At 41.3% G+C, this 57,671-nt stretch carries 56 protein-coding genes (1 of these 56 running past the window's edge); 39 read left to right on the forward strand and 17 right to left on the reverse strand.

Annotated elements, in window-relative coordinates; translation table 11 throughout:
* The 3 genes from tnpC to F9B85_RS10775 all read left to right on the forward strand — a co-directional run.
* A partial coding sequence (tnpC, locus tag F9B85_RS10765; protein WP_207707100.1) for an IS66 family transposase occupies positions 1-973 on the forward strand: 973 nt, incomplete at its 5' end.
* Positions 974-994: 21 nt separating this feature from the next.
* Positions 995-1,507, forward strand: a complete 513-nt coding sequence (locus F9B85_RS10770; RefSeq protein WP_170270449.1) for an HD domain-containing protein — start codon at positions 995-997, stop codon at positions 1,505-1,507.
* A gap of 161 nt (positions 1,508-1,668) precedes the next feature.
* Positions 1,669-2,334 (forward strand): hypothetical protein, encoded by a 666-nt coding sequence (locus F9B85_RS10775; protein WP_151620788.1) that lies wholly within the window; start codon positions 1,669-1,671, stop codon positions 2,332-2,334.
* A 158-nt stretch (positions 2,335-2,492) separates the two neighbouring features.
* Here the strand turns inward: F9B85_RS10775 and F9B85_RS10780 are convergent, their stop codons facing one another.
* Positions 2,493-2,849, reverse strand: a complete 357-nt coding sequence (locus F9B85_RS10780) for a NifB/NifX family molybdenum-iron cluster-binding protein (protein WP_151620790.1) — start codon at positions 2,847-2,849, stop codon at positions 2,493-2,495.
* Between the two features lie 177 nt (positions 2,850-3,026).
* The gene (locus F9B85_RS10785; protein ID WP_151620792.1) at positions 3,027-3,644 is read right to left on the reverse strand and encodes a carbonic anhydrase; all 618 of its coding nucleotides are present in this window, start codon (positions 3,642-3,644) and stop codon (positions 3,027-3,029) included.
* Positions 3,645-3,813: 169 nt separating this feature from the next.
* Here F9B85_RS10785 and F9B85_RS10790 point away from each other — a divergent pair, with 169 nt between their 5' ends.
* The 12 genes from F9B85_RS10790 to F9B85_RS10845 all read left to right on the forward strand — a co-directional run bounded on the left by F9B85_RS10790 (position 3,814) and on the right by F9B85_RS10845 (position 15,291).
* Positions 3,814-4,629 carry a Dam family site-specific DNA-(adenine-N6)-methyltransferase gene (locus tag F9B85_RS10790; protein ID WP_151620794.1) on the forward strand — a complete coding sequence of 272 codons (816 nt, stop codon included), beginning with the start codon at positions 3,814-3,816 and terminating at the stop codon, positions 4,627-4,629.
* A gap of 315 nt (positions 4,630-4,944) precedes the next feature.
* The gene (locus F9B85_RS10795) at positions 4,945-6,093 is read left to right on the forward strand and encodes a hydrogenase small subunit (RefSeq protein WP_151620796.1); all 1,149 of its coding nucleotides are present in this window, start codon (positions 4,945-4,947) and stop codon (positions 6,091-6,093) included.
* 5 nt (positions 6,094-6,098) lie between these two features.
* Positions 6,099-7,835, forward strand: a complete 1,737-nt coding sequence (locus F9B85_RS10800; RefSeq protein WP_151620798.1) for a nickel-dependent hydrogenase large subunit — start codon at positions 6,099-6,101, stop codon at positions 7,833-7,835.
* Positions 7,836-7,867: 32 nt separating this feature from the next.
* Complete coding sequence (cybH, locus tag F9B85_RS10805; RefSeq protein WP_151620800.1) at positions 7,868-8,536, forward strand: Ni/Fe-hydrogenase, b-type cytochrome subunit; 669 nt, start codon at positions 7,868-7,870, stop codon at positions 8,534-8,536.
* Positions 8,537-8,598: 62 nt separating this feature from the next.
* Positions 8,599-9,081: a HyaD/HybD family hydrogenase maturation endopeptidase gene (locus F9B85_RS10810; protein WP_151620801.1), complete on the forward strand. Its 483-nt coding sequence runs from the start codon at positions 8,599-8,601 to the stop codon at positions 9,079-9,081.
* A gap of 33 nt (positions 9,082-9,114) precedes the next feature.
* On the forward strand, positions 9,115-9,462 hold the full coding sequence (gene hypA / locus F9B85_RS10815; protein ID WP_151620803.1) for a hydrogenase maturation nickel metallochaperone HypA: 348 nt from the start codon (positions 9,115-9,117) through the stop codon (positions 9,460-9,462).
* A 9-nt stretch (positions 9,463-9,471) separates the two neighbouring features.
* Entirely contained in the window at positions 9,472-10,134 is a 663-nt protein-coding gene (hypB, locus tag F9B85_RS10820; protein ID WP_151620805.1) for a hydrogenase nickel incorporation protein HypB, read from the forward strand.
* 29 nt (positions 10,135-10,163) lie between these two features.
* Positions 10,164-12,614 (forward strand): carbamoyltransferase HypF, encoded by a 2,451-nt coding sequence (hypF, locus tag F9B85_RS10825; protein WP_279237773.1) that lies wholly within the window; start codon positions 10,164-10,166, stop codon positions 12,612-12,614.
* Between the two features lie 2 nt (positions 12,615-12,616).
* A complete protein-coding gene (locus F9B85_RS10830) occupies positions 12,617-12,847 on the forward strand; it encodes a HypC/HybG/HupF family hydrogenase formation chaperone (RefSeq protein ID WP_151620809.1) in 231 nt (76 codons plus the stop codon).
* A complete protein-coding gene (gene hypD / locus F9B85_RS10835; RefSeq protein ID WP_151620811.1) occupies positions 12,829-13,965 on the forward strand; it encodes a hydrogenase formation protein HypD in 1,137 nt (378 codons plus the stop codon). Before F9B85_RS10830 ends, hypD begins: the two co-directional genes overlap by 19 nt.
* Before the next feature lie 13 nt (positions 13,966-13,978).
* On the forward strand, positions 13,979-15,007 hold the full coding sequence (gene hypE, locus F9B85_RS10840; RefSeq protein WP_243138166.1) for a hydrogenase expression/formation protein HypE: 1,029 nt from the start codon (positions 13,979-13,981) through the stop codon (positions 15,005-15,007).
* Positions 15,008-15,021: 14 nt separating this feature from the next.
* A complete protein-coding gene (locus tag F9B85_RS10845; protein WP_151620815.1) occupies positions 15,022-15,291 on the forward strand; it encodes a hypothetical protein in 270 nt (89 codons plus the stop codon).
* On the opposite strand, the gene F9B85_RS10850 is transcribed toward F9B85_RS10845, so the two are convergent.
* Complete coding sequence (locus tag F9B85_RS10850) at positions 15,288-15,506, reverse strand: hypothetical protein (RefSeq protein ID WP_151620817.1); 219 nt, start codon at positions 15,504-15,506, stop codon at positions 15,288-15,290. The two genes, F9B85_RS10845 and F9B85_RS10850, sit on opposite strands and share 4 nt — an antisense overlap.
* Positions 15,507-15,684: 178 nt before the next feature.
* Positions 15,685-16,017 (reverse strand): nitrous oxide-stimulated promoter family protein, encoded by a 333-nt coding sequence (locus F9B85_RS10855; RefSeq protein WP_151620819.1) that lies wholly within the window; start codon positions 16,015-16,017, stop codon positions 15,685-15,687.
* Positions 16,018-16,125: 108 nt separating this feature from the next.
* On the opposite strand from F9B85_RS10855, the gene F9B85_RS10860 reads away from it, so the two are divergent.
* Positions 16,126-16,899 (forward strand): histidinol phosphate phosphatase, encoded by a 774-nt coding sequence (locus F9B85_RS10860; protein ID WP_151620821.1) that lies wholly within the window; start codon positions 16,126-16,128, stop codon positions 16,897-16,899.
* A 152-nt stretch (positions 16,900-17,051) separates the two neighbouring features.
* On the opposite strand, the gene F9B85_RS10865 is transcribed toward F9B85_RS10860, so the two are convergent.
* The 3 genes from F9B85_RS10865 to F9B85_RS10875 form a co-directional block, all read right to left on the reverse strand.
* Complete coding sequence (locus F9B85_RS10865) at positions 17,052-20,135, reverse strand: efflux RND transporter permease subunit (RefSeq protein ID WP_151620823.1); 3,084 nt, start codon at positions 20,133-20,135, stop codon at positions 17,052-17,054.
* A 72-nt stretch (positions 20,136-20,207) separates the two neighbouring features.
* Positions 20,208-21,437 (reverse strand): efflux RND transporter periplasmic adaptor subunit, encoded by a 1,230-nt coding sequence (locus tag F9B85_RS10870; RefSeq protein WP_151620825.1) that lies wholly within the window; start codon positions 21,435-21,437, stop codon positions 20,208-20,210.
* A 75-nt stretch (positions 21,438-21,512) separates the two neighbouring features.
* Positions 21,513-22,163: a TetR/AcrR family transcriptional regulator gene (locus tag F9B85_RS10875; protein ID WP_151620827.1), complete on the reverse strand. Its 651-nt coding sequence runs from the start codon at positions 22,161-22,163 to the stop codon at positions 21,513-21,515.
* A 329-nt stretch (positions 22,164-22,492) separates the two neighbouring features.
* Here F9B85_RS10875 and F9B85_RS10880 point away from each other — a divergent pair, with 329 nt between their 5' ends.
* Both F9B85_RS10880 and F9B85_RS10885 read left to right on the forward strand, forming a co-directional pair.
* Complete coding sequence (locus F9B85_RS10880) at positions 22,493-23,746, forward strand: HD domain-containing phosphohydrolase (protein ID WP_151620829.1); 1,254 nt, start codon at positions 22,493-22,495, stop codon at positions 23,744-23,746.
* A gap of 157 nt (positions 23,747-23,903) precedes the next feature.
* Positions 23,904-26,090 (forward strand): PAS domain-containing hybrid sensor histidine kinase/response regulator, encoded by a 2,187-nt coding sequence (locus F9B85_RS10885; protein ID WP_151620831.1) that lies wholly within the window; start codon positions 23,904-23,906, stop codon positions 26,088-26,090.
* A 79-nt stretch (positions 26,091-26,169) separates the two neighbouring features.
* Here the strand turns inward: F9B85_RS10885 and F9B85_RS10890 are convergent, their stop codons facing one another.
* The gene (locus F9B85_RS10890) at positions 26,170-27,603 is read right to left on the reverse strand and encodes an aldehyde dehydrogenase family protein (protein WP_243138168.1); all 1,434 of its coding nucleotides are present in this window, start codon (positions 27,601-27,603) and stop codon (positions 26,170-26,172) included.
* 124 nt (positions 27,604-27,727) lie between these two features.
* Here F9B85_RS10890 and F9B85_RS10895 point away from each other — a divergent pair, with 124 nt between their 5' ends.
* From F9B85_RS10895 to F9B85_RS10905, 3 genes are all read left to right on the forward strand, one after another.
* The gene (locus F9B85_RS10895; RefSeq protein ID WP_151620835.1) at positions 27,728-28,429 is read left to right on the forward strand and encodes a methionine synthase; all 702 of its coding nucleotides are present in this window, start codon (positions 27,728-27,730) and stop codon (positions 28,427-28,429) included.
* Positions 28,426-30,852 (forward strand): homocysteine S-methyltransferase family protein, encoded by a 2,427-nt coding sequence (locus F9B85_RS10900; protein WP_151620837.1) that lies wholly within the window; start codon positions 28,426-28,428, stop codon positions 30,850-30,852. Before F9B85_RS10895 ends, F9B85_RS10900 begins: the two co-directional genes overlap by 4 nt.
* A 94-nt stretch (positions 30,853-30,946) precedes the next feature.
* Positions 30,947-31,144 carry a hypothetical protein gene (locus F9B85_RS10905; RefSeq protein ID WP_151620839.1) on the forward strand — a complete coding sequence of 66 codons (198 nt, stop codon included), beginning with the start codon at positions 30,947-30,949 and terminating at the stop codon, positions 31,142-31,144.
* On the opposite strand, the gene sfsA is transcribed toward F9B85_RS10905, so the two are convergent.
* The gene (gene sfsA, locus F9B85_RS10910) at positions 31,128-32,285 is read right to left on the reverse strand and encodes a DNA/RNA nuclease SfsA (protein ID WP_151620841.1); all 1,158 of its coding nucleotides are present in this window, start codon (positions 32,283-32,285) and stop codon (positions 31,128-31,130) included. The two genes, F9B85_RS10905 and sfsA, sit on opposite strands and share 17 nt — an antisense overlap.
* 111 nt (positions 32,286-32,396) lie before the next feature.
* On the opposite strand from sfsA, the gene F9B85_RS10915 reads away from it, so the two are divergent.
* A complete protein-coding gene (locus F9B85_RS10915; RefSeq protein ID WP_243138170.1) occupies positions 32,397-32,714 on the forward strand; it encodes a hypothetical protein in 318 nt (105 codons plus the stop codon).
* Between the two features lie 136 nt (positions 32,715-32,850).
* Here F9B85_RS10915 and F9B85_RS10920 read toward each other — a convergent pair whose 3' ends face one another.
* Positions 32,851-33,594 (reverse strand): methylenetetrahydrofolate reductase, encoded by a 744-nt coding sequence (locus tag F9B85_RS10920; RefSeq protein WP_151620843.1) that lies wholly within the window; start codon positions 33,592-33,594, stop codon positions 32,851-32,853.
* A 256-nt stretch (positions 33,595-33,850) separates the two neighbouring features.
* Here F9B85_RS10920 and F9B85_RS10925 point away from each other — a divergent pair, with 256 nt between their 5' ends.
* The 3 genes from F9B85_RS10925 (at position 33,851) to F9B85_RS10935 (ending at position 37,667) form a co-directional block, all read left to right on the forward strand.
* A complete protein-coding gene (locus tag F9B85_RS10925; RefSeq protein WP_151620845.1) occupies positions 33,851-34,246 on the forward strand; it encodes a DsrE family protein in 396 nt (131 codons plus the stop codon).
* A gap of 269 nt (positions 34,247-34,515) precedes the next feature.
* The gene (locus tag F9B85_RS10930; RefSeq protein ID WP_243138171.1) at positions 34,516-35,529 is read left to right on the forward strand and encodes a TAXI family TRAP transporter solute-binding subunit; all 1,014 of its coding nucleotides are present in this window, start codon (positions 34,516-34,518) and stop codon (positions 35,527-35,529) included.
* Between the two features lie 104 nt (positions 35,530-35,633).
* Positions 35,634-37,667, forward strand: coding sequence for a TRAP transporter permease (locus F9B85_RS10935; RefSeq protein ID WP_151620847.1), 2,034 nt, complete (start codon positions 35,634-35,636; stop codon positions 37,665-37,667).
* Positions 37,668-37,839: 172 nt separating this feature from the next.
* Here F9B85_RS10935 and F9B85_RS10940 read toward each other — a convergent pair whose 3' ends face one another.
* Both F9B85_RS10940 and F9B85_RS10945 read right to left on the reverse strand, forming a co-directional pair.
* A complete protein-coding gene (locus F9B85_RS10940) occupies positions 37,840-38,970 on the reverse strand; it encodes a toxic anion resistance protein (protein ID WP_151620849.1) in 1,131 nt (376 codons plus the stop codon).
* A 31-nt stretch (positions 38,971-39,001) separates the two neighbouring features.
* Complete coding sequence (locus tag F9B85_RS10945) at positions 39,002-39,637, reverse strand: 5-bromo-4-chloroindolyl phosphate hydrolysis family protein (RefSeq protein WP_151620851.1); 636 nt, start codon at positions 39,635-39,637, stop codon at positions 39,002-39,004.
* A gap of 202 nt (positions 39,638-39,839) precedes the next feature.
* Between F9B85_RS10945 and mntA the strand changes: the two genes are divergently transcribed.
* Both mntA and hepT read left to right on the forward strand, forming a co-directional pair.
* Entirely contained in the window at positions 39,840-40,232 is a 393-nt protein-coding gene (mntA, locus tag F9B85_RS10950; RefSeq protein ID WP_151620853.1) for a type VII toxin-antitoxin system MntA family adenylyltransferase antitoxin, read from the forward strand.
* Positions 40,222-40,638 (forward strand): type VII toxin-antitoxin system HepT family RNase toxin, encoded by a 417-nt coding sequence (gene hepT, locus F9B85_RS10955; RefSeq protein WP_151620855.1) that lies wholly within the window; start codon positions 40,222-40,224, stop codon positions 40,636-40,638. The genes mntA and hepT overlap by 11 nt, the downstream gene beginning before the upstream one ends.
* A gap of 61 nt (positions 40,639-40,699) precedes the next feature.
* On the opposite strand, the gene F9B85_RS10960 is transcribed toward hepT, so the two are convergent.
* Positions 40,700-42,280, reverse strand: coding sequence for an FMN-binding glutamate synthase family protein (locus F9B85_RS10960; RefSeq protein ID WP_151620857.1), 1,581 nt, complete (start codon positions 42,278-42,280; stop codon positions 40,700-40,702).
* 143 nt (positions 42,281-42,423) lie between these two features.
* Between F9B85_RS10960 and F9B85_RS10965 the strand changes: the two genes are divergently transcribed.
* The 8 genes from F9B85_RS10965 to F9B85_RS11000 all read left to right on the forward strand — a co-directional run bounded on the left by F9B85_RS10965 (position 42,424) and on the right by F9B85_RS11000 (position 48,922).
* Positions 42,424-42,753 carry a hypothetical protein gene (locus tag F9B85_RS10965; RefSeq protein ID WP_151620859.1) on the forward strand — a complete coding sequence of 110 codons (330 nt, stop codon included), beginning with the start codon at positions 42,424-42,426 and terminating at the stop codon, positions 42,751-42,753.
* A 142-nt stretch (positions 42,754-42,895) separates the two neighbouring features.
* Positions 42,896-43,840 (forward strand): serine aminopeptidase domain-containing protein, encoded by a 945-nt coding sequence (locus tag F9B85_RS10970; RefSeq protein WP_151620861.1) that lies wholly within the window; start codon positions 42,896-42,898, stop codon positions 43,838-43,840.
* Positions 43,841-43,987: 147 nt separating this feature from the next.
* Positions 43,988-44,536, forward strand: a complete 549-nt coding sequence (locus F9B85_RS10975) for an isochorismatase family protein (RefSeq protein WP_151620863.1) — start codon at positions 43,988-43,990, stop codon at positions 44,534-44,536.
* A gap of 202 nt (positions 44,537-44,738) precedes the next feature.
* Entirely contained in the window at positions 44,739-44,954 is a 216-nt protein-coding gene (locus F9B85_RS10980; protein WP_151620865.1) for a FeoA family protein, read from the forward strand.
* Between the two features lie 48 nt (positions 44,955-45,002).
* A complete protein-coding gene (locus F9B85_RS10985) occupies positions 45,003-46,766 on the forward strand; it encodes a ferrous iron transporter B (RefSeq protein WP_151620867.1) in 1,764 nt (587 codons plus the stop codon).
* A gap of 128 nt (positions 46,767-46,894) precedes the next feature.
* On the forward strand, positions 46,895-47,539 hold the full coding sequence (locus F9B85_RS10990; RefSeq protein ID WP_151620869.1) for an SAM-dependent methyltransferase: 645 nt from the start codon (positions 46,895-46,897) through the stop codon (positions 47,537-47,539).
* On the forward strand, positions 47,469-48,458 hold the full coding sequence (locus F9B85_RS10995; RefSeq protein WP_151620871.1) for a lysylphosphatidylglycerol synthase transmembrane domain-containing protein: 990 nt from the start codon (positions 47,469-47,471) through the stop codon (positions 48,456-48,458). Before F9B85_RS10990 ends, F9B85_RS10995 begins: the two co-directional genes overlap by 71 nt.
* A 224-nt stretch (positions 48,459-48,682) precedes the next feature.
* Positions 48,683-48,922, forward strand: coding sequence for a hypothetical protein (locus F9B85_RS11000; RefSeq protein ID WP_151620872.1), 240 nt, complete (start codon positions 48,683-48,685; stop codon positions 48,920-48,922).
* 234 nt (positions 48,923-49,156) lie between these two features.
* Here F9B85_RS11000 and F9B85_RS11005 read toward each other — a convergent pair whose 3' ends face one another.
* Genes F9B85_RS11005 through F9B85_RS11015 form a run of 3 tightly spaced genes read right to left on the reverse strand, consistent with a single transcriptional unit; the run spans position 49,157 to position 52,489 of the window.
* Entirely contained in the window at positions 49,157-49,681 is a 525-nt protein-coding gene (locus tag F9B85_RS11005) for an HMA2 domain-containing protein (protein ID WP_151620874.1), read from the reverse strand.
* Positions 49,656-51,989 (reverse strand): heavy metal translocating P-type ATPase, encoded by a 2,334-nt coding sequence (locus tag F9B85_RS11010; RefSeq protein WP_151620876.1) that lies wholly within the window; start codon positions 51,987-51,989, stop codon positions 49,656-49,658. Before F9B85_RS11010 ends, F9B85_RS11005 begins: the two co-directional genes overlap by 26 nt.
* A 2-nt stretch (positions 51,990-51,991) precedes the next feature.
* Complete coding sequence (locus F9B85_RS11015; protein ID WP_151620878.1) at positions 51,992-52,489, reverse strand: hypothetical protein; 498 nt, start codon at positions 52,487-52,489, stop codon at positions 51,992-51,994.
* A 202-nt stretch (positions 52,490-52,691) separates the two neighbouring features.
* On the opposite strand from F9B85_RS11015, the gene F9B85_RS11020 reads away from it, so the two are divergent.
* Complete coding sequence (locus tag F9B85_RS11020; RefSeq protein ID WP_151620880.1) at positions 52,692-53,426, forward strand: hypothetical protein; 735 nt, start codon at positions 52,692-52,694, stop codon at positions 53,424-53,426.
* 146 nt (positions 53,427-53,572) lie between these two features.
* On the opposite strand, the gene F9B85_RS11025 is transcribed toward F9B85_RS11020, so the two are convergent.
* Positions 53,573-53,890 carry a YbjQ family protein gene (locus F9B85_RS11025; RefSeq protein ID WP_151620882.1) on the reverse strand — a complete coding sequence of 106 codons (318 nt, stop codon included), beginning with the start codon at positions 53,888-53,890 and terminating at the stop codon, positions 53,573-53,575.
* Positions 53,891-54,236: 346 nt separating this feature from the next.
* On the opposite strand from F9B85_RS11025, the gene F9B85_RS11030 reads away from it, so the two are divergent.
* The 3 genes in view from F9B85_RS11030 to F9B85_RS11040 are tightly spaced (at most 5 nt apart) and all read left to right on the forward strand, a layout consistent with a single transcriptional unit that may run on beyond the window.
* Positions 54,237-54,941, forward strand: coding sequence for an ABC transporter ATP-binding protein (locus F9B85_RS11030; protein WP_151620884.1), 705 nt, complete (start codon positions 54,237-54,239; stop codon positions 54,939-54,941).
* On the forward strand, positions 54,938-57,292 hold the full coding sequence (locus tag F9B85_RS11035; RefSeq protein WP_151620886.1) for an ABC transporter permease: 2,355 nt from the start codon (positions 54,938-54,940) through the stop codon (positions 57,290-57,292). The genes F9B85_RS11030 and F9B85_RS11035 overlap by 4 nt, the downstream gene beginning before the upstream one ends.
* Positions 57,293-57,297: 5 nt before the next feature.
* Positions 57,298-57,671, forward strand: the beginning of a protein-coding gene (locus F9B85_RS11040) for an efflux RND transporter periplasmic adaptor subunit (RefSeq protein ID WP_151620888.1). The gene runs 859 nt beyond the window's last position; 374 of the gene's 1,233 nt are visible here — the first part of the coding sequence; it begins with the start codon at positions 57,298-57,300; its stop codon lies beyond the right edge, outside the window.

Genomic DNA, 57,671 nt, shown 5'->3' on the forward strand with positions numbered 1-57,671 from the left:
TTTCTTGGCATTTTCATCGCCCTCCCTAAGAGTATTTTATCTCACTCTTAGGTGTTCAACAAATCGGGTACGGGTCACTCATCAATGGCTAAGTTTGCTTTACACACGAATGCACCACTACTTGTTATTACAAGAGGTACTTTGCGCTGACGAGACGAGTCTTCAAGTGCTCCATGAACCAGGTCGGGAGGCGCAGACTACTTCCTATATGTGGTTGTACCGCACTGGTCGCGAAGGTCCTCCGATCGTGCTTTATGACTACCAACAAACAAGAGCCGGTGAGCATCCCCGTCAGTTCCTTTCGGGATTCAAAGGCTTTTTAACTGTCGATGGCTATTCGGGCTATCATAAAGTTGAAGGCGTTACCCTGGCTTGCTGTTGGGCTCATTCCAGGCGGAAATTCACAGAGGCTCTTAAGGTGTTGCCTGATAAGAAGAAGCGTTCTGGCAAGACCGTTGCAGACGAGGGCTTGGAATATTGCAACCAACTCTTCGCCATTGAACAGGAATTAAAAGATTTGACTAATGAAGAACGCTATGAAGAGCGACTAAAACGCAGTCAGCCAGTGCTGGATGCTTTTTTGGCATGGCTTCATAAACAAAGCCCCAATGTACTGCCAAAAAGCGCACTTGGTCAAGCCATTAACTATTGTTTGAATCAATGGGATAAACTCATTGGATTTATGTTAGACGGCCGCTTGGAATTAGATAATAATCGCAGTGAGCGAACCATAAAATCCTTCGTTTTAGGAAGAAAAAATTTCTTATTCTCCAATACTCCTCGCGGTGCCCGAGCTAGTGCGATTGTATATAGCATTGTCGAAACAGCCAAGGAAAATGGCCTGAATCCTTTTACGTATCTAAACTATCTCTTCGAGATACTTCCCCATGTAGATACTAAAGATGAGCAGGCGCTGGATCAGCTACTCCCTTGGTCTGAAACCTTACCCGAACTTTGCCGAGTAACTAAATAAAAGTTTAACCGGAACTCCATCTTGTCTTCAAGGTGGGGTTCCTTTTACGCTTACATTCATAGCGCCTTGGTGCTTGGAAAAGCCGCCGAACGTACCCGAGAACATCACGTTCTTTGTGCGGCCCTGCTTCACGATATTGGTAAAGGAGTAACCGATCCTTCCTTATGGCCGCGCCACATTGGCCATGAAAAGGCGGGAGCTGAAATGATTCCTGCACTAGGGGAGAAGTACGGACTTCCCGACGATTGGATTGCGGCTTCGCAGTACGCAGCTCGCTATCATATGGCCGCCCATACTGCAAAAAAAGCCGGAAAAATAGCCGAGATGATACTCGGCGCAGCAAGAAACCCTATTGGCGTCGATGGGTTTGCCACCGTGGTATGGGCAGATCACAATGGACGCGGGAGGGAAAATGTGCCGAACGCCTTCGCCGATTCTGCAACGGATGTCTATAAGGCGATTGTTGAGGCATCCAAGCATTCCCATGATCCCTCAAAGATCGCGCAGGCGGTTAGTAAAACGCTAAAGGGTTAGTGAGGTTATAGAAAGCACTTGTAGACTTGAGATAGCTGATCTCGTTGTCAGCCTTTTGTTTCTTTTTTAAATATTTTTGCATTATTGCTCTATTGCCTTCATGCTTCATTGTTTATAATTGAAACTGGATATATTGAAGCAATGAAAGGGTGTAGATAGTTTTGGTAAAAAGAGCTGGTCTGCTCACTTTAGTGCTTTACCTATTTCTTTTACCCGTCTCTGCTGTTTATGCACTTGAACAGCAAAGTAAGTCTGTGAGTACTAGTGGGGGTTCAAGAACAGTACAGTACATACAATTCCACCCCAATGAATCTCTAGAACTTCGCCCCGTCTTCGCCAATAACAAAGTAGGCCAGACGGAATCACTTGCTTCCATGGCAAAACGTACAGGCGCAGTCGCGGCAATCAATGGTACATTTTTTAACGCTTATGATCAAAAAGATCTACAGCCTATGGGCGCTGTAATGATCGATGGTACTTTCCTTCACCTTCGGGGAGGCCCTACTTCTGTAGGTATCAAAACAGATAACACTTTGTCTTTTGCTTCGACAAATGATGTAAAAATACGCGGTGGCATCAACGGTTCAAGAGTCTGGCCGAACAACTGGTATGCTTGGTTTATGAACCATGAACCTAATTCTCAAGAAGAAATTGTTGTCTTTACTACAGCTTTTCGCAACCATAACCTCTCTTTTCCTGGCTTTACTTTTATCGTTGTAACAGGAGATACAGTTACGGCGATACGCAAAGACAGTGCCACTATCCCAGCCAATGGCTTTGTGATTGCTTATGGACCTCCTACCACTTACGCCGTGTCATTGAGCTAGCACCTAATAGCCAGCAAGCCATAGAAGCAAGAAAACTGCTAGCACAACAGTAAAAACTTTCTTTCCGCACCCCGAAAAGTATCTGTAGCAGAGAAATAATAAAAAAGGTCACAGGTTAAGAATAATCTCTAACCTGTGACCTTTTCTCACTCTAATTCCTAGTGCTTATGCCCACAAGAAACTAAGTCGTCTTCTTGCACTTGCTCCAGATTCTTCTCCACTAAGCCTTGTACAGCAGACTCAAGACTTGTCGGATTAGTTTTATATATCTCTATGCCCGACTCTTTCAGTGTTCTAAAGACTCCACCACCAATACGCACTACGATGACTGCTTCCACCTCTTTAGATAAGAACCACATAGGAAACTCGTCGTGTCTGTTTTGCATAGGTGGCGTTGCAAGAATTTCTTTCTCCATAATTTTGCCATTTTCTAACTTAACAAAAGCAAAAGCTTTGCTATGACCAAAATGATCACTTACTTGATCGCCATCAACAGGTACAGCTATAATCGACATTTTGATAAGCCTCCTTTATCTTTTACTATTCCTATTCCAAGCTCAATCAATTCTCTTGAATTAAGCAAGATCTGATACCTCTTAAGTGTAATAATAACAAAAAAGCCAGATGAAAGATCTCTTTGCATCTGGCTTTATCATATCCTTGTTAAATATATTGAATGAAACTGAATAGCTTTAATCAAAAAAGACAACTTCACCAGACTTTAATAGATACTTAGCACCAACAATAGCTACTTTTCCTTCTTCTACTAATGGACGCAGAGCACTGTTATCCATTAGTTTGGCTACTACTGTCTCTACGTTCTTATCAGCAGATACTTCGTAAAGGGAATCGTCTTTGACGCCTTCATTCTGAGCTTTTTGTACTGATGGGTGGATCAAGGAAAGCAAAGTAGCCATATTGCTTTCACCTGAATTATCTAGAGGGGTACAGCAGGTATCAACAGCCGCTCTTACAGCACCACACATTTCATGACCTAGCACAACAACAAGTGGGCTTTTGAGATGGCCTACGGCAAATTCTACAGAAGCAGAAGCAACAGCGTCGACGACGTTGCCAGCTACACGAACGACAAAAAGGTCACCTAGAGCTTGATCGAAAACTATTTCAGGTGGCACTCTAGAATCGGAACAACCAACAATAACAGCAAAGGGAGACTGTCCTTGTTCTTTAAGTTCCGTACGTCGATCAATACATAATTTTTTGTCAGCAAGCTTGTTTTCAATATACCGCTTATTTCCATCGATAAGCCGCTGTTTTGACTCGGCAGGCAATAATTCTGCATTGATCATGCTTTCTCACTCCATACTTCCATACTTCAACGACTTTCTCGTCATCGACTATTTATTATATCAATAATAAGTGAAATGTCACAGCCTAATTTTTAAAAAAGATAACTCCTTTCACACTTGTCAAATTCTGCTGTAAGCAGTAGAATTCATCAATAAGGGGGGGGGGTTTGTGCGACCTTTTTTAAAATGGCCTGGTGGCAAACATAAATTAGTGCAACGAATTGAAAAGATAGTACCCCCTGGCTCTAGACTAGTAGAACCCTTCGTAGGCTCTGGGGCTTTTTTTCTGGCTACAGAGAAGTTTAACCAATTTCTTCTTGCTGATACTAACGCCGATCTAATTCATCTCTATCAATGCTTGCAACAAGAACGGACTTTTATAGAAGCTTGTCGAGCCCTTTTTACTCCGGAAAACAACAGCGCAGAACGTTACTATGCTTTGCGTGACCAATTTAATCAGAGTCAAGATCTTTGGGAAAGATCAACTCTTTTTCTTTACCTTAATCGACATGGCTATAACGGGCTCTGTCGCTATAACAAAAAAAGAGCCTACAACGTACCCTTTGGAAGTTATAAAGCACCTTACTTTCCCGAAAAAGAAATGATTAATTTCCATGAAAAGGCGCAGAGAGCTACTTTCCTAATAGCTGACTTTAGAGCTACCATGGCCATGACAGTACCAGGTGATGTCGTCTATTGCGACCCGCCTTATACACCCCTTTCAGCTACTAGTGATTTTACGGCTTATGATGGTCAAGCTTTTAGAAGTGCTGATCAGAAGGACTTAGCTAATGAGGCAGAAGAGAGAAGCAAGCAAGGCATTGATGTGCTTATCTCTAATCATGCTACAGCAGAAACAATAGATCTCTATAGTGAGAGCAAACTAGAAATCTTTGACGTACGTCGGACTATTAGCTGTCAAGGTGATCAACGCAAGACAGTCAAGGAACTTCTAGCTTACTATCCTGCTTGTTCGGCAATATAGAAAACAATAAGATACATAAGTCCCTTGCCCATTTTCTAAACTATACAACCGCCTGAGCTTTAATAAAGCCGCAGGCGGTTTTTTCAATACTTGACAGGAAACTGTAAAAAACATTATTCACTTGCAGGAATTTCTAACAGTTATTTCGAAGAAATGGAAGATGTAAAAAAGCTTTGTTCAAATTTTCATAATGCAAGAAAATTTATATTTTTATCGAAAAAGAAAGATATATGGCAACGACCCTATTACGCAACTTTTTAAGTTGTTTTACAATCGGGTTATAAGGCAAATAGATTCTAGGGAGGGGAAAAGAATATGACCGCCAAGGAAAAAGAAACCTTTTATGGCGCCTTAGAAAAAAGGGGCGTAAGTCGGCGGGACTTCCTTAAGTTCTGTACTATGATGGCGGCGTCTCTAGGCTTAAGCACTAGTGGAGCATCAGCGATTGCGGAAGCACTAGAGACAAAAGTCAGATTACCTGTAATCTGGCGACATTTCCAAGAGTGCACCTGTTGTACAGAATCTTTTATCAGAACTTCGCACCCCATCGTATCAGAAATTATCTTGTCTATGATTTCTCTTGACTACGACGAAACCTTAATGGTCGCCGCTGGAGAGAGAGCCGAAGCGATGGCTCGCAAGACTATGGAAGAACATAAAGGTAACTACATATTAGCTGTAGAAGGCGCTATTCCATTAGGTGACGGTGGTGTTTACTGTTGTGTTGGTGGCCATAGTGCACTGGAGTTATTAAAAGAAGAAGCCAAATACGCCAAAGCAATTATCGCTTGGGGCTCCTGTGCCGTTAACGGTTGTGTACAAGCAGCTAAGCCTAACCCAACAGGTGCTGTAGCAGTACAAGACATTATCAAAAACAAGCCGATCATTAATGTACCAGGCTGTCCGCCTATTGCAGAAGTAATGGCTGGCGTCATTACTCACGTACTTACCTTCGAGCGCTTACCTGAACTTGATCAAGAAGGTAGACCAAAAGCATTCTACGGTCATCGGATTCACGACAAATGTAATCGCCGCGCTTACTTTGATGCAGGTATGTTTGTGGAATCCTTTGATGACGAAGGAGCCAAACAAGGCTGGTGTCTTTATAAATTGGGCTGTAAAGGGCCTAATGCTTACAACAACTGTTCCAACATTGGCTTTAACGGTGGCGTAAGCTATCCTATTAAATCAGGTCACCCCTGTATTGCCTGTTCCGAAAAAGGCTTCTGGGATTACACAGGTGGACAGTCTTTCTATACTCACCTTTCTGATGTACCAGGCCTCAAAGTAGGTATGAATGTTGATCAGTTTGGTGCTATGGCTGTAGGAGGTGCTATTGCTGGTGCCGCCGCTCATGCCGCAGTTTCTGCTGTAACGAAGAAGATGAATGATCAGAAAAGCGAAGCGTCAGAACCAGTAAAAACAGAAAAACCTCAAGATAACGATAAGAGTATAGGAGGGTAACAGACGTGGCAGAACGGATCGTAGTCGACCCCGTCACCCGTATTGAAGGCCACTTGCGGGTAGAAGCAAAGGTAGAAAACGGTAGAATTATCGATGCAGTTAGCTCTGGAACGGCCATTCGAGGCTTAGAAATTATTCTTCAAAACCGTGATCCTCGCGATGCCTGGGCCCTTGTCCAGCGTATCTGTGGTGTCTGTACAACTATTCACGCTCTTACCTCTGTACGAGCTGTAGAAGACGCTTTAGACATCAGAATTCCTCCTAACGCTGAATTAATTCGTAACATTATGTTTTGTGCTCAATATGTACAAGACCATGTGGTACACTTTTATCATCTTCATGCCGCTGACTGGGTTGATATCCCTAATGCACTGCAAGCTGATCCTGCTCAAACAGCCGCATTAGCTCAAAGCATTTCTCGCTGGCCCAAATCAACAGCAGGTTACTTCCGAGATGTGCAAAACAAACTGAAAGGTTTTGTGGAAAGCGGTCAGTTAGGTATTTTTGCTAACGCTTACTGGGGTCATCCAGCATATAAATTACCACCTGAAGCTAACTTAATGGCTGTAGCGCACTATCTAGAAGCTTTGAACTGGCAAAAAGAGATTGTTAAGATTCATACCATTTTTGGCGGCAAAAACCCTCATCCTAACTATCTCGTCGGTGGCATGGCTTGCGCTATTGATATTAATGGCGACAACGCAATTAACATTGAACGCTTCAATATGGTCGAAAAGTTGATTAATGAAGCTATTGAATTTGTAGAGCAAGTTTACATTCCCGATCTGTTAGCTATTGCTTCATTCTACAAAGATACTGCATCCTATGGTGGTGGCGTAGGCAACTTCCTATGTTATGGAGACTTGCCCACAACGAACATAAATGACTTTAGCAACTATCTCTTGCCACGTGGGGTCATTTTAGACAAGAACTTAAACGAAGTGCTCGATGTCGATCCTCGCGATCCTGAGCAAATACTTGAATATACAGAACACTCCTGGTACGAAAACTCCAAAAGTGGTTTGCATCCTTGGGATGGCGAGACCAAAATGAAATATTCAGGTCCCAAACCGCCTTACTATACGCTAGATGAAAGTGGACAGTTTAACAACAAATACACCTGGCTCAAAGCACCACGTTGGAAAGATAAGCCTATGGAAGTAGGTCCACTAGCGCGCATGCTCGTAGCTTATGCCAAAAAAGATGCTCTTGCCCATGATCAAGTCAAAGAAGAAGTTGATAGCGTCTTAACTAATTTAGGTGTAGGGCCAGAAGCGCTCTTCTCTACTTTAGGACGCACTGCCGCTCGGGGCATTGAATCCAAACTAGCGGCACACTGGCTAAAACGTTTCTACAGAGATCTGATCGACAATGTAAAAAATGGTGACCAGCGCACCTTCAGCTCTGAAAAGTGGGAACCAAAAACGTGGAACAAAGACAGCAAAGGTGTAGGTTGGTCAGAAGCTCCTCGTGGCGCATTGGGACACTGGGTGCACATCAAAGACGGTAAAATTGCTAACTACCAATGTGTTGTACCGACAACTTGGAACGGTTCACCTAAAGACCATCAAGGTCTACCAGGCGCTATGGAACAAGCGCTGATTGGCACACCTTATGTAAAAGAAGATGAGCCATTAGAATTATTGCGTACAATCCATTCTTTCGACCCTTGCTTGGCATGTGCCGTTCACTTGGTAGATACAGAAGATCAGAAGGTAACGACTATAGAAGTACAGCGATAACCCTTAAGAAGCTACCGTAAGGGGGGGCAAGAATGAATAAGCTCAAGCCTGTTTACGTCTGGGAGCTACCTGTGCGCATTTATCACTGGGTCAATGCGCTTTGCATGGTACTTCTTTTTGCCACTGGTATCTACATCGGAACGCCTTTTTTGCGGCCGACTGTCGTTACAGGTGATGCCACCACTGTTTTTTGGATGGGTAATGCGATTACAGCTCATATGGCTATAGGCTACCTGTTTATAGCTAACTACTTATTTCGCGTCTACTGGGCTTTTGTAGGCAATGAATATGCTCGCACACACCACTGGCCCTGGCAAAAAGCCTACTGGGGCGAATTCCGCGATACACTTTTACATTATCTTTTTATCAAAAAAGATGAACCTCATCATTTAGGCCACAACCCTCTAGCAAACCTCGCTTATTTCTTTTTCATCATGGTAGGCTCAGTAGCTATGGCTATTACAGGCTTTGCCATGTACGGTGAACTACATCCTGATGGTATGATGTTTGCTTTTTTTGGCTGGGTTATTCCTCTCATTGGTTCAAGCTTTGAAGTGCACATGATTCATCGTCTAGGTGCTTGGTTGATGATGTCCTTTGTTTTCGTACACCTCTATATGGTGATTCGTCACGACGTCTTTGCTAAGAACGGCACTATGTCTTCTATCTTTAGTGGCTACAAGTTTGACGTAGAGAAGTAAAAGTAAGAAAAATTAGCTTAGAAAGTTTTGAAGACCATAAAGGTAAGAAAGTAGATAAAAAGATGAAAAAAATCGTCCTTATGGGCTTGGGTAATTTGCTTTATTCTGATGAAGGACTAGGTGTGCAAATTGTGCAAGCCCTGCAAAGGGAATACTTTTTTCCTGACAATGTAGAAGTCGTTGATGGAGGGACACAGGGATTACTTTTGCTTGAATATCTAGAAGAAGCAGATTACTTTCTCTGTGTCGATGCCATCAATGCAGGCAAGCCTGCTGGTACATTGATCCGTCTCGTAGGGAATGAGATTCCTCAATACGTAGGTATCAAGATGTCACAGCATCAGCTCAGCTTTCAAGAAGTACTAGCCTTAGCTAGTTTGCGCGGTACTTTGCCGCAAGAGATGGTTTTTCTGGGTATACAACCTAAGAGCTTAGAATTCGGATTAGATCTTTCTGCTACAGTGCAATTATCTTTGCCCGCACTAAGAGAGGCCATAGTAAAACAGCTAGCACAATGGGATGCCCAACCTTTCAAGATTGAATAAAGTTGTAAAGAAGCAAGTAAGGAAGGTAAGCCTATGCATGAAATGGCTTTAATGGAAAGCCTGGTGTCAGTACTTCGTGAAGAAGCAGAGAAAAATGATATCAAGGAGATCAAAAAAGTCAAAATGACCGTAGGCACTTTAACCCACGCCTTACCATCGGCATTACAATTTGCTTTTACCGTACTAAGGGAGTCAACACCCTTTGCACCTTTGGCAACTTTAGAGATTGAAACTGTATCGGCACAAGCAAAATGTCTTGCTTGTGCTCAGACTTTTGATGTGTCTGATGAGTATCTGTTTACTTGTCCTCATTGCCAAGCTTTCACAATTAAAATTATTGCTGGTCGAGAGCTCAAGATTGATTATTTTGAAGGAGAGTAGTTGAGCCTTATGCAAGTCCATATTAACCAAAAACTATTAGGAGCTAATGAACTTGTCGCCAAGGAAAACCGAAAGCGTATGGCGGAAAAAGGTGTCTACCTGCTTAATTTGATGAGCTCTCCTGGCGCTGGCAAAACGACAGTACTAGAGAAAACATTACCCTTACTAAAAGAGCGCATTAAGGTAGCTGTCATTGAAGGTGATATAGCTACTGTGCGCGATGCAGAGAGAATTGCCGCTCTTTCCGTACCAGTCGTCCAAATCAACACTCATGGCGCTTGTCATCTTGATGCAACAATGATTCAAGCGGTGCTTGATAAGTTTGACCTCGACAATTTAGATCTGCTCATCGTAGAGAATGTAGGTAATCTTGTTTGTCCTGCAGAATTCGATCTAGGCGAAGCGGCTAAAGTAGTACTACTTTCTACAACAGAAGGTAATGATAAGATTCCAAAATACCCGCTCATGTTCCACGAAGCAGATGGACTACTAATTAACAAAATTGACTTACTTCCCTTTACCGACTTTAGTCTGGAAGAAGTAGCAAAAGATCTTCAGAAAATTAATGCCCATCTTCCTACCTTTCCTTTGTCAGCTCGAACTGGTGAAGGGATGGAGGCCTGGATTCACTGGCTTCTGCAAAAAATGCAAGAAGGAAGGGAAAGGCCATAGGTGCTATCATTAAAGCCCAAAAAATAGAACTGCGTGGGCTAGTGCAAGCTGTAGGCTTTCGTCCTTACATATACAAACTAGCCCATCAGTGGGGTTTGCGAGGTTGGGTTAATAACCATACAGAAGGTGTAACGATTGTAGTCGAAGGTTCAGAAGAGGCCATAAAGCACTTTCTAGAAGTACTACCGCAAGATAAACCGCCCCTCAGTCGCATTGATAGCATCGTCCTTACGGAGCAACCTTTACGAGGATATCAAGACTTTATCATTCGTGAAAGTCAAGAAGGACAGAGGCTCTTAACCTCTGTCCCTCCTGATGTTGCTCTTTGCCCTGATTGTCGTTCTGATCTGCATGAACGGAAGAGCCGCTATTATCAATATCCTTTTACTAACTGCACCAACTGTGGTCCTCGCTTTACTATTGTTCAATCACTTCCCTATGATCGAGCTAGCACATCAATGGCTTCTTTTGAACTCTGCCCTACTTGTCATAGTGAATATAAAGATCCTTGGAATCGACGATTTCACGCCCAACCGATTGCTTGTCCTACTTGTGGTCCTGAGGTTTGGCTCAGTGACCATCAAGGAAAGCCTATCGAGGGTGATTGGCGACAAAAGTTCCAAGAAAAAATGAGAGCAGGACAAATTGTAGCAGTAAAAAGCCTTGGTGGATTTCATCTTGTCTGCCATGGTCGCCATACCAAAGCCCTTGAAAAATTACGTCAGAGAAAAAGAAGACCTCACAAGCCTTTGGCCTTGATGGCTAGGGATAAAGCTGTCATAGAAGAGATCTGCTTGGTCAGCTTAGCAGAAGAAAAGATGCTAACAGGACCGCAAGCTCCTATAGTCATCTTAGAACAGCGTCCGTCAGCAGTAACCAAACTTGCTACCTTACCTTTGCTAACAGGGGTCATGAAAACTATAGGCTTTATGATGCCCTATACACCTCTGCATGAATTGCTTTTTGCTGATGATTTAGACCTACTCGTTATGACATCAGGTAATCAAGCAGGCTTCCCCTTAGCTAGAACGAATGAAGAAGCTCTTACACAGCTGGCATCTATTGTTGATGCATTTTTGTTTCATAACAGACCTATTTTGAGCAGGGCCGATGATTCGGTCCTTCGTTATATCGATGGCACTTGGCATTTTTATCGACGCTCTCGAGGCTTTGTGCCAGACAGTATAGCTCTGCCAATAGCAGTGCAAAAAGACAATAGAGGCCACCCAGTAAGTACAGCAAGCCAAGCCAACAGCAGAACAATTCTTGCTGTTGGCGGCGAGATGAAAAACACCTTTGCCCTCTTAGGAGGAGACTCAGCTGTACTGAGCCAGCATATCGGTGGTGTTCATACTCTAGAAGGACAAGAGAACTTCTTAGAAAGTCTTCAACATCTTCAAAAACTTCTTGATCTAGAGCCTGAACTGATTGTTTGCGATCGTCACCCAACCTATCATACAGCACAGCTGGCACGGCGCTGGTCAAAGCCTTTGTTAGAAGTTCAACATCATCATGCTCACTTTATAGCCACACTAGCTGACCACTCCGTAACTGAAAAAAGTATGGGAGTCATTCTTGATGGTACAGGCTATGGAGATGATGGAACAATCTGGGGATTAGAAATTATTACAGGCGATTATCGAAGCTTTCAGCGACACTATACGTTGCGACCTCTACCGTTACCAGGTGGAGATAATGCCGTAAAAAAACCCTATCTAACAGCGGCAGTTTTTCTTGGTGAAGCTTTTGGTGAGCAAGGTTGGGAAGAAGCTAAGCGCTTTTTCCCTGAAGATGCAAAAGCTATCACAAGAGCAAAGCAGATGGTAGAACAAAAGATTAATAGCCCTTTATCCTCTAGCGCAGGTCGCTTTTTCGATGCTGTCTCCGCCTTGCTAGGCATATGCAAGGAAAGCACTTACGATGGTCAAGCTGCCATAGAACTAGGCGAAGAAGTAACATTGCGCCTTGGTCTAGCCGGAAGAGAAGTGAAGAGAGCAGAGATTGAAGAAGCCCTATCGCTAGGGCACTATCCTTTCTCAATTCGTAAAAAATTGCCCAGAACTATTCAAAAAACTAGTCAGGACAGTCTAACAAAGGCTGAGCAAAATAAGGAAAACTGCTCTCTGCTTCGTTACTTAGACTATACAGAGATTCTGGCAGGCTTATTAGCAGATATAGAAAATTGTACAGATAAAGGGATCATAGCCCTTCGCTTTCACAATAGCCTAGCTTTATTCATCAATGAAGCGGTAAAGGAACTTGCCATACGAGAGAAACTGTCTACAGCCGCTCTTGGTGGCGGTGTTTTTCAAAATCCTTATCTGTTTACAATGGTGCGGCATCTCTTACAAGCACAAGGCTTACGAGTCCTCTGGCCACAGCGCATTCCAGCTAATGATGGTGGATTAGCTTTTGGACAAGGGGCAATTGCAAAGTGGCAAGGGGAAGAAGGATCAATAATCAGCAAAGGTAGGTGTTGAAGATGTGTCTGGCAGCACCTTCACAGATCACGCACATTGAAGAAGGCGGCTTCATGGCAGAAGTCGAATCTTTTGGCAATAAACGAAGAGTCGCATTAATTATGGTACCAACAGCCAAGGTAGGCGATTATGTTCTCGTTCATGCGGGCTATGCAATTCAGATTCTTGACGAAGAAGAAGCCAAAGAAAGTTTGCGCTTATGGGAGGAAATATTGTGCTCTCAGAACAGCTAAAGCGCTTTCGAGAACCCCAGTTAGCTAAAGAAACAATCGTTAAAGTAAAAAAAAGCCTGCAAGCTTTGCAGACTTATCAAGGCCATAAAGCGATTTTTATGGAGTTTTGTGGTACTCATACAGCCGCTTTTTCCCGTACAGGACTGCGCCAAGAGCTTAAAGAGTACGTAACTCTGCTGAGTGGTCCCGGTTGTCCTGTTTGTGTTACTTCAGCTCAAGATGTAGATAGAATTATTGCCTTTAGCCAAATTCCTCAAGCAATTATCGCTACCTTCGGTGATATGGTAAAAGTACGAGGAAGCGAAATGACTTTGCAAGAAGCAAAAGCGTGTGGAAGTGATGTGCGCATCGTCTACTCTTCCCTAGAAGCTTTAGAAATTGCTCGAGAAAACAGAGAACGTCCTGTTATTTTTATTGCTGTAGGCTTTGAGACGACAACTCCTACAGCGGCGCTTACCTTAACTAAAGCTATCGAAGAAGGCATTGACAATCTTTTTCTTTATTCATTACATAAGGCCACAGCACCAGCGCTGAAAGCTCTACTACATAGTGAGCTAACTACAACAGATAAGCGAAGCACCAACATTGATGGCATTATTTTGCCTGGTCACGTAGCTATCATTACAGGTCGAAAATGTTGGGACTTTGTTGTTCAAGAGAGCAAAATTCAAGCAACGATTTCTGGTTTTGAAGCTCTTGATTTGCTCTTAGCTTTGGAAGATCTTACTCAAGGCATTATGAATCAACATGATCAAGTAGGCAACGCCTACGGACGAGCTGTATCAGAAGCGGGGAATATTGTAGCACAGCAAGCTATGGAGCAAATCTTTGAATTACAAGGTGGAGACTGGCGTGGCTTAGGAAGCATTCCTCAGAGTTCCTACAAACTAAAAAAAGAATATGCCGCTCATGATGCGGAAAAAGCTTTTACCCTACCTGCTTTGCCAGAAAGCAAAGGCTCTTCCTGTCAGTGTGGAGATATTCTAAAAGGTATCAAAACGCCTCTGCAATGCCCTCTCTTTGCAAAATCTTGTGATCCTGTTCATCCGCAAGGACCTTGTATGGTTTCTCATGAAGGGACTTGTGCTACTTACTATAAATACGAAAGAAAGTTGTAAAGAAGGTGATTCTGTGGAGGGAACAAGAGAAAAACGCATCTTATTAGCCCATGGCGACGGTGGAGCTCTTACATATCAACTTATACAAGAACTGTTCTTGAAGTATTTCACAGAAGGACCATTGCAACAACAAAATGACGGTGCTCTGCTTCGAGATTTACCAGGGCCGCCTGTTGTATCAACAGATTCCTTTGTTATAACACCTTACTTTTTTCCTGGCGGTGATATTGGTAAGCTTGCTGTTGCTGGCACGGTCAACGATCTAGCCGTTACAGGTGCAGAGCCCCTTTATCTTACAGTGTCCTTTATATTGGAAGAAGGACTGCTTATGGCTGATCTTGAGAGCATTGTTGCTTCTTTGGCGCAGACAGCGCAAGAAGCTGGCGTTGCTGTCGTAGCTGGAGATACGAAAGTGGTGGAAAAAGGGCGCGGTGATGGAATCTATATCAATACCACAGGTATTGGCTTTTTGCCAGAACAGCGAGAACTAGGCTACCAGCGTATAGAAGCGGGAGATAAGATATTAATTAACGGAACAGTGGGGGATCATGGGCTAGCTATCTTATCAAAAAGATCAGGCCTTGCTTTTGATACAGAACTGCGTAGTGACTGCGCACCACTTAATAACTTGATTGCTACAATTCTAGAAAAGTGCCCTGGTGCTGTCAAGTTCATGCGTGATGCTACTCGCGGTGGCGTTGCTACAACAGCTAAGGAGATTGCTTTAGCAACAGGGAAAGACTTACTTCTCTGGGAAGAAGATTTACCGATTCGCGAGGAAGCGGCCGGTGCTTCAGAGTTTCTAGGACTGGACCCTCTTTATATGGCTAATGAAGGAAAAGTTCTCTTTATCGTTCAAGGCGACCGAGCGCAGGAAGTTCTAGAAGTGATGAAAGAACATCAACTTGGTCAAGAAAGTGCTATTATTGGGACTGTAGAAAAAGGAAAAAGGGAAGAAGGCCATGTGTTACTGAAGACCTTCTTCGGTAGTCACCGAATCTTGGAAATGATGGCAGGAGATCCACTGCCAAGAATCTGCTAAAAGGAGAGTTCGCTATGTGTACAGCACAACAGTATTCGGGGGAGCTACAACTAATCCTTAAGCAACTAAAAGGTCGTAATCATCGACTTGTTCACGATACACAAGATATAGCACAATATCTAAAAGCAAATCGTAATGAAAAAGAACTATCTGAATTGCTCATGGAGATGGCTGAAGCGCTCAAAAAAGCAGAAGATCTAGCCAAGCAAGCAATTACTTTAGTAGAAGAAAAAGAAGTTCAAGAACAAGCCCAATCATCGCCAACCATAACCGTCTTTTCTTAAAGGCGACCAAGACGTAAATCGACGAAGCCTTCTTCTCGAGAATAGTTAATTGTCTTATTTTCCCACACTACAGCTCGTTTTTGTCGTCCTGCACCTTGCTCTTTGGCACAATCTGACTTGGCCTTAAGCTTATTCATATCCAAAGTTGTAGTGAGCTCCGTAGAGCCCGAAAAAAGTAGCGAAGAAAGAAGCACTGTAGCCACTAAAGGCTTCATCACTGGTCACCTACCCTTAACGTATTCTTGTAACTTGTAACTCTTTTTAGGAAAAACAAAAAGACTCAACGACCCGAGGCAAGACCTAAAGATCTTTTACTCGTCGTTGAGTCTTATCTATTCCCATAGCTTATGATTGTATCTTATGATAAAGTGAAGACAACGTCAATAAGGAAAATTACTTTTTTCTTCCATCGATAAGATGTTGAATAGCTAAGACAGGGTGATGGCGAATCATTCTAGGTCCTGCATAACGCATCACAGCAATAATCTCTTCACGACGATTTCGCTTGTAACAATGAACTGTACAATTGCCACAAGTAGGCTTATCAGCACCAAAAGTACAACGGCTTAATCGTTCCATCGCATACCCATAGAGCTCTTGGCATTGCTTGCAGAGGGGCTCCTTAGGAGAGCTCTCGTATGATTGGCCATGATGATGGTCACAATAGATTTTAATCATCTTCTGTACCGTTTGCTTTTCCCGTTCAAGGCGTCCTTTTCCTAGCATAATGCCAAACTCCTTATCTTTTCTTTTAGATCGCAATTTACTATACAAAAATCCTAGGTTACTACTTGAAAGTCCTAGGTTATTGACCCAGGAGGTATTGTTGAACTTATGTTAATTGACAGCCACGTTCATACTCGTTTTTCTACAGATTCAAAAATGACTATCGAAGAAGCTCTGGAAGTAGCGAAAGAAAAAGGTATTGGATTTATTGTTACAGAGCATCTTGACTTAGATTACCCTGAGGCCGAATCTTTTTTGTTTGACCTAGACCAGTATTTTTCCGAATATGAGCCTTATCGTGATGATAACTTAGGCTTAGGTGTAGAGATTGGTATGGTAGAATGTTTGGAAGAAAAGTATAGCCAGATAATCTCAGCTTATCCTTTTGACTTTGTTATTGGTTCAATTCATGTCGTTGACACCGTAGAGGTACACGTAGAAGAGTTCTCCAAGCTTGGTACGAAGCGGAAAGTCTACGAAAAATACTTCAAAGCTATGAACAGATGTCTTGAAAGTTACGATATTATTGATAGCCTTGGCCATATTGACTATATTGCTCGCTACTCACGCTTTGTTGATCAAGAAATCTACTATGAAGAATTTCATGAACATATTGATCCTGTCTTGAAAGTGTTAGTTGAAAAGGAAAAGGCTTTAGAAATCAACACGCGGAGATTAACGAAAAAAGAAATAATTACGGCTTTACTTCCTATCTACAAGCGCTTTCGCACACTCGGAGGAACAATGGTTACTATTGGTTCTGATGCCCATGTAGCTAAAGACGTAGGTAAAGGTATGGCAGAAGCGCTCGAAATTGCTGAGCAAAGTAATCTTAAGGTTGTAAGCTACAGTCAACGTAAACCAGAATATATCAACTTATAAGTTACTAGAAGGTAAGAAAAAAAGCGGTATCAATTATCACAGTGATCAAAAAAGGTGATCGACTTAATGAAAGTCGATCACCTTTTTTCTAGTTATCTCTCCTAATTATCTGTTCATATTGCTTTATTATAAGGCCTATTTTGCTAATGCTCTTACATCTCTACAGTACTTTTCTTCTTAGGAACTCTTGGCTTGCGACGCCATAATTTCTTAGAGAAATTAGAGAATTTTTCATTAGCTCCGTCGAAGAGGGAGTAGAGAACAGGTACTAGTACAAGAGTAACAATAGTATGGAAAGCAAGTCCAAAGATTACAACTGTAGCAAGGGAAGTTTGCAATTCTGCTCCTTCAGAAAGACCTATAGCAAGGGGAAGTAAGGCTAGGATAGCTGTTAAGGCAGTCATCAAAATAGGGCGGACACGGTTACGAGCCGCTTCTATCAGCGCTTTATCTAAATCCCAGCCCTGAGTACGAAGGCGATTGATGCGGTCTATGAGCAAGATAGCATTAGATACAACGATTCCAGCAAGCATAATAAATCCTACATAACCAAGGGGATTGAGTGGTCTCTGCGTTACAATCATACCAAAGACTACACCAATAACAGCCATAGGCAAGGATAGCAAGATAATGAAAGGATGACTGAGGCGACGGAATTGGGCTACCATGATTAGATAAATCAATAAGAGAGTACCTAACATAGCATAAATAGAGCCTGTCACAGTGTCAGCTTGCTGTTGTAAAGCGCCAGCAGGTTTGATGCGGTAGCCTTCTGGTATATGCAGTTCAGGAAGTCTTTCTTCAATAGATCTACCGGCAGCGGCTAGATCAGTACCTACTAATTCAGCCGTTACAGTAACGATACGATCACCCATACTGCGTTGAATCTGTTGCGGTGTCTTCAGCATTTGCCACTGACCTAATTTTTGTAAAGGAATTAATTCACCCTGGCGATTAGTGATCATTAAGCTGCGGAACTGTTCGGGATGCTGCATAGCTTGATCACGATATTGAGCTTTTAGATCAATATCAATGCCGTCTAAAGTCATTGTAGTTACTGTATGCTCACCTATGTAGAAAGACAATTGCCTACTTAGAGAATCGGCGGGAACGTCAAAGTAACTTAGGGCCGACTCGTCAGGAGTAAAAGTGAGCTTATCAATACCTTCTTGAAAGTCATTACGTGGATTACGAACAAGGGGCAGTGAATTCATCAGCTCTTCGAGGCTACGTGAGATTCTTTCTAATTCTTGAATATCACGACCAGTAACTTCAAAAGTAACCATAATATTGGAATCACCAGAACCAAAGCCAACTTCAACACGCTCTGGACCTCTAACAGTGTTCAACACTTCGTTCATCTGATCCATTAAAAGGTCGTTATCAAAATCTTGCTCCTTCTTGCTTTTTAAAAGCATGTGAAGATGAGCATGACTGCTACGAGCATCAATATAGATTCGCTCTACCTCTGGCATTTCTCTCAGTAACGCGTCCGCTTCTCGGGCTATGGCTGTAGATTCTTGCACTTTCGTACCTTTAGGCATAATTAGAGCAACGCGCATGTAAGAGCTATCAATAGGCATTTGCACTGTCGATTTCACAAAGCCCATGCCCCACAGTGTAACGGAAAAGAAAAAGACAGCAAAAGCGATGATTACTGTTTTCCAGCGATGCCTTAATGCTACGGTAAGTGTTTTCTCTAAGAGGGAAATAATCTTTCTGCGCAGAGCGTTGTCACTTGATGTTATATTGCGATCAGCGCTTAAGAAACTGCGGGAAAAGACAGGGACAAAGAGAAAAGCTGAAATAGTAGCCGAAGCGATTGCTGCAGTAACAGTAAAGGCTAGCGTAATCATGATTGGTTGCATATCAGTACCGCCAACGTTAGCCAGAACAAGAGGCAGGAAAACAATGACTACTGTAAGCTGTGATGTAAAAACAGGTGTGATTACTTCACGAGCACCTACGACAATCGATTTGGTAAGGTTTATGCCTTTTTCTCGATAAGCATAGATGCTTTCTAACACTACAATAGCGGCATCAACAATTAGTCCAATCGCTAAGCTTAAGGAAAGCAAAGTAATCAAATCAATATTGTAACCACCTATTTTCATGCCAATAAAAGTCATCAACATGGACATAGGGATGGTTGTTGCGATTACTAAGGTAACTCGCCAGTTGCGCAGAAAAACAAAGAGAACAAGGACTGCTAGCAAACCACCGATAGCTAGATCGCGAGTTAGATTGTTTAAGGAGTTGCGAATAAAGTCGGCACCATCCATCAAAGGAGCTAAAACGTAAAGACCATCAGCTTCTTGGTTTAACTCGTTAATCACTTCACGAACTGCTTCAGAAACCTTGATGATGTCGCCGCCAGCACTTTTATAGACGATTAACTGTAAGTAAGGTTGATCTTGGTAAACAAAAACAGCATCAATGCTTTGCCCACGTAGATTAGTTACAGTCGCTAAATCTTTAAGTGGAACGTTCCCTCGAGGTGTACGAATAGTAATTTCGCCTACTTGTTGTACTGACTGTAGCGAACGATCAATTTCAATAACTGTGTTAAAGCCATCATTTTGCAAAAGGCCAATAGACTGCCTTACATTGCTACTGCGAAGTTGGCTGATCACATCGGAGGGAGTTACTTGATAGAGAGAAAGTAATTGTGGATCTAGAGAGATCTCAACCTTATTACTCACATTCTCTTCACGTACTTCTACTTTTTTTACTTGATCTATGGCTTCAATACGGTCTTTAATGCGTGTATGAGCCAAGGAGAAAAGAGCTGGTAAGTCATTTCCTTTCATAGAAATGCTCATTAACCAGTCCATGCTGTAGCTATCTTGGACAACCTCAACAGTAGATATTTCAGCGGGAAAACTGTTGCGAAGCTGTCCTACAATATTTTGAACTTCTTGACGAACATCTTCACCTTTATCTTCATAAGCTCGTATGTAAATGCTTGTACGACCAGTGCTAGTAGTAGAAGAAAAACGCTCAATGCCATCTAATGATTCTATTTCTTTTTCTATAGGCTCTGTTACTTTATCTTCCATTTCTTCTGGCGGTAAAGAACCACCAGCTACCAGCACTCTAATGCCTGGCAAATCGGCTTCTGGTGTCAAGTTGCGATCAAAGGTTAAAAGAGAACCTAGACCAGCGATAAAGATCAAAAGAGTGATCATATAAATAATGATTTTCTGACGTAATATGAGACGAATATATTTTTCCAAAAGCTTTCTTCATTCCTTTCTGAAGGAAACTAGCCTGTCAATAAAAATAACGCTATTACTTCAGGCTTCTACTTAAGGCTCTACAAAGCGAGGCTCTACTTCTTCGCCTTCTGTAAGAAAGGCTATACCTGCTGTTATAATCCAGTCTGCATTATCAACGCCAGAAAGAACTTCAATGCGATCTTCAACAACCAAACCAGTTGATACACTGCGACGTACTGTTTGGCCTTCTTCAATGGCAATTACATAATGGCCTGCTGTATTCATGCCTACAGCACTTAAAGGAAGCCAATAGCCTGCCGAGTTATAAGGTACTGTTACCCGAGCAACCATCCCACTACGCCAATGGCCATCGCCGTTAGAAACAGTTACTTCAACAGCAAACTTACCACTTCTTTCGTCTACTACAGGAGAAACAAAGGAAATAGTCCCTTTACTTTGATAGCCTCGTTCTCCCAAAACGTCTACTTGTTGGCCTGTCCTATAGTAAGCAACTAAATCACGATCTACCTGGAGCATTACTTTTACATCAGAAAGGTCAACAAGGTGGATAATTGTGTTACCAGGAGAAGCTTGCTCTCCCACTTTTCTCGTCACATCAGCAACAATACCAGTAAAAGGAGCGCGGATTTGTGCAGATGATACATTGCGCTGTGCCTGTGCTAAAGTGTTAATGCTATTAAGCACGCTAGATTCAGTGGAAGAGAGGAGGCTAGGATCGCCTTTTAGCATACCATCAAGAGTGATTTGCTCTCTTTCTAGGGCGCTTTCTGCTCGAGTATACCTTGCTTGTTGATCTTCCCAATCTTTTTTGGAAATAGCGCCATTTTCAAAGAGAATTTCCATTCTCTCCAGATCAGCTTTCGCTTGCTCTAGATCTCTCTCTGCTTCCGCAAGTCGAAGACGCTGTCTTTCAATATTCTCTATACTTTCACCAGTCGGTCGTTGAGCTCTGTTTTCTAAAGCATAGTCAACAATGTTGCTAGCTGACTCTTGCGCTCTAGCGTATAGATCGCCACCTTCTACTTCTGCAAGAAGTTGACCTTGACTAACTCGTGTACCTTTGTCTACATAGAGCGCAGTAATCGTTCCTGAAGTACCAAAAGAAAGATTACTCTCTTTTTTGCCTTCTACAAAACCTGAAGTTGTAAGTGTAGCTTGTCTATGCTGATCAGATACTTCAAGGGTAGACATGACTTTTTTTCGCTCTTCCCTTACCGTTTCTTCAGGTTGAGAAGGACTACAACCAGCTAATAGCAAAAGTGACGCAGTAAGGGCTATGATAGAATATGTACGGCGCAATTGACTCTCGCCTCTTTCCTAATAAAATTAAAAGACTGATTTGAAAACTACATAAAACAAATTAATGATAGCTTCTTAATTTATATGTATATTAGTATCATTCGATGAGATAACTTCTTCTTGAACAAGTCCTTTTTTTAGTAAATGAATCTCTTTAGTGTAAATTTTTAAGGATTCTTCAATAGTTAATTCTTTGGCACAAGTTTCGACAAGATTATGGATAGTGACTGCCGTAAGTATGCGCATTACGTGAAATAATTCCTGCTCATCAGTAATAGTTAGATTGTCTTTTCTTACCATGTCCTTAATCTCTAAAAAATGCTTAATGTCTTTATCGTTAAACTTTCTAGTAAATCGACTTTCAACTTTATGATTCATATTAAGAAAAGCATTTTTGAAGAATGCACGATCCTCCTGGTTCTCAAACTTCATTATCATGTAATGAAACATTTCAATATAAGTAAGAAATAAATCTCCATTGAACTTTTGCAAACTATGAATAAAGTAAGCTTTATTATTTTCAATATGTTCATCTAGCAAGAATAAGAAAGCATCTTCTTTGTCTTCAAAATATTGATAGAAGCTTCCCCTAGCAATAGAAGCAGATTTTACAATATTTGAAATTAAAGCCTCGTTATAAGGGGCTCTTGAGAACTCTTTTTTTATTGCCTTTAATAAATTTGCTTTTTTTTCTTCAGAAAGATTAAAAAAAGTTGGCTTGGGCAAATTCACTTCCTCCTAACTAATCCCAACCCAACATGACAGGGTGTCACAATTGAGTACAAAACAAATTCTATATGACAGGATGTCATAGGTCAACGAAAAGTAAAACAATTTACATGAAAATCTTAAGTTAGACAGAATACTTTATTGTCTAGTAGGGGTAAAAAAGCTATAATTATATGATGATGAGAATCAAAATCAAATGCTACTTGCGATGATTTTGTATGCTATAGAAACAATGTTAATTTTTTCGTTATTATGTTAATTAATCAACAAGACGATTGATCTAGTAAAGCGCTTGTTCTACGATAAAAAAAAGGGGAATGTAAGTGATGATAAAAGGAAAAAGAAAAAGCCCCCAGTGGCGTAGAAGTCTTACAGAAGGCATCATGCTAAACCATTTAATGGAAGGGTTATCATTAGCTGGCGACTTAGCAGAGGGAAAACCAACAGAGCATGCCAAGAACATGGCTTTTATCGCCTCATCTATTGGCACAGCTATGGATTTACCAAAAACAGAGATCAGATTGCTTTACTACGCTGGTCTACTGCATAATATTTTGTGTGATGACTGCGATCATCATCGCATCAGAAAGATTCAAGAAGAAGAAGAGGGAGAAGACGTCGTCTTACCTCTGCTTATGGAAGTAGAAGAAATTGTCATGCTAGCCCATGAGAACTGGGATGGTTCTGGTCCTTTGGGGCGACAAGGCACAGAAATTCCTCTGCTGGCGCGAATCTTGGCAGTAGCTATGATAATGACAGAGGCCTGGGATACAAGTAGAGATTATCTAACCTGGCGTCCTAATATCGAAAGATATATCGAGAAATACAAAGGTATTATTTTTGACCCCACCATTGTTAAAACAGCCAAAAATCTTTTAAAGGATTATCGCTTTACTCTTGATATATCTAGAGTTGTAGAACTTGATCGCTGGAAAGCTTTATTTGAAACAGAACAGCGCATCTATGGTGATAGTCTTAGAATTGTAGGCGTTCTTTTTGCTCATTTTATTGATCAAAAAGGTATTGGTACAGCAAATCATAGTCGTGATGTAGCAGTAGTAGCTAAAAAGCTGGCTCGTAATTTTGAATTAGGTCCAGAGAAAGAAGAAGAGATATATATAGCAGGGCTTCTTCATGATCTAGGGAAAGTTGTAGTACCTAAAGAAATCTTAGAAAAAGAAGGCCCTCTGACTAAAGAAGAACGCATAATTATAGAAAGGCATCCCTATTATACAGCTCTGATTCTTGACCGAATTCCAGAGCTAAGTTCTATTAGTCGTTGGGCCGCCTCACATCATGAACGGTTAGATGGCTCAGGCTATTTTATGGGAGCTACGGCCAAAGAATTATCCTTAGAAGCGCGCATTATTGCTGTATCTGATGTATATGCAGCCTTAGCTAGTAAGCGCTCTTATCGCAATGCAATGGATCGAAGTATGATAATTAACATTTTACAAAGCGAAGCCATGCAGAATAAATTAGATAAAGAAATAGTAGAAGCGCTCGTTGTAAACTTTGATAAATACAAAAGGTTACTTGCTATTACTTATTCCGCAGAAAGCCCTTCTCTATATATGTAAACAATAAAGGTATAGTTATTATGAAAGACCATCGACAAGTTATCGATGGTCTTTATTGATTTTTATCCATTTTCTTGTGTCTATCTAGTATACTATAAATAGAAAAAATTTTATAAAACTTCCTTCTCGAAGGCATTTGCAAGGTTGGTGAAGAGTTTTGGGAAAAGAAGAACAGGATATCAATAAGCTGAAAGAAGAAATTGCACATCTCCAAAAGTTAAATACAGCCTTGTCTCAAAAAATAAAGCTTCAACAAGAAGAGCTAGCAACAAAAGAATCGCTTTATCAGGAAGCAATAAAGGAAAGTGAACGCAAACTAGAATTGTTTTTTCAGCAATCTATGGATGGCTTTTTCTACATGATGATTGATGAACCAGTGCAGTGGGATGATACTGTAGATAAAGAAAAAGTTATGGAGTATGTTTTTAAACATCATAAAATTACTAAAGTTAATGATGCTATGCTAGCACAATATGGGGCCAAAAAAGAAGATTTTATAGGACTGACGCCTCGTATTCTTTTTGGCCATGATATAGAATACGGCAAAGCAGTTTGGACTAAATTTTTTGATCAGGGCAAACTTCACATAGAAACGAAAGAGCAAAAGCTAGATGGTACTACGATGTGGATTGAAGGAGACTATATCGCTTTCTATGACCTAGAAGGTCACATTACAGGTCACTTTGGCATACAACGAGAAATTACGGATCGTAAAATAGCAGAAGAAAAAATTCGCCGACATTTAGAAGAGCTTCAAATTCTAGTAGATACAATTGAACCGCATATCTGGTATCTCACAGACCAAGATACTTACGGCCTTATTAATCAAGCTCATGCTGATTTTATTGGTCTAAAAAAAGAAGAAGTAGAAAATAAAAAACTACGTGATTTTTTTACTCCAGAAGAAGTAGAAGTATGCAAAGAAGTCAATGAGCGCATTTATGCAGAGAAAAAGCAAATAAAAACAGAAGAAGTCATGTATAACAGCAAGGGAGAAAAAAGACTTCTAGCCATCACAAAAACTCCCAAAATTGATAGTCAGGGTAAGGTGGAATATATTGTTTGCTCTGCAGAAGATATAACGGAAAGAAGACAATTAGAAGATGAACTAAAAAGAGCCAAAGAAGAAGCAGAAGTTGCTAACAAAGCAAAAAGTGATTTTCTCGCTAATATGAGTCATGAAATACGAACACCTTTGAACGGTATTTATGGCATGACAGAATTATTACTAGATACTCCATTAAGAGTAAAGCAGAAAGAATATGCTATTACTATTCGAGAGTCATCAGAACTTTTGCTGACTGTAATTAATGATATTTTACAATTTTCCAAAATCGAAGCAGGTCATATGGAAATTGAGAATATCGAATTTGAATTGCCTAAACTACTTAATGTTGTCATAGATCTGATGAGAATCTCAGCAGGTAACAAAAATCTTCAACTAAAATGCTTTATAAGTCCAGGAGTACCTAGCTGTTTATATAGTGATCCAGGGCGTTTGCGGCAGATACTACTTAATCTTATTGGCAACGCCTTGAAGTTTACCGAAGAAGGCCATGTTACTTTGCAAGTTACCTTACAAAAAGATGAAGCATCCCAGCCCTGTATCTTATTCGAAGTCATTGATACAGGTATTGGAATCGATGATGAAGTGCAAAAAAGATTATTTAAGCCTTTTATGCAAGCAGATAGCTCCACATCAAGGAAATACGGAGGAACTGGTCTAGGTCTTTCCATATGCAAACGCTTGCTTGAATTGATGGGTGGAGATATTGGTGTTACAAGCAAAGTAGGGGAAGGATCTCGCTTCTGGTTTACACTCCCCCTAGTGGATGCCCCTAAGACTATGCAAGATAATACTCTTCTCCAAGAGAACTATTGTAAAGTGCCGCCGTCTTCATGTAACCTTACAGATGTAGATGATGTAGCAGGCAGAGTACAACCAGAACATAACTTCTCCTATGATGGAAATAATAAATTATTACTACTTGTAGAAGATAATCCAATCAATCAACGTTTAACGAAAATGCAGTTAGAGAAGATGGGCTTTGCTATCGATGTGGTGAATAATGGTCTTGAAGCTCTTCAAGCCGTGGCAATAAAAAAATATAATCTTATTCTGATGGACTGTCAAATGCCTGAGATGGATGGCTATGAAGCAACAGAAGAGATCAGAAAAAAAGAATCGCTAGGTCATATTGAACCCATTAATATAATAGCTATGACCGCCTGTGCGATGGAAGGAGACCGTGAAAAGTGCCTTCAAGCAGGCATGAATGATTACATCTGCAAGCCCGTAAAAGTTGAACAATTGAAGCACTTGCTTATCAAGTGGCTAAAGTAAAAAGATAGGGCCGTACTTCTACTGCAAAAAAAGAAGGTTGTACTGAAATTAGACAGTACAGCCTTCTTTTTTTTGATACCTAAAGAACTTGATGATTAAAAAGTATAACTTTGCTTTCTGTCATCTCCTGAACAGCATACTTAGGGCCTTCCCGTCCTGTTCCGCTATTTTTTACGCCTCCATAAGGCATAGAGTCGGTGCGATGAGCAGAAGTGTCGTTAATTATTACGCCGCCAACGTGAAGTCTTTTAGCGCATGTTAAAGCTATATCGATGGAACTAGTAAAAATACCAGCTTGCAAACCATATTCTGAATCATTCGTTTTCTCAATAGCTTCTTCAATATGGTCATAAGGAACTACTGTAACAACAGGTCCAAAAATTTCTTGACACCAGACTTTCATCTCGCTATTCACATCAGCTAATATAGTAGGTTCAATCAAATTAGCTTCTCTTGTGCCGCCATGGAGAAGTTGAGCACCGCCTTCAACAGCTTCCTTAATCCAGGCCATTACTCGGTCTGCTTCTTTAGTAGAAATCATAGGACCTACGTCAGTTGCAGGATCTTTGGGATTACCGACAACTAGAGCTTTGGTATGCTTGACAAGAGCGGAAGCGAAAGCTTGATAAACATCACGGTGAACAAGCAAGCGCTGTACAGAGATACAGACTTGTCCTGCATTGGCAAAAGCCATACGAGCACAGAGCGGTGCCGCTTTTTCTAGATCAGCATCTTTATGAATTATCGTAGCAGAATTAGAACCTAGTTCTAGCGTAGTCTTCCTTAAGCCTGCTCTTTCCTGAATACGCTTCCCAATTTCATAAGAACCAGTGAAGGTGTAGTAATTAATTGCAGGATCATCTAGAAGCCATTCACCTACTGTCGACCCAGGACCAACGATTAAGCTATACCAACCAGCAGGCAAACCAGCTTCCTCCAGAATCTTACCTACCATCAGTGCCGAAAGAGGAGTTACAGAAGCAGGCTTGGCAATCACAGCATTACCTGCCGCCAGAGCTGGCGCAACTTTGTGGCAAAGCAAATTCAAAGGAAAGTTAAAAGGTGTAATCGCACAGATAAGGCCACGAGGAACACGAATTGTGAAAGCAAGACGATTTTCTGAGCCAGGATAAGCTTCTACAGGAACCATCTCACCAGTAATTCGCGTAGCTTCTTCTGCTGACAAGCGAAAAGTTTCCATAGCGCGACTTACTTCTACCAAAGCATCTTTGAGAGGCTTTCCTGCTTCTTTGGCAATAAGGCTGGCTAATTCTTCGCGACGACTTTTGATGATAGTAGAAGCTTTCATAAGGATCTGTGCTCTGCTGTAAGGACTGAGTGGCTTATTGAGAGCCCTCTTTGCTGAAGCAACAGCGGCCTCTACATCTTCCTGACGAGCTTGACTGATCAAAGCAACTGTATCACCTGTGTACTTATCTTTTACAGGCAATAGATCGTCTGTAAATATTTCTTGACCATCGATCAATAGACCATAACTCTTAGTTTCAGACAAGATTCTGTCCCTCCTTCACATTCCTAGTCCTTACAAAAGATCATTTCTCCATATTGATATAAATCCCTTTGCAGAAAGAAGGGGATCAAGATATAATTCAAAGAATGGAGAGGAAGGTGGTAATATGAACCTGTACCGTTTTCCATTAACAGCAATTGACGTTGAAGAGACGCGCCGCTATGCTGGTCTAGCAAAAGCAGGAGAAGCCTTTCCTGAAAAGTTGCTACAAGCGGCTTGTCAGGAAGGGCTTCTTTACATAGAAGGTCGAGCCACTTGGACAAGTTATGGCTATGATCATATGCAAGGCCTTATCAAATCCCCTAGACCTTATCAGCTAGAGGGGCAAGATATTCTTAAGCACCTTTCTAAAGCAGAGGAAGTAGTTATTCTTGCGGCTACAATTGGTCCTGAATTGGAAAAAGCTGTAGAAGAGCATTTTGCATCTGGCCTCTACACCCATGCTGTTCTTCTAGATGCAGTAGGTACTACAGCTATTGAAGCTATTGCCAATCAAGCTAATCGATTGATAGAAGAAGAAGCAAAGCGTCGAGGCTACGAGGCTACTTGGCGCTTTAGTCCTGGCTATGGAGATTGGGAACTGTCTGTGCAAGGTCTTTTACTTAGTCTAACTGAAGCTAATCGACTTCCACTAGACTTAACGACTCACTCCATGTTACAGCCTCAAAAATCTATAACGGCTATTATTGGCCTTATACCAAGAGAAGAGAGAGAACAAGCTGATATAGCAGGCTCTATAATTTGTAGAAACCAATGTGCTAGTTGCAAGCAAAAAAACTGTCCCGCTAGAAAGGAGAGCATAAGATGATTAAAGTTTTTGACGGTGCTATGGGGACGATGTTACAAGAAGCCGGGTTAAAGCCAGGTCAATGTCCAGAGAAGATGAACCTCGATAATCCCGATGCGATTACAGCTATTCATCGCCTTTATGTAGAAAAGGGAGCTCAGATTTTAGAGACTAATACTTTCGGTGCTAACCGAATCAAGCTTGCCCATTATGGCTTAGCAGATCAAGTAGAAGCGCTTTGTTATGGAGCAGTACAAGCGGCGCGCAAGGCCTGTGGACCTAATACTGAAATAGCTGGCTCTGTAGGCTCTACAGGAAAACTGATTGCACCATTAGGCGATCTTACTTTTGACGATGCCGTTGATGTATTTAAAGAGCAGATCGGCGCTCTTGATCGCGCTGGTGTCGATTATATTATTATTGAAACGATTATAGATATTCAAGAAATGAGAGCGGCCCTCTTAGCCGCAAAAGAAGTAAGCAATAAGCCTGTTATCTGTCAACTTACTTTCGGTTCTGATGGGCGAACTGTGACAGGTACAGATCCGCAAACGGCGGCTATTTTATTAGAAGCAATGGGTGCTGACGTTATTGGAGCAAACTGTTCCTTAGGCCCGGCTCAATTGCTACCGATTGTTGAAATACTAGCCAAATCTACAAGCAAACCGATTAGCATTCAAGCAAATGCAGGCATGCCTGTCTTAATAGACGGTAAAACAGTTTTCCCCATGAAGGCTCAAGAATTTGCAGATTGGGCGCCTAAGTTAGTTGCCGCTGGTGCAACTTATATTGGCGGTTGCTGTGGTACAACGCCAGAACATATTGAAGCTGTCCATAGAGCACTTGCAGGCATTTCTATTGCGACACGTCCTAGCACTGTAGCTAGTTCTTATACGGCCTTAACTAGTCGCAGTCGCACTGTTTTTCTTGGTCCTGCTTTTGCTCCTGTTATGATCGGGGAGCGCATTAACCCTACAGGACGCAAAGTTTTAGCGGCTGAAATCAAAGAGGGCAGTTGGAAAATGGTCAAAAAAGAAGCACTCGGTCAGGTTTCAGCAGGAGCAGACATTCTTGATGTAAATATGGGAGTACCTAGTATTAACCAGAGTGAAGCGATGGATAAAGCTATCACAGAACTATCTATGCTTGTCGATGTACCGCTCGCTATCGATACGACCGATGTTAAAGCTTTAGAAGCAGGCTTAAAAGCTTATCCAGGAAGGGCTTTGATTAACTCAGTTAGTGCAGAGCCAGAGCGAATGGAAGAATTTTTGCCACTAGCCAAAAAATATGGTGCTGCCATTTTATGCTTACCGATTGCTCCAGGTGGTTTGCCTGAAAAAGCTACAGAAAGAGTTGAAGTAGCTCAACAGATCGTAGATGCCGCCTATAAAGTAGGCTTACGTCCTCAAGATCTCTTACTTGATCCATTAGTTTTAACGATTGCCACCGGTGCTAATGCTGGTAGAGAAACCTTAGAAACTCTTCGATTATTCCGTAAGCATTTTGGCTTCCCTACTGTTATGGGCTTAAGTAATATTTCTTTCGGCTTACCGCGCCGGAATTTGCTAAATGCCACTTTTTGCGCCCTAGCCTTAGAGGCAGGTCTTGATGCCCCCATTATGAATCCTTTTGACTCAGCTTTACGAGATGCTGTTGATGCCGCCAAAGTTTTATTAGGCCATGACCAGCAAGGACAAGCTTTCAGTATTCGTTATAGCAACTATACAGAACCAGCAAAAGGTACAACTACCGCACAAGTTCAGCAAAATAACAGCACTTCACTCAATCAAGAGGCAGTGGAAGAAGGCGACTTGCTTGCCCAAATTCGCAAAACTGTTATTGGCGGAGAAAAAGAAAGCATCATTCCCTTAATTCAAGAAGCGTTGCGCCAAGGCATAGAACCAGTAGAGCTTACGGAAAAAGGCTTAACAGATGCTATGACAGAGATCGGAGAAGCTTACGGCAGTGGACGTTGTTTTTTACCACAAGTTATGTTAGCTGCTGAAACGATGCGTGCCGCTTTCCAAACTTTGAAAAAAGAACTACCAGCCCAGTCAATGACGAGCAAAGGTAAAGTCTTAATGGCTACTGTCAAAGGTGACGTTCACGATTTAGGGAAAAACATTGTTTCTGCTTTGCTAGAAAATAACGGCTTTACAGTTATTGATCTAGGCAAAGACGTACCAGCGGAAAAAGTAGTTGCCGAAGCAAAAGCCCATGAAGTAGATATTGTAGGTCTTTGTGCGCTTATGACTACTACCTTGCCTGAAATTGACGTGACCATTGCCGCGCTAAAAGCAGAAGGCCTTCCCACTATTACTATGGTCGGTGGTGCTGTAGTTACAGATGAGTATGCCCAAGAAGCTGGTGCTGATGGTTACGCACCTGATGCAGTATCAGCTGTTAAGCTGGCCGAAAGGCTGATGAAGACTAAAGTATAAGAGCCTATGGACGGTAAGGAGAGAGTATATCTTTTAATCTCTTATGGCAAGATGGGTAAAGAAAAGCATCTGCTAAGAAGAGAGGAAGATAAAAATGGATACAGAAAAGCATGAAAAAAAGCTCAACCCTTGCGAAGCTGAGCCAAGAAAGCCTTTTCCTGCTTTAGATCCTGAGATGAATGAGAATATGGAAAAACCGGACAACACAGCCGTGTTTACTACATCAAGCATTAACCCGCAAGATTTTGACGATGATTCAGCATTCAACCGTCAGACTACTCTAGAGGACTGAGTAAACGTTCCTCAACTCGTCCCATCCTAAAATACTGAAGCATCTCTATAAAAGGCTCTGAATGCTGAGGATTATCGGTAAAAGCAAAAAGATGACTCGTACACTTACAATCAGAACAGCCAAAGCCTGGCACTGTCCACTGAGCTAAGCTAGCTAGTCGCCCTGCTAAATCATGTTCAATCCGTTCTGTCGTCCTAATCGGCAGAGCGGAACAAGTAGTTGCCTTTTCCCTGAGGTAGTCAACATGCCACCGCAGGGTTTTCTTTTTGCGCAAATGGCGGTTAACTCGTTGAGTTAAATTTGTCTTAGCTGTGCCCACATAGACATAGTAAGCAGGCTCTAAAATTATCTCTCCAAGACTACCTACAGTAAGGGTAGTTCTTTCAGGTAGATGCATAACTATTAGATAACTACCACCGTCATTAAGTTCCTGAGACAGATAATCCCAAGGGATAGTTAAAGGAGCTTGTCCTTCCGCTAAAGTTAAATCATCATTCCAAGAGATGGCTAAAGCTTGATAATTTATATGGTTTCGTAGTTCATAGAAAGTCTGAGCAAAAGCAAGATCAGCATGATAATCAGGTAAGAAGAAGCGTCCTCGCGGCCATTGCACCAAAAATAGAACACCACAATCTATTTCTTCATTCTGAGCTAATTGCGCAAGACTTTCTAAATGACTGCGACCACGTTCAGTTACAGCATCAGGAAACATAGCTACAGAACCTTCGAAAAGAGTACAAGACTTTACTTCTAACATATAAGGGCGACCTTGATAGCGAAGTAAGAAATCGAAGCGATGATGACCTGAAGTAGCTTCTGCTTTGACCACTTCAGCGCCTTCAAGTCCTGGTACACGATTCGTCTCTATGAGATGTTGTACTACTTTATTCGTAACATGGGTATGCAACATAATCGGCATACCATCACGCTCTACGGCAACAACAGTGTATTCTGTCTTTTGACCTTCTCGGTTAGGTGTAAGGTAAAGACTACGATTAGGAAAGAATAACTCCCAGAGCCGCCCAGGATTGGGTAAATAGGCTCTTTTTTTTTGTCCATCTATCCAGCAGTTAACAATAAACCGATTGGGACGATCAATAAAAAGTCCTTTTACGACCTTATCAAAAAAAGATTTCGACAAGAATAGCGCCTCCTAAGAATGGATAAAAAACTATAAATTACCACAAATGGTAACAACTGCAAAAGAACTTACATAGGATGAACTACCTGATAAGAAAGGAGGTTAACAAAGATGATAAAAAAGAAAAAGAAGAAAGTGGTACGCTGTTATCATTACTTCCCTAAAGCTGTTAGTAGCAGTTGTGATGTGGCAGGCGCTGTTAGACCAAAACCTAAAGAGCCTTGTCCAAAACTTCCTGGTACCTTGCTAAGAATTTATATTCCACCAGGTGCCGTTATTAACTTACTCTTCCTAGAAATCAGTTCTCCCGCTGGCATTTGTCTGCTTGTAAGAGTTCCTCTTCTCGGTAACCTCTTCAACAACAATGATGTAAATAACATGATCGACCAAATCAAAAAAGCTGGAGGAACGGTGCAAGTGGTCACGTAATAAGTAAGAGGTGGTTCACAAGAACCACCTCTTTTTTCCATTCTTGCATACTTAACATATTCATGAAAAAGAAGCTCATAAGAGCCGCTCCACCAGGCAGAGAAGGCTGAATCTACTACTGTCTAGCTAGTAATAGTTAGTCTAGTATTCCTTGCAAATAGCTTTTGACATCTACACGTATAGGCATAAAGTAGATATTTCCTTCTTGTTGTCGTGCAAACTGAAGAGCTTTTCTAGCAAAATCCACGTTCCACTCCAGTGTGGGCTTAAAATCACGTGGGAATACTACGTGATTTTTTGTTTCCCAATAAGTGACTGATTTCTCTGAAGTTACAGGCGATAGACCCCAGTAAACATCAGTACCCTGGAAGAGTTCGCCGTAAATCTCCATCAAACGCAAGTCGAAAAAAGGTTGTGTAAAAAAACCATCAGCGCCGGCATCAATCTTGCGCTTTATGTAGTCGGCCTCTTTATAGATGCTTTTGCGATAAGGATCTATAGCGGCATAAACCTTTACATCAGGTAGCTCTTGCTTAAACTTTTTAATCATATCAATAGAGTTGCAAGGATAAACCTTACTGCGCATATCAGCTGGGGGATCACCTGTTACAACAAGTACTTCTTTTACCTCTAATTCACGTATACGTTGAGCCATAGGCAGGGGCTCTTGAGGATTAATATCGATAGAACGTATATGAGGAATAGCTTTTTGGTAATAGTCTTTTACTATGGCACAGGCATCCCAACTGCGCATCTCAAAGCGAAGCAATTCTGGAATATTAATACCTTCTACCGTGGGGAAATGATTTTTAATAGTATCTAAATCTAAGCGAAGAACCTCTTCGGACCGAGGAACTAATTCAACAACAATTCGAGTCATCTTTAACATCCTCCAAGTTAAAAGTACATGTCCAATTTTATACCACTATAGTAGGAAGACTCAAGGATTGAAATCAGGGGATAGAAAAAAAGTATGGAAAGTAAAGAATGTATAAAAAAAGAATGACTTTGTGGCAAGTTATCACGAGGCTATGTTATAATTCAAGGGATGGGCAAAATAACCAAAAGGCCCAAGTAATCACATATTCATAAGTTATTGATAGGATTCTAATAAAATTGTAGAAGGAGCGAGTCAGATGGAGAAGAAAAAGGTAATAATCCACGTTAATGACATGGCAGGATGGATGAAAATGTTTACCGGTCTGGACAACTTTCTCAATGATGTAGGTCAAGAAAAGGCAGAAGTATGCGTCGTTGTTAATGGTCCTGGAGTTTGTGGTTGTCCTACTGCTATCAACTTAGAAAATAACGCCCAAGCCTTAGCCAAATGTGGATCTAATCGCCCTGAAAAGCTGATGGTTCAAGTTCGAGAACTTCATGCTCGTGGCGTTACCTTCATTGCCTGCCGCAATGCCTTAAGAAAACACTTTATCACAGAAGACATGATTGAATCTGTTTTCGTCCTTGTTAACTCTTCCATAACTGAAATGATCGAGCGACAGCAAGAAGGATATGCCTATATTAAAATGTAGTTCGACAAAATAACAACAAAGTCGACTTTTTGTGGTTTTGTTTTCCATATATGGATGATGAAACCTTGTCTTGGAAAGTGCGATAATGATAAACTTTATGTGCGTAAACTTAGTGTGGCTAACTAGAAGAAATATCCTATTCTTATGAAATGTTAAATCAAAGTATTCAAGTAAGGGAAAAAGGGGGGGCAGTAAGTAGCAACAGGTCGTCTGCATTAATTTTTCTGTTAATTTGAAATCTTTATACTATTAAACTGGAGGTATGTTGTTTGTTCCAATTCTTGAAGAAAAAATCAGTTGCTTTTGTCGCAACAGCAGTCCTTTCTACATCTTTATTGCTTACAGGGTGTGGTGATTCGGGACAAATTGATGGCAAGCCCTCCTCAATGACTATTGGCTCTGCTTCCATCGGTGGTACCTACTATGTCTATGCTGGTGGTATGTCTCAGATTATCGAGAGAGCCACAGGCATACCAACAGGTGTAGAAGTAACTGGTGGACCTAACCATAACATGACCTTGATACACAATGGTCAATTGGAACTAGGACTTGTTACTATGGGACCAGCTTACGAAGCTTGGCATGGTGAAGGTGACTGGACAAATGGTGTTGAACACCGCAATGTACGAGTCATATTCCCCATGTATAACACTTACTCTCAGTGGTGGGCTACAGAGAACTCCGGCATTACCGGTGTAAGAGATTTAGAAGGTAGAATTGTAGGTGTTGGTCCTCAAGGTGGTACGGCTGGTACATACCATCCTCGTATTTTAGAACTTCTTGGCATCAACGCTACGATTCGTCATGCTGGTATCAGTGACCTTGTCAGTCAACACCTTGATGGCCAGTTGCACGTGAATAGCTTTGCGGCAGGTCTTCCTGTAGCAAGTGTTCTGGAAATGTCCAATCAACGAAAAATTGTTATGTTTGGACTCGATGGTGAAGATAGAGACAAAGTAGTAACAGAATTCCCTTATTTTACACCAGCTGTAATTCCTGCCTCCTCCTATGACTTCTTAACAGAAGACGTAGAAACTATTGGTATCTGGAATATGGCCGTAGCTCATAAAGAGCTTGACGATGACCTAGTCTATGATATTGTCAAAGCTATTTTTGACAATCGCACTACTTTAGAACAAGTACATAGTTCTGCCTCCGAAACTTTGATGGAGAACATTGATAAGAATACGTGGATGTGGATGCATCCTGGCGCTATTCGCTTCTTTGAAGAGCAAGGCATTGAACTTCACCCCGATGTTTATCCACCAGAGTACGTAAGATAAAAAGCGTCATAATAAAAGCCTATCTTTTGGAGATGTTTCACCAAGTGAGGCATCTCCATACTTTTGCCTCCCCATAAGTAAAAGCCTTTAAGAAAGGGGTCCGCATGACAGAAGAAAAGAACAAAAAGACAAGTATAGAAGAGGAAGAAACGAAGAATATGGCCTCTGCGGAACAGAAAGAGAAGGCAAAAATCAACTTTGACGTTGATGATGAGATAGAACTAAAGGCACAACGGAAGCCTGAAGGTTGGCTTGGTAAAGTAATTGCCTTGATGGCCGCTTTAACAGCTCTTTTTCATATTGCCAGTCTTGTCTTTTATCCACTAGACCCTTGGGTCTTTCGCACTATTCACGTAGTGACCTTATCAGTACTTGGCTTTTTATTATTACCAGGCTGGACTAAAGCTTGCAAAACAAACCCCCATTGGTCTGATTGGCTTCTAGCTGGTGCGACTATTGTCGTTGGTCTTTACATTATTATGAACCATAAAGTCCTCATGTTTCGCATGGGTGTTATGCCTACCGATATGGACTTCTATGTTGCTTTAGCTGGAACTATTTTAGTACTAGAGATTGCTCGACGAGCTAGTGGTTGGGCTTTACCGATCTTAAGCATGGTTTTTATTGCTTATGCTTTTCTAGGTCCTTACTTGCCGGGTATTCTTGAACACAGAGGTTACTCTCCAGAGCGATTCTTTACCTACATTTATGGACTTGATGGGATCTTTAGCGTACCGATCAGCATCTCTTCCAAATACATTATATTATTTATTATTTTCAGCTCCTTTTTAACTGTTTCTGGAGTTGGTAAATATTTTGTTCAGTGGGCTTTTTCTGTAAGTGGTCATTTACGCGGTGGTCCAGCTAAAGTTGCTATTTTAGCGAGTGCTTTAATGGGCACTATGAATGGTACTTCTGCTGGTAACGCTGTTGCTACAGGCAGTTTGACCATTCCCCTGATGAAAAGAGTAGGCTATAGCCCTCGTTTTTCAGCGGCTACGGAAGCAGTAGCTTCTACTGGTGGGCAAATTATGCCTCCCATTATGGGCGCTGGTGTATTTATTATGGCTGAAATGACGGGAATTCCCTATCAAACTTTGATGATAGCTGGGATTATTCCGGCTCTGCTTTACTTTGCTTCGACTTACTTTATGGTAGACAAAGAGGCGAGTAAGCTAGGTCTTTACGGTGTACCACGAGATCAGCTACCGGCAATCGGTGAAGTGATGAAGCGTTCTTATATGTTTTTCCCTGTCTTAATCCTTTTTGGTATGCTTATGATGGGGCAATCAGTAATTAAGTCAGGCTTCTATGCTATTCTTGCCGCTTTGGCCATTAGCTGGTTAAACAAAGATTCGCGTATGGGTTTTGCTAAGACCTTCCGAGCTCTAGAGATGGGAGCTAAAGGTACAATTCAGCTAATGGCTGTTTGTGCCGCCGCTGGTATTATCATGGGCGTCATCGCTTTAACTGGTATTGGCTTGAAGTTTTCTTCTCTGCTGTTGGGTATTGCTGGGACAAGCCAGTTCTTAGCGCTGTTCTTCGCCATGCTTATTGCTATCGTTTTAGGTATGGGCATGCCTACAACAGCCGCTTATGCTGTTGCCGCTTCTGTTGTAGCTCCAGGCTTAATTCAGATGGGTATTCAACCCTTGCTGGCACACTTCTTCGTTTTCTACTTCGCTTGCGTTTCAGCGATTACACCTCCAGTAGAGCTAGCTTCTTACGCCGCATCAGCTATTAGTGGCTCTGATCCCATGAAAACAGGCTATACTTCTTTCCGCTTAGGTATTGCCGCTTACATTGTTCCTTTCATGTTCTTCTATGCTCCAGAAATATTGATGAATAAGGAACTAATGGAGCTCTTCGGTTATACTTATGTAGACGTTGCGCTTAGAGCGGCTACTGCTATGCTCGGGATTTTTGCTCTTTCCTCAGCTATTCAAGGCTGGTACTTTGGCTCGGTATCACCTTGGAAAAGAGTATTACTTTTTGCCGCCGCTCTACTACTAGTAACTCACCATACTTGGCTTGATATCATCGGCTTTACTATCTTAGGTGCTTTGTTGGCTCTTGGTTATATGAATAAAAAAGGAGATCATAAACCGGATAAACCGGCAGTTCCAACGGGCACATAAGATGCTTTTTACTCAGTTCAATTATTTCATACAAAAAAGAGAAGGGGTTATAGGCTTAGGCCTTTCACCTCTTCTCTTTTTTTGTTATCTACTTATGTGCTAAAAAAGGCGCTATCTCTAGCTTATATATTCTCCTTTGAACGCTGTAATCGCCAGCAAAGTAGCTAATTGCCTAGTCTCTTAGCGAAAGAAGTTTTTGCTTCAGTTCTTGCTCCATTTGTGCTAGCTCTCGCTCTACTTCAAGTCGCTGTCTGCGGCCTTCTTGTTGAATTTGCAGTGTTTCATCGAGGGTAGCCATTAAATGCTCTTGTGTCTTTTTCAATGTATCAAGATCAACTAGCCCTCTTTCATTTTCTCGAGCAACACCAGTGCTGTTAGTGCGCAACATTTCAGCGTTACGAAGAAGAAGCTCGTTCGTTGTGTCGGTAACTTGACGCTGTGCTTCTAAAGCTTTCTGTTGGCGATAGAGAGAAAGAGTTAAGACAAGTTGATTTTTCCATAAAGGGATGGTCGTCAAAATAGAAGATTGAATTTTTTCGATTAATACTTGGTTGTTATTCTGAATCAAGCGTACTTGTGGTGCTGTTTGCATCGTAATAGTGCGACTTAATAGTAGATCATGGATTTTCTTTTCTAAACGGTCAGCAAACTGTATGAGGTCATTCAGTTCTTGTACAGCATGGCCGTCGCTACTTTTACTAACTTTACTTTGCATTTGAGGAATAGTCTTTTGGCGAAGTTCATCTAACTTATAGCGAGCACCTGCTATGTGAACGTTCAAGGATTGAAAATATTCTTTGTTTTTTTGAAAAAGATTTTCCAACAAGGTAAGATCCCTAAAAAGCTCTAGTCGTCTTTTATCTAGAAGATCAGTAATTTGGTCTACTTCCTGACCGACTTTTTGGTAACTAGCCATTAGTTTTTCGCCTGATTTTACGGCTGAGCCGAAGAAGGGCAGTTTAGATAAGAAGCCTTTTGGTTTATCAAGTTGCTCAGGCTCTATGCCTTTTAGTTTTATCATTAGATCGCTGATTATTTCTCCTACAGGGCCAGTGTCTTTAGTACGTATATGATCTAAGATAGTGTCAGAAAAACGCGATAGATCTGATTGCACAGGTAGGCCATATTGTAATAAACTATGAGGCTCTTCAGGGTTAATCGAATTAGATAGTTTCTGAGCTTGAGCTCTTTGCTCAGCAGGTAAGGAGTCCAAAGCAACAATTTCTAAAGGGGGCTTAGGACGATGAGTTTCTTCTTCTGTTAGAAGAGAAAAGCCTTCTTGCGTTAATTCTTCTCGTTTCATATCTCCTAACTCCTTTCACTTAGCTGACTCGTTATGGTTTCTTCTGATTTTTTTGATCCATTGACTTTTTGAAGACTTCGAGCTCTACGTCTAGATCAAGCACATCATTAGATAAGATTTGAGCCAATTCTTTTTCGTAGGCCACTTTTAACTGATCGAGAGTAGCTTCTGTTTTCTTGAGAGCTCCTCGGATCTCAGCATCGTGAACAGGTTTGGACGATAAGTAAACATATTTCTCTAAGATGGTGATGGTACTGTCTAGATAATGGGAAAAGAAAGTGCGAGCTAACTTTACCCGCTTCGGATCTTTGTGAAGAACATCAAGGATTTCACAGCCTAGTCGGTGAATCTGACCTACTTTACGGCGTATGAACCATCCTTTGACCTTACCGCGAAGTCGATCAATTTGCCGCAGTTTTTGCTGTCCTTCACGCAAAGTTTGTTGCACATAATTAGTATCAAGGCCATAGGGACTTAGAGAATTGTCCGGTAAAGCTTTATGGGCCGATGCTCCTAAGGCGTAGGCAGTACCTCCATAAACTAAGAAACCTATAAGTAAAGACAAGAAAAAGCCTAGCTCGTAAGCGGCCATAGAAAAAATAAAGCCGGCTAAACCAAAAGTGCCGGATACTAGTTGCTTGAAAAATAGGAGAAGCTTATCTCTCATTATTTCATCTCCATTGCCCTATTCTAGATCTTATTATAACAACAGGAGAAGGATAGAAAAAGAGCAGATGAAGACAAAAGAGATTGTGAGCACGAAAGGATTTTCTAGTGATTGGGTAGAATAAGAGAAAAAGCAAATGGTTAAATATGGATGGGCATTCGATTAACATAGCAGTTATTTCAAGAAAAGGCTGGTAGCTATCATGGAAAAAATCATTGTGGAATCTATAACAAAAGAGTTCGATCCTTATCTGATAGCACTATTTGGTTCTGCCGCAAGAGGTGAGCTAGGAGAAGATAGTGATATTGATATTGCCTTTTTGACAGAAAAAAAAATAGATTCCTATCAAGTATTCTTGCTAGCCCAGACTATGGGCGAGCAATTGCGGCGTCCTGTCGACTTGATCAACTTAGACGAAGTTTCTACTGTTTTTCAAAGTCAGATTGTAAGTACCTATCGTTTACTATATTGTAGTGATCAAAAAAAACGTAAGCTTTTTGAAATTTTAGTATTGAAGAAGTATGCAAAACTTAATGAAGAGCGACAGATTGTATTAGATAGAATTGCCAGAGAGGGGACTATATATGGTAAGTGATGTTATTTTGAATAAGGTGCAAGTGATTGAACGTTGTATGAACAGAATCAATGAAGTTTACGATAACAATCCTGATAACTTACAAGACTTAACCAAACAAGACTCTATTGTATTAAATCTTCAGCGTCTTTGTGAAGCTTCTATAGATCTAGCTATGCATATTGTCTCGGAACGCAAATTAGGTATTCCTCAGAGTAGTAGGGATGCTTTTGATATGTTAGAGAAAGTAGGAATTATTGAAGCTTCGATGGCGAAAAATCTTAAAGCTATGGTAGGCTTTCGGAATATTGCTGTTCATGATTACCAGAGTCTTGACCTTATAGTTATTCAAAAAATTATTGAAGCTCAGCTTGATGAGATCAAAGCGTTTAGCAAGAAAGTGGTAGCCCTAGCTTTTGACAATTAGAAACTCTAAGCTTGCTTAGAACAGGGCTACCACAAAAGGAATAGTTTTTCTAACAGTCTTCTTAACGCGTCAAAATCTTCTCGGCCTCTTCTTTATCCACTTCCATGATATAAGGAATACCACTTATCTTAGCCGCTTTTGGTGTTAGGGCGGCAATGTCGTCGCGACTTACATAATCGAGGCTGAATTTTCTTAAGCCACAGAGGAATTGTTGCATACCCTGCTTTAATTTCTGATAGTAGGAGTACATACCTATAGCTCCTGGTGGTAATTTGTCGAAGTCCTTACCAAACCGTTGTTGTAATTCTGTAGCATAGATAAAGACTTCTTCTACTGTTTGACCGTAGGTGCTGTAGGCTTTAATTTCTTTACCTGCTTTGAGGGCATCGTAAATATTTTGTCCTACGAAGGATGCGATAACAGCAGGGCGAGAGAGACCAATCATTTTCGTGTAAGGAGCGCCTAGAGCAAGTCCTTTTAGGATCATATCTTCAGAGCTAAAGCCACCAGCAAAAGCAATAGCTGGCACATACTTGCCCATCATTTTAAGCTTGTGAGCGTATTGATAAGTGAGGGAGTGGATTTCTACTACAGGAATGCCCCATTCATTCATCATGCGCCAGGGGCTCATGCCTGTACCACCACCAGCTCCATCAATAGTTAGTAGATCAAGTTTAGCATCAGAAGCAAAGCGGATGGCACGAGCTAGATCTGCGGGGCGGTAAGCGCCTGTTTTTAAGAAAATATACTGAGCACCAGCTTGGCGCAATTCTTCTACTCGGCGATGGAAGCTTTCTTCTGTTACCATGCCAACTCGAGAATGTCTCTCGAACTCTTTAAAAGCACCTTTTTTGTAGGCTTTCTGAACATCTGGGTCTTCGGGATCAGGCAAAACAACATAGCCACGAGACTTTAATTGTAAAGCTCTCTCTAAAGAGTTTAGCTTCACTTCACCACCAATGTTCTTAGCGCCTTGTCCCCACTTAAGCTCCACTGTAGTTACGCCAAGCTTCTCAATGGCGTACTCTTGCACGCCTAGCTTGGTATCTTCTACATTGGCCTGTACGGCGATAAAGCCTTTGCCTTCATCATAATCTAGAAAATCTCGAATGCGCCTTTCTAGATCAGGCGAACGTACCACGCGACCATTTTTTACTTCTAACTCAGGGTCCATACCACAGACATTCTCGCCAATAACGATGCCTGTACCTGTAATAGCCGCTCCTGTAGCCATGCCAGCCCAGAAGTCAGCGGCGATCTTGGTAGAACCCATGCCGGCAACTACAAGAGGCATATCTAAGCTAATCTTGTTCAGTGTTGCACCGATAGATGTACTAGTAGAGACGTTAGGGAAAATGGCCTGATCACTATCTTCGGGAATTCCCCAAGCGCCTACTGCTGTCCCCATCACATTAAAGTGGGAATAATCAATGGGATAAACTTTCTCAGAACCAGCTGTTATAGCACCAAAAGGCTGAGGATAAAGAACTTCTTTGCCTCGATAAGCCGCTTTGGCTACTTCACAAAGACCAGGGCACTCTCTGGAACAGGTAGCGCAGAGACCGCTGATCGTAGTAATTGAATTAGGTGTTCTGTTTCGTGCGAGAATAGCTTCTGAACGATTGGGGCGGCTAAAAGTCATAAAGCATTACATCCCCCTTAATTAAGTAATGACCATAAAAGGTATGTCAACTAGAAGTATTCTCATCTCTATCTCGAAATATTTTGTGAAATAGAGCAGGGAAAAGCGTTTTTCTGGCGAAAAAATCAGGCTGGAGGTGTAAGTTGTTGAAACAGTGGATGCCGAAAATATTAAAAGCAATTGGAATAGTAGTTCTTTTGTGGGGGTTTTACGCTGGTTTCCAAGTCCTCGGTACGCTTGATGAAGTGAAAGCTGAATTAGGGATTACTGAAGAAGTTATGATGGAAGCTAGTGCTAGAGGAGAAGAAGCGGTTGCGGAACTAGAGGCTCTAATTGATGACGACGAAGCTTTGCGCGAACTAGCTACCTTAATGTGGTTTTATATCATGGCTGGCGTTATGGGCTTTGTTTTATTTTTTGGCGGTGCTTACCTTTTACAAAAAGCTTGGGATGAACCGGAAGGAACTGCTTAACTTGCAAAGATCATTTACCGGGCTTAACAATTTTTAACCAATGAAGACCTTTTTCCTTAGAGAAGAAGGTCTTTGTTTTTATGGAGAAAATTAACCATCTGTCAGAAGTATAGGTAAACAAAGTAATCAAAAAAATAGACTTATGAAAAAGATTGTGGTAATAAGTCTAGTGATGTTACTAGCACTAGCTTCTCTTATCTATTGGGAAAGACCCTATCTAGGCAATGAGCCCATAAACGAAAGAGAATGGAATGTAGAAAGAGTAATTGCCGATCAAGAGACGATAGCAAATGTCTATATCGTCTTTCTAAACGGACTAGGTTGCTATTCTGATGGCAGTCGCTTTAACAATATGGGTTTTCATGAGATTCGCAAAGCCTTAACGAAAGTTGGCTATAACCTCTATGATGATCGTTTTTTACAGTATAGCTATCTAGGAGGGGAGATACGTAAAGGCATCTGGCATCCTAGAAAATACTCACCAAGAGATACAGGTCAACCTATGCAAGTAAGTGTACAAGCCTTAGAGTCCATGATTGAAGAATTTACGCTTTTACATGAAGAGGCTCAATTTTTGCTGGTCGGTCACAGTCTAGGCGGTAGAATTGCCCTTGATTTTGTAAGTAGAACTAATCATGAGAATAGGGAAAGAATAAAAGGTGTTGTAACACTCAATTCTCCTTTGCTCGGTTCTTCAGCTCGACTTCCAGAGCCGCTAATGCGTCTTCTGGAGTATAGTGGCCATGTTTTCTCGGCACCAGTTGTTAAACAGCTGATCTGGGAGTACAGTGCTTCACCAGACTTTATAGATACAAAGCGTCAGATGATTGAAGCCTTACAAGAAGAAGGTTTGCGTGTAGCTACTTTTTCTGCAGAAAGTGATCTAATTGTCCCTGCTTTTACATCCTTTATCGTTGATGAACAGGGTAAGCCTATAGCTGATGGTAAGGTCATCGAGGGTGGTCGATTGTTTCATCGCGATTTGTCAGGTCATATGTTCATTCTAAGTCGTCAAGAAGTTCAGCAATATATCCTTTCCCTACTAACAGAAAGAGAAAGTATAGTAGCTACAGAACCACAATCGTAAAACCTACTACGATCAAGATGATAAAAAACTGGGTCAATAGAGATTTTCCCTAATTAAGGCAGGACTTCAAAAGCATAAGGTAGAAAAAACCATGGAACTCCAATTCTGGTAGTAGACAAGTAGTGAGTAAGAGTAGGAGGGGTAGACATGGCCTACAATCGCCTTAAGCGAGAAGAAGTCCTTCTTTTGGTCATTGATGTTCAGGAAAGGTTAGTACCAGCTATCGACAAAAAAGAAGTGATCCTGCGTAACATTGCAATTTTGGCGCAGACAGCTCATAAGTTGGCCATACCTATCCTAATTACGGAACAGTATCCTAAAGGTTTAGGTACGACGGTACAAGAATTGCAAGAAGTGCTGGCTGAAGCAAAAGTCCTAGAAAAAGTCACCTTTAGCGCTTGCAACGAAGAATTACTGACAGAACTAGAGCAAGTAAAGCGCAAAGATGTTATCGTTGTCGGTACAGAATGTCACGTTTGCGTCTTCCAAACAGTACGAGATCTCCTAAACCAAGGTTACAGAGTTATTCTGCCTAGCGATGCTATTGGTTCTCGCAGAGAACTAAACTACCAAAATGGTTTGGCTATGATGAAAGAATTAGGAGCGGAGATCTGGAATAGCGAATCAGTTTTTTTTGACTTACTAGAAAGAGCTTGTACTGATGAGTTTCGAGCTTTAGCACCTTTAGTGAAGTAAAAGAAAAGTTGAATAGCATATAATACAAACTAGCTTAAGCCACTTTTGCCTAAAGGCATTAGTGGTTTTTTTCTTTAATACCAACTATGGAAAAAAGCTCTTTACAGAGCAGAAAAATGGGAATATAATTGAAAATGAGTATCATATCTTTAATTATAAACTGAAAATTACAGTCATTATCACACTGAAAGGGGATGAGTATATGCCCTTGTACAACATAGATCAAAAAAGCAAATATGTGATTGAACAGATACCACAAGTAGGCTTGTTAAAATCTCTAGGATTACGTGAAGGAGCTACAGTTACAGTGCTTTCTCAACAGCCTTTAGGAGGTCCTATTGTTATCAAAATAGGGAGTCGCCATATAGCAATCGCCAAAGATTTAGCTGATCAGATCACAGTAAAAGAGACTAGTTAATCGATTCTATTCAAAGTACAAAGAAGGACTATTAAAGAGGTGACTCTGTTGGACTGCCATTCGCAAGAAGAACTACTTTTACCAGTACGAGCTGATGAAATAAGAGTGCTCTTAATGGGTAACCCCAACGTAGGTAAGAGTGTTGTCTTTTCCAAACTAACTAATAAAGAAGTATTATCTGCTAACTACACCGGTACTACCGTCGGTTTTACAAGTGGAAAAACAGAATACCGTGGTCAAGTAATTTCTCTGATTGATGTACCTGGTACTTACTCTTTAGAGTCTACATCGCCTGCTGAAGAAGTGGCGATTAATATGCTTGGCGAAGGTGCTCATCTGATTTTATGTGTTCTTGACGGAACTAATCTGGAACGTAACTTAAACTTAGCCCTACAACTAAAACAATGCGATATTCCTATCGTTTTTGCTGTTAACTTTTTAGATATTGCAGAGCGAGAAGGTATTTCCATCGATACAACAGCCTTAGCTCGTGAATTAGATGCGCCGGTGCTTCCGATTATTGCTATTCGCAATCAAGGTTTACAAGAAGTGCTGGATCAAGTTGTCAAGACGGCCAGTATTGAATTGAAATCTTGTAAACCTGATGGAAAGCCACAAAAAGAACAGTGGCAAGAGATAAGTCGAATTGTAGATAAGGTTCTGAGGGTAGAGGAAAGGCAACCTACTTTTCGCCAACGCCTTGGTGATTGGATGCTTCGACCAATGCCCGGGTTGCCAATTGCTCTACTCGTACTTTTAGTGGCTCTAGGCTTAGTCGTTGGTGGCGGTAAAGCTTTACGAGCTGTTTTTTTCTTGCCTGTTACACATGACCTAATCGTACCTGCAATTAAGTCTTTTGTTGCTTTATTTGTGACGGAAGGACTTCTTTTTAACATATTAGTCGGTGAATATGGCGTTCTTGTGAAGATGATAGAATGGCCTTTTGCCTTGATTCTACCTTATATCTTTTTGTTTTACATTGTCTTGGCTTTTATGGAAGATAGTGGTTACATGCCTCGCCTAGGTGTGCTATTAGATAGAACTTTACGCAGTATGGGTCTACAAGGAGGTAACGTAGTACCTTTATTTATGGGCTACGGTTGTGCTGTGCCAGCCATTTTAGGTACTCGAGCCGCAACGACCTATAAAGAGCGCCTTATCGTAGCAACTTTAGTGTCACTAGCTATACCTTGTGCCTCGCAAACAGGTGCCTTTGTCGCCTTACTTGGAGAACGCTCCATAACAGTGTTAATACTGATGCTAATTATTTCTTTTGGTGCTCTTGTGGTGGCTGGTAATATTATGGGGCGAATAATTCCCGGAAAAATCGATCCTATGCTATTAGAGATTCCTAATCTCTTGCTCCCCGATCGGAAAGCTATTACTAGGAAGATATGGCTAAGAACAAAGAACTTTATGGTTGACGCACAGCTACCTTTGTTTTTTGGTATTGCTTTAGCCGCTCTTATGGTAGAAACGGGTGCTTTAGAGGTCTTTGGCGAATACATAAAACCTCTCGTGTCAGGTTGGATGGGCTTACCACCAGAAGCTAGCTTGGCGCTGGTGCTTGGTATTATTCGTCGTGAACTAGGTGTATTGCCTCTTTTGGAAATGGATTTAACTACACTACAACTATTAGTAGGTTCTGTTGTTGCTTTGTTTTACGTACCTTGCTTGGCTGTTTTTGGCGTACTATTTAAGGAATTTGGTGTCAAAGTTGCTGTGTATATCGTTGTCTTGACTATAACCAGTGCCTTTTTCTTTGCTGGCCTAATTAATCAGGTAGGTTCCTTGTTACTAGGCTTTTTCTAGTAACAAGGACGTCCTTTTTTAATATAACTTACTTTTACATAAGTCACATAGTTCCTGTTTATAAAGGAACTTTTCTATAAGGATTAGAGATGATTCATCATTACGAAAAAAGGGGGGCTTTTCGCAATATGATGAAAATGAAACTTATTAGCAAACTGACACCCTTGGTAGAGCAGGTAGCATTACGCTCTTCCTGGATGTTTCGCTTACACAAAAAATATTATGAAGAAGTAGTAAGTAAAGAAATCCTGCTTGGTAGAATAACCAAGGAAGATAAGGTTCTCTGTATTGGTGGTGGACCTTTACCTTGTACAGCTCTAGAAATTGCCCAACGTACAGGTGCAAGGGTGGACGTTATTGATTGTGATCGAAGTGCTGTTTATTGTGCTAGAAAATTTGTTGAAAAGTTAGGGTTAACTTCACAGATAAAAATCTTTTGTGCTTCCGGTCAACATATAGATACATCACCTTATACCGTAGTTCATGTAGCCCTACAGGCTATGCCACAGGATGCTATCTTGCGCAATGTGTGGCAAGGAGCCCAAAAAGGCACACGTGTTCTTCTCAGATGTCCCGATGATATGAGGTTGTCTTTTTTTGACCAGGAGAAGAATCCCTATTGCATAGCCTGTTCCATAACGAAACAAAAAAAGGCTACCTTGAAAAAAACGATCCTTCTATTAAAAGGGAGAGAGCGCCTTGATGAAAGCGCTACTGTATGTGGTAGGACTGTCCATTCTGGCTTTCCTGCTCTGGTCGGTACCTATCAGTGAATTAATTGATACTTTGAAAAGCATGGATCGCACTTTGCTTTTTTTCGCCTCTTTGTTGCAGATATTTACGGTAGCTTTAATAGCCTTGCAGTGGTATATCTTTGCCAAAAAAATAGGCGGAAAAGTTACTTATCTAGATATGGTACATATGAATTTAGCAGGTACTTTTGTCGAGTCAATAACTCCAGCTATGAAAGCAGGCGGTGAAGGAGCAAAGATCTGGCTTTTATGTTCGAAAATGCGCTTTAGTTTGTCGCAAGCTGTGGCTTTATTGACCTTGCAAAAAGCGATTAGCATTGTTCCTTTTCTGCTCATTAGTGCCATTGGCTTATCTTGGCTTATGCTTAATCACAGAGTGGAAGGCTTGCAGGGGCAGATTTTTTTGGGAAGCTTTCTTTTTCTTTTAGCAACAACGGGCTTGATCCTTCTTTTTTTGCTTATCCCAAAGCAAATGATGGCATTGCTTGAACGTATACCTTTGTCAAAAGGAAGGAAAGAAAAAGCTCTTGCTGGCATTGATGCTTTTCGTCAGGCTATTGCAGAAACTAAAGGGGACCAGGCTATTTGGATGGGGCAAGGTGCTCTTTCTATTTTTATCTGGCTTCTTTACCCAGTGAAAGCCTATATTGTTGTGTTAGCTTTTGATGTGCCTATCTCTCTAGCCCTAATTGGCGTTATAACTTATCTTGCTTACATGGTTGCGATGCTTCCTTTGTCACCTGGTGGAATTGGTACTTTTGAAGGAGCTATGGTACTACTGTTGAGCTCTTTTAACATTCCTTTGCAAGAAAGCCTAGCCCTTGCCGTAGCTATACGCTTTGTTACCTTTTGGCTAGTCTTTTTGATCAGCGCTATCTATCTGGCTAGTCATAAAGTGTGGAACTTGTTACAGAATTTGCGAAAGCCAATTGTGTCATGAAATATTATTGCTAATTAAGAATAACCCTCGCTTGCTTTGATATGCTCTTTTTGTGGAAGAAAAAGAGTGATAAAAAAATGCAGGTTAATGATGTGCTTACCTAGTAATTTCTTTTTCTCCTAGTTGGTTGTAGCATATCTTATTGACAAGGGTTACAAAAAGCATTAGAATTCAAATGAGAATAAATATCACTCGTTATATTGGAAGGGGTGACATTTTTTACTATGAAGGAGCTCTGCCAACTTTACCGACAGGTAGGTGAACAGTTGGGTGTCCTTTCACAGGTGGCTGATCAGACCTATCTGTTAGCCAAAAAAGCAGAAGATGAAGTAACAAAAATGGGTTTTCAAGATGAAGAGATCGTTTCTATATCTAGTAACTTAAATGCTCTTAGCCATCAAGTTGCAGTTGTGGAAGAGAAGATTTACGAGCACTTGATCACACTAAAAGTAAATAAGCGATGATCACTACATAATATTGATCAAGAAGCTATTCTTTTTTACTCCCCACATAAAGCTATCTTGATTCCAATACTTTTCAAAAAATGTTTGCTTTCTAAGACTTGCTGTTCAGCAAGACTTTTTTTTATAGAAAAAAGCCTCTATCACAGGATGGGCATAACCAAAGTGCTGTGACAGGGCTTTTTTTCTTTTCCTTTTCTTACCTTTTATTTCACCTAAAGCATGCTCTCAGCAAAACTACGCTCTCGGTGGCAAAGCCTTCGCAATCTCCCTTTTCACAGGTGAGGCTTTCGCAGGCAGAACAGCGGCAGTGAAAGCCTTGCGAGACTCCAAAATCCCTAAGCGGCGCAAGCGCGCTCGAATGATGGGATAGTGCTTTTTCAACAGGTAGGCAACAATACTCCACCAGAGCATATTGCCGATCCTCAAGCGAAAGAGCTTTCGATGAACCATTACTAGCACTACACCAGCGCCTACTTTAAGTAGAGCAAGAGCTGGCGTAGTTGTTGTTTTGCTAACATTGTTTAAGGCAAAAGTATCTTTCGGCGCTGATAACAAGGCTAGCAAAGCTTGTTCTGTAATCTTTGCAACGTCGTACTTAATTAGAACGGTCTTAGAAAGAGCGTTATAATCTACCGACTGCACAGCAGAGAGCCTTTCCATCGATTCTAAGCGGTCGAACCAAAGCGACTGCGGAGAAGACTCTAGGATTTGCAAACGCATGCGTCCTGGAATCTTATGCAGAATCTTCCATCTTAGCAAGGGAACCACCTCCCAGCTCTTTGCGACCTCCTTCTACATCAAGAGGATAGATTAGCAAACGACCTGAGTTTAAGACGACACCTAAAGTACTTAAGTTGTGAAGTAACGCGCCTGTTAGAGGGGAGATAATGTTCAAAGCACCAAGCAGAATTCCTGTAGCATTAATACCAACAGCAAAAGCGAAGTTCTGACGAATCACTTCCATGGTACGGCGACTTAAGATGACAAGTTGTACTACTTTGGTAGGGTCATCTCCTTGTAGTACAATAGGCGCTGTTTCAATGGCGGCGTCACTACCAGCTTGTCCCATTGCAATGCCTACATGAGCCGTTGCTAGGGCAGGAGAATCGTTGACACCTTCACCGACCATGGCTACTTTATAGCCCTGGTCTTGGTATTTTTTGATAATATCTACTTTATCTTCGGGCATAAGACTACCGTGGCTGAGTTCGATACCTAGTTGACGAGAAATGATTGACACCGTTTCCGGATTATCACCGCTAATGATGGCCACATTTTCAATGCCTTCGGCGTAAAGCAGATCAATTGCTTCTTTTGATCTTTCACGTAATTTATCAACCACACCGATGAGACCTATTAAAGTTTTTTCATGAGCTACATAAAGAACTGTTTCGCCAAGGTTATGCATTCTTGTAGCTTCAAAATCAGCATGTTTGCGCTCAATACCTTCATCGTCCATCCAATGACCACTACCTACTAAGAGTGGTCGACCGTCAATAAGTACGCGGATTCCGTGTCCTATAACAACTTCATCATCTGTATGTTCTGGAATAATTAGCTCCATTTCTCGCGCTTTTTCGACTACAGCGTTAGCTAGTGGGTGATTAGAATGCAATTCTCCAGAAGCGGCCAGAGCTAATACGTTTTCTGGGCTGTAGTCGTTATGTACGCTAATGATACGGCTTACACGAGGACGACCTTCTGTCAAAGTACCAGTCTTATCGAAAAGAACCGTGTCAAGAGAGCCTGCTTCTTCTAAATAATGACCACCTTTGATTAAGATACCACGTCGAGCACCATTGCCCATAGCGGCACTTACTGCTGTCGGCGTAGCCAAACCAACAGCGCAGGGGCAGGCAATAATCAACATAGTCATAGCTCTTCGGAAATCGCGAGTAACAAAGAAAACAGCCAGAGCTAATAAGAAAGAGAAAGGAACAAAGCGCTCAGAAAAGCGGTCGGCAAAGTTTTGGATAGGCGCACGATGACTTCGTGCATCTTCTACAAGATGAATAATGCGAGCTAAGGCTGTATCATCTCCAACCTTAGTCGCCAAGACACGTATGTTACCAGTTTCAACCATCGTACCGCTGAAAACACTGTCCCCAGGCTGTTTCATTCGTGGGATAGATTCACCGGTCATCATTGCTTCGTTAACAGCCCCTTGGCCTTCCTGAACTTGACCATCTACAGGAATTTTAGAGCCAGGCTGTAGAACAACCACATCGCCAGGTACGATATCTTGTACTTGTACTTCTATTTCCACACCATTACGAACTACCCAAGCTTTTTCTTCTTGTACTTCTAATAGCTCTCGAATAGCTCGGCGAGAACGTTCTAAAGTCAGAGTCTGAAAAAGTGTAGAAAGATTAACTAAGAAAACGACGACCAGTCCAGTAACACTTTCCCGTAAGAGCAGAGAAACGAGAGTGGCCATGCTAATTAAAAGATCGTTGTTTATCTTTTTGCCACTTAAAGCACTTAAGCCACTACGTAAGATAGGATAGCCAGCTACAATTGTTGTAAGGGAAGAAACAGTATGTACGGTACGACTGGCCGATAATATGGAAGGACCTAAGAAAAGCCTTTTTACACCAACCCAAAGCAAGATGGCACCTGTAAATACAGATTGGATAATCTGCCTTTTTAAAGGTAGCTCTTCAGGCTCTTCTGCTACAGGGCGACAACGGTTAGTTTTACATAGACTCTTGTTATCATCAGAGTTGTCTGTAGAACAAGCAGAGCCTAGGGAGTCCTTCGACTCATCTAAGCTATCTGTACTTGAAGAGGAAGCTTCAGCAAGAGCCGCCGTTAGCTCCAAGCGTATCAGCGTTTCCTTATCTAGATTTTTTAGCTTTAGTAATTCTTTTTTTATCTCTTCAAGTGGTACTATGGAAGGATCATATAAGACTAAAACATTACCAGAAGCAGAGCTAGCTGTAATTTGTTTTATTCCGCCATAGGAAGAGAAAGTCAGTTCAATCACTTTCGCTAATAAAGCATTACTCTGTAACCCTCGTAAGGACAGACGAACTCTTCCCGGCAGTTTATGAATAACTTCTACCATAACTAGGTATCGCCTTGTTCAGTGTTCTTTCCGTTCTTTGGTGTGTCTCCTGCTGAAGGAGCAATTTCTAGATGGCCTTGAGCTTTAATTGCGCCCTGATTTTCCACAATTGCGGAATTAGAAGGTGCTGTTGTTACAGTACTTGTTACTGAAGAAGTTTTTGTAGCATTTACTGACTCTACTTCATTGTTGACACTTTCCTGGCAAGATACTTCTTGTTCTTGCTCAGTGGCCACTTTTTCTTGATAATGCTTAAACTGAGCTTCTGCCACAATATCTTCCACGTTTTCTTTCAGTTGAGCACCTTTAGCGACTGCTTTCTCAGTTATGTCAATAGCACCTTGAGTAACTTGTACAGCAAGAGGTCTAAGAGCTTTAGCTACGGTAGGAATGAGAGCAGTAGCTACTAAAGTAGCACCAACGCCTAAAGCAAAACCTTTACCACTTTTACTTCCCAACAAAGAAAAAAGTTGTTTACGCACACCATTTCCTTGATTCATGAAAAAACCTCCCTTTGAAAATAAGTATCAACTACATAATCAATTGTATTAATATTTGCCAAAAAAGTAAAGCAAAAAGATACACAATTCGACAGGAGCTTTAGTGGAAAAAAGATATGCTAAAAGTTTTTTTTTAGATTGACAGATCTTATCTAATCTCATATCATGATATTGAAAATCGTTTTCTAGTGAGGTGGCTTTAATGGCATCCTTAGTATCTTCCCGTTTAAGTGAAAAGAGCTTGGTAGAGAGCCAACACAAAGCACACCAACAAGAGACACAACAAAAAGCTGTAGAAGCAAAAGCCAAGTTACTTCTTCAGCAAGGCAAATCTATCATTAAGGTCCATTGCCATAACTTCGAAGAGCAATGGCGTCAGAAAATGAATCAGGAAATTGATAATGTAACTGAACAAGCTTATACTTTGTTAAAATATAAGGAATCTGATTTTCTTCCTACTGGTAATGATTTACAAAAATTATTAGAAGATATTCGCTTTGACTTAAATAGGATTCATTCAGAAAAGTTCGGAGAAAAACTTTCTTTACCAACTTACCTCCCTTATCCGTCAACAATTCAACAAGGAGTAAGGGAGCAGAAAGCGACCTTACTCTTAACGGGCTTTGCAGAAAAGCAATACAATCAACTATGGAATCATACTTTGCAGTTAGCCGTCCCTTCATCAATACCTAAGTGGGGAAAAAGCTTACTACAACAAGGCATGTCTTCCTTAGGTATCGGTTCTTTACTATTGAGTGTTAATGAATGCACTTATGAACAAGAAAAAAAACGTTACCGTCAACAGATTATTACTCGCTTTGACGGATTGCTTTGCCGTTGGCGACATTACTTGTTAGAGCAATGGCAGGAGCAATTTCAAAGAGCTTTGTACTCTTGGTATGATCAACAAGTTGCCTCTCTCGAAAAACAGAAGTAAGCAATAGGACTAATCAGTAAATATATTATATAAGAGAATGAATAAAGGCCATGACAGTATTACTTACTGTGTGGCCTTTATCGTTTTTCCTAGATGTATTAAGTTAATAAATGTGAAGCTATAGAGTTATTTAATTTTCACCTTTATTACTGACTAGTTTTCACAGCTGTACCAAAGACGAGAACTTCAGCAGCTCCTTGCATAATCGACGATGTAGAGAATCGTACATTAACAACAGCATCAGCGCCAAGCATTCTTGCTTCTTCGAGCATCGCTTCTATGGCTAAGTTTCGTGCTTCATTTACCATTTTGCCATACTCCTTCATTTCACCGCCTACTAATTGGCGTAGCCCTGAAACTATGTCACTACCGATATGCTTGGCTCGAATACTACTTCCTCTAACTAGGCCTAAGGTTTGAACGATTTTTCGGTCGGCAATCGTTTCCGTATTAGTAATTAACATAGAAAAACACCTCCTTATCTTGAATCTATAGTGTTTTTTCTGCACAGATAATCTATTCCCTTGCTTTTTAGCTAAAAAAACCAATAAATCTCTTTATAGAGAGTAGAGTTAGGATGAGAAGCCTATCTTGTAACTCAAGAGCAGGCTTTTTGCTATTTCTGGGAATGAAAAAACCTTGTACCGCACTAGCACATGAATGTAAAATAATTGTATGAAAAAGAGAGTATTGCATAGTACTTATACATTTAATGTTTAGTCCCTTTTCTTAGGCGATGTTATAAAGAGGCCAGTTATCAAATAATAAATTTACAAGCAAAGTCGTCCCTTAAGAAAGTAGGTGAATTCAATGGATCCTATCTTTCGCACTGAAAAATTAAGCAGGCTTTATCAAATGGGTGAAGTCACCGTTCCTGCGCTAGTAGATGCTACTTTCGAGATAAACCTAGGGGAACTTGTGGTCATTCTCGGTCCTTCTGGTTCTGGCAAAAGCACCCTCCTAAACCTTTTAGGTGGCCTTGATTCAGCTACTTCAGGTCACTGTTATTATCGAGGACAAGATCTATCTTCTTTTAATGAAAAAGCTTTGACTAATTATCGTCGCAATGCTGTGGGTTTTATTTTTCAATTTTACAATCTTTTGCCGGCCCTTACGGTTCGTGAAAACGTAGAAATGGGAGCTACCTTAGTTAAAACCCCCTTAGATATAGATGAAGTATTAGAACATGTAGGACTAGCAGAGCGAGCTAGTCACTTCCCAGCGCAATTATCAGGAGGAGAGCAACAGCGCGTTGCTATAGCAAGAGCGGCCGCCAAAAATCCTGATGTGTTACTTTGTGATGAGCCAACAGGCGCTCTCGACCTTTCTATTGGCCGCAAAGTTCTAGATTTTCTACAAAAGTTTAACCAAGAGCAAGGCAAAACAGTTTTTATCATTACTCACAACGGTGCAATTGCTCAGATGGCTCACCGTGTGCTGGTCATGGGCAGTGGGCGCATTGTGGAAAACAGGATTAACGCCCAGCCTTGTGCGGCTGAGGAGGTGACCTGGTGATACTATGGCGCAAGCTTTGGCGCGAAGTACAAGGGCGCAAAGGAACTTTAATTGCCGCCTCCTTAGTCATGACTGTTGGTGTCATGATTTTTATTGCTTTTTTCTCAACGAGTCGCAACCTTTACCAAGCCAAAGAGTCCTACTATGAAGAGCTCCAATTTGCTCACATCTTTGCCCAGGTACGGCAAATTCCAGAAACAGAACTTGAATACCTGCAGGGCTTACCGGGTCTAGAAGCTTTAGAAGGTCGCATAGTTCAAGATCTTTCTTTGCAAGACGGTAAGACTTTACGTCTCATATCTTTACCTGAAGATAGAACTAGTCAGGTTAACGACATACGTTTTGTAGAAGGTAGTCGTTCAGAGAATGCTCTCGCCAATCTTGTTCTTGATCCGGCTTTTGCAACAGCTAATGCTTTGCAAGTTGGTGATTTTGTAGAGTTGCTAGTCAAGGGACGCTTAGTAAGCCTTGAGATAACAGGCCTGGCTATTAGCGCTGAATATATCTATACCTTGCGAGACGGTGCTGAAATGGCACCTGATCCGGAAGGCTTTGGTATTGCTTACATAACTCATGAACGAGCTCAGGAGCTATTTGATTTACAAGGCCTCTATAATGAAATAGTTTTTCGAAGTTCTAGCTCCGATAGTGCGTCTATCATGGCATTAAAGGATCTGCTAGAAGAAGAATTAAAACCTTACGGGCTTATATCGATTTATGATCGAGAAAAGCAGATTAGCCATGCTGTCTTAATGCAGGAGATCGAAGGTCTGGAAATAATGGCCTCTTACATGGCTGTTGTATTTTTGCTTTTATCTAGTTTCATGCTCTTTAACTTACTTCATCGCTTAGTAAAAAGTCAGAGAAAGCAGATTGGAACTTTACTAGCTTTTGGTTATCATCCTCGGCAAATTTTATTACATTTCATGGTCTGGGGTTTAGGTGTTGCTTTTCTTGGTTGGCTTTTTGGCGTCTTACTTGGAACAACAGTAGCTAATGGCCTTACAGAATACTTGGTTACTTACTTTAAGTTACCTGATGTATTCATCGGCTTTGATGGTCAGCGCATGGCCATAGCCTTTTTCTTAGCCGCTTTGGGAGGTGCTTTAGCTGGTTACTTAGGAGCTAGAAGTGTTTTGCGCCTAGAGCCTGCTGAAGCTATGCGCGCTGAAGCACCACAAAGTGGAAAAGCCTGGCCGCTTCATCGACTTCCTTTTTGGCCTCTCTTGCCTTTTACTAGTAAACTGATTTTGCGTAACTTACTGCGCAATCCAGGACGCTCTCTTTTAACTTTTGTAGGCTTGCTAATTGCATATATTCTAACTGTTACTGGTATGGCCTTAGATGATTCAGTAAATTACATGTTCGAGGACTACTATGTAGAGAGTCAGCCTTTTGATTATCAAGTCTATTTAGCACAGCCTTTACCGGCTGATGATGTAATAAGTGAGATCGAAGCTTGGCCAGAAGTTCACTTTGCTGAAGGGCACTTGATTATTCCGGCACGATTAAAAAGTAGAGGAGCTAGTGAAGAAGTAGCTCTCCTTGGTATAGAAGAAGAGGGGCGACTCTATCGATTGCTTGATAAGGAGGGGGCTGATCAAGTCCTCTATGCAGAAGGTCTTACCTTATCGGAGCGATTAGCAGAACAACTTAATGTAAAAGCCGGTGACACAGTTCAGGTAGAATTTTTACTAGGTGAACCTTTGGAAGAACTTTGGACTATTGCTCAAGTAATACCCCAATATATTGGTTATAATGCCTTTTTGCCAAGACAAGTAGCTAGTAAGGTCATAGGAGAAAGAGATGTTACTACTTCTCTCTTGCTCAAAGTAGAACCGACCCTACAGGAATCGCTAGAAGAAAAATTGCAAGAAGCTGATGGAATTAATACTTACCTCAGTCAGATCAGACTGCAAAACAACTTAGCTGAATTGATGGAAACGATGATCTACACATCTATCGTAATTGTTACTTTTGCTATGATCTCAGGAGTGACAAGCCTTTATGCTGTCACATCCTTAAACTTAGAAGAACGGCGCAGTGAATTAGCAACCTTAAAAGTGCTCGGCTTTTCCAAAGGTCAGATGCTAGCCATGATTGCAGGAGAAAATGGATTATTGGCCCTAGGCGCTGTTCTTGCAGGCATTCCCTTGAGTACAGCCTTAGTTGCGGCCTTGCTTAAAGCAACATCAACTGATTTTTATGAAGTGCCACTGTATTATTCCGTTGATGTCTTTCTCTGGGCCGGCTTGGCTATAGTTAGCTTTGTATTACTAGCTCACTTATTGCTTTATCGCAAACTAGTTCATTTTGATATGGTTGAAGTTTTCAAGGAAAGGGAGGGTTAGTGGTAATGATTAAGAAAAAATGGCTTCTCTGGTCACTACCAGTGCTATTAATTATCTTGTTGCTTTTCTATTGGGCTACCACAACAGCTAATGGTAATATCGAAGTTCAGAAGCCTCAAGTTGGAAGTCTAGAAGTGCAATGGAAAGAGCGAGGTTACCTAGTAGCTCAAGAAGAACAGGTTCTTTATCCTCCAGTAGCAACTAAAGTTTTGGAAGTAGCCAAAAAAAGTGGTGATGTGGTAGCCAAAGGAGACTTTCTTTTGCGCCTTGATAACCGCCCTTTACAAGAGCGGCTAGCTCAGCTTGAAGCACAGCGAGAATTGATTATGGCTGAAGTGAATCAGGAAGCGAAAGTCTGGCAAGTTGCCATCGTGGCAGA

It is taken from the genome of Heliorestis acidaminivorans (assembly GCF_008933955.1).
Taxonomy (GTDB): Bacteria; Bacillota; Desulfitobacteriia; order Heliobacteriales; family Heliobacteriaceae; genus Heliorestis; species Heliorestis acidaminivorans.

What these genes read in the sequence shown, in the direction of transcription:
- F9B85_RS10780 (WP_151620790.1), bottom strand. Translation starts at nt 2,849, where the DNA reads ATGTCGATTATAGCTGTACCTGTTGATGGCGATCAAGTAAGTGATCAT.
- F9B85_RS10785 (WP_151620792.1), bottom strand. Translation starts at nt 3,644, where the DNA reads ATGATCAATGCAGAATTATTGCCTGCCGAGTCAAAACAGCGGCTTATC.
- F9B85_RS10795 (WP_151620796.1), top strand. Translation starts at nt 4,945, where the DNA reads ATGACCGCCAAGGAAAAAGAAACCTTTTATGGCGCCTTAGAAAAAAGG.
- cybH (WP_151620800.1), top strand. Translation starts at nt 7,868, where the DNA reads ATGAATAAGCTCAAGCCTGTTTACGTCTGGGAGCTACCTGTGCGCATT.
- F9B85_RS10810 (WP_151620801.1), top strand. Translation starts at nt 8,599, where the DNA reads ATGAAAAAAATCGTCCTTATGGGCTTGGGTAATTTGCTTTATTCTGAT.
- hypA (WP_151620803.1), top strand. Translation starts at nt 9,115, where the DNA reads ATGCATGAAATGGCTTTAATGGAAAGCCTGGTGTCAGTACTTCGTGAA.
- hypB (WP_151620805.1), top strand. Translation starts at nt 9,472, where the DNA reads ATGCAAGTCCATATTAACCAAAAACTATTAGGAGCTAATGAACTTGTC.
- F9B85_RS10830 (WP_151620809.1), top strand. Translation starts at nt 12,617, where the DNA reads ATGTGTCTGGCAGCACCTTCACAGATCACGCACATTGAAGAAGGCGGC.
- F9B85_RS10845 (WP_151620815.1), top strand. Translation starts at nt 15,022, where the DNA reads ATGTGTACAGCACAACAGTATTCGGGGGAGCTACAACTAATCCTTAAG.
- F9B85_RS10850 (WP_151620817.1), bottom strand. Translation starts at nt 15,506, where the DNA reads ATGAAGCCTTTAGTGGCTACAGTGCTTCTTTCTTCGCTACTTTTTTCG.
- F9B85_RS10855 (WP_151620819.1), bottom strand. Translation starts at nt 16,017, where the DNA reads ATGCTAGGAAAAGGACGCCTTGAACGGGAAAAGCAAACGGTACAGAAG.
- F9B85_RS10860 (WP_151620821.1), top strand. Translation starts at nt 16,126, where the DNA reads ATGTTAATTGACAGCCACGTTCATACTCGTTTTTCTACAGATTCAAAA.
- F9B85_RS10880 (WP_151620829.1), top strand. Translation starts at nt 22,493, where the DNA reads ATGATAAAAGGAAAAAGAAAAAGCCCCCAGTGGCGTAGAAGTCTTACA.
- F9B85_RS10895 (WP_151620835.1), top strand. Translation starts at nt 27,728, where the DNA reads ATGAACCTGTACCGTTTTCCATTAACAGCAATTGACGTTGAAGAGACG.
- F9B85_RS10900 (WP_151620837.1), top strand. Translation starts at nt 28,426, where the DNA reads ATGATTAAAGTTTTTGACGGTGCTATGGGGACGATGTTACAAGAAGCC.
- F9B85_RS10905 (WP_151620839.1), top strand. Translation starts at nt 30,947, where the DNA reads ATGGATACAGAAAAGCATGAAAAAAAGCTCAACCCTTGCGAAGCTGAG.
- F9B85_RS10915 (WP_243138170.1), top strand. Translation starts at nt 32,397, where the DNA reads ATGATAAAAAAGAAAAAGAAGAAAGTGGTACGCTGTTATCATTACTTC.
- F9B85_RS10920 (WP_151620843.1), bottom strand. Translation starts at nt 33,594, where the DNA reads ATGACTCGAATTGTTGTTGAATTAGTTCCTCGGTCCGAAGAGGTTCTT.
- F9B85_RS10925 (WP_151620845.1), top strand. Translation starts at nt 33,851, where the DNA reads ATGGAGAAGAAAAAGGTAATAATCCACGTTAATGACATGGCAGGATGG.
- F9B85_RS10935 (WP_151620847.1), top strand. Translation starts at nt 35,634, where the DNA reads ATGACAGAAGAAAAGAACAAAAAGACAAGTATAGAAGAGGAAGAAACG.
- F9B85_RS10940 (WP_151620849.1), bottom strand. Translation starts at nt 38,970, where the DNA reads ATGAAACGAGAAGAATTAACGCAAGAAGGCTTTTCTCTTCTAACAGAA.
- F9B85_RS10945 (WP_151620851.1), bottom strand. Translation starts at nt 39,637, where the DNA reads ATGAGAGATAAGCTTCTCCTATTTTTCAAGCAACTAGTATCCGGCACT.
- mntA (WP_151620853.1), top strand. Translation starts at nt 39,840, where the DNA reads ATGGAAAAAATCATTGTGGAATCTATAACAAAAGAGTTCGATCCTTAT.
- hepT (WP_151620855.1), top strand. Translation starts at nt 40,222, where the DNA reads ATGGTAAGTGATGTTATTTTGAATAAGGTGCAAGTGATTGAACGTTGT.
- F9B85_RS10960 (WP_151620857.1), bottom strand. Translation starts at nt 42,280, where the DNA reads ATGACTTTTAGCCGCCCCAATCGTTCAGAAGCTATTCTCGCACGAAAC.
- F9B85_RS10970 (WP_151620861.1), top strand. Translation starts at nt 42,896, where the DNA reads ATGAAAAAGATTGTGGTAATAAGTCTAGTGATGTTACTAGCACTAGCT.
- F9B85_RS10975 (WP_151620863.1), top strand. Translation starts at nt 43,988, where the DNA reads ATGGCCTACAATCGCCTTAAGCGAGAAGAAGTCCTTCTTTTGGTCATT.
- F9B85_RS10980 (WP_151620865.1), top strand. Translation starts at nt 44,739, where the DNA reads ATGCCCTTGTACAACATAGATCAAAAAAGCAAATATGTGATTGAACAG.
- F9B85_RS10990 (WP_151620869.1), top strand. Translation starts at nt 46,895, where the DNA reads ATGATGAAAATGAAACTTATTAGCAAACTGACACCCTTGGTAGAGCAG.
- F9B85_RS10995 (WP_151620871.1), top strand. Translation starts at nt 47,469, where the DNA reads ATGAAAGCGCTACTGTATGTGGTAGGACTGTCCATTCTGGCTTTCCTG.
- F9B85_RS11000 (WP_151620872.1), top strand. Translation starts at nt 48,683, where the DNA reads ATGAAGGAGCTCTGCCAACTTTACCGACAGGTAGGTGAACAGTTGGGT.
- F9B85_RS11010 (WP_151620876.1), bottom strand. Translation starts at nt 51,989, where the DNA reads ATGGTAGAAGTTATTCATAAACTGCCGGGAAGAGTTCGTCTGTCCTTA.
- F9B85_RS11015 (WP_151620878.1), bottom strand. Translation starts at nt 52,489, where the DNA reads ATGAATCAAGGAAATGGTGTGCGTAAACAACTTTTTTCTTTGTTGGGA.
- F9B85_RS11020 (WP_151620880.1), top strand. Translation starts at nt 52,692, where the DNA reads ATGGCATCCTTAGTATCTTCCCGTTTAAGTGAAAAGAGCTTGGTAGAG.
- F9B85_RS11025 (WP_151620882.1), bottom strand. Translation starts at nt 53,890, where the DNA reads ATGTTAATTACTAATACGGAAACGATTGCCGACCGAAAAATCGTTCAA.
- F9B85_RS11030 (WP_151620884.1), top strand. Translation starts at nt 54,237, where the DNA reads ATGGATCCTATCTTTCGCACTGAAAAATTAAGCAGGCTTTATCAAATG.